General features: G+C 38.3%; 51 protein-coding genes (1 of these 51 running past the window's edge). 37 read left to right on the top strand and 14 right to left on the bottom strand.

The genetic code is table 11. The annotated features are described in order from the left end of the window. From AAOP42_RS10010 to AAOP42_RS09990, 5 genes are all read right to left on the bottom strand, one after another. On the bottom strand, positions 1-625 hold the 5' portion of the coding sequence (locus AAOP42_RS10010) for a hypothetical protein (protein WP_349528362.1). 296 nt of this gene lie to the left of the window's left edge; 625 of the gene's 921 nt are visible here — the first part of the coding sequence; it begins with the start codon at positions 623-625; its stop codon lies off the left edge, out of view. Position 626: 1 nt separating this feature from the next. Beyond that, positions 627-2,231: a L,D-transpeptidase family protein gene (locus AAOP42_RS10005; RefSeq protein ID WP_349528361.1), complete on the bottom strand. Its 1,605-nt coding sequence runs from the start codon at positions 2,229-2,231 to the stop codon at positions 627-629. A 210-nt stretch (positions 2,232-2,441) separates the two neighbouring features. Further along, the gene (locus AAOP42_RS10000; protein WP_349528360.1) at positions 2,442-3,641 is read right to left on the bottom strand and encodes a cation:proton antiporter domain-containing protein; all 1,200 of its coding nucleotides are present in this window, start codon (positions 3,639-3,641) and stop codon (positions 2,442-2,444) included. Position 3,642: 1 nt separating this feature from the next. Continuing rightward, on the bottom strand, positions 3,643-4,497 hold the full coding sequence (locus AAOP42_RS09995) for a mechanosensitive ion channel family protein (protein ID WP_349528359.1): 855 nt from the start codon (positions 4,495-4,497) through the stop codon (positions 3,643-3,645). Positions 4,498-4,536: 39 nt separating this feature from the next. After that, positions 4,537-5,832: a cation:proton antiporter domain-containing protein gene (locus AAOP42_RS09990; protein WP_349528358.1), complete on the bottom strand. Its 1,296-nt coding sequence runs from the start codon at positions 5,830-5,832 to the stop codon at positions 4,537-4,539. A 137-nt stretch (positions 5,833-5,969) separates the two neighbouring features. Between AAOP42_RS09990 and AAOP42_RS09985 the strand changes: the two genes are divergently transcribed. The 3 genes from AAOP42_RS09985 to AAOP42_RS09975 all read left to right on the top strand — a co-directional run bounded on the left by AAOP42_RS09985 (position 5,970) and on the right by AAOP42_RS09975 (position 12,226). Further along, positions 5,970-11,045, top strand: a complete 5,076-nt coding sequence (locus tag AAOP42_RS09985; protein WP_349528357.1) for an amino acid permease — start codon at positions 5,970-5,972, stop codon at positions 11,043-11,045. After that, on the top strand, positions 11,042-11,371 hold the full coding sequence (locus tag AAOP42_RS09980) for a hypothetical protein (RefSeq protein ID WP_349528356.1): 330 nt from the start codon (positions 11,042-11,044) through the stop codon (positions 11,369-11,371). Before AAOP42_RS09985 ends, AAOP42_RS09980 begins: the two co-directional genes overlap by 4 nt. Before the next feature lie 141 nt (positions 11,372-11,512). Beyond that, a complete protein-coding gene (locus AAOP42_RS09975) occupies positions 11,513-12,226 on the top strand; it encodes a hypothetical protein (protein WP_349528355.1) in 714 nt (237 codons plus the stop codon). A gap of 414 nt (positions 12,227-12,640) precedes the next feature. Here the strand turns inward: AAOP42_RS09975 and AAOP42_RS09970 are convergent, their stop codons facing one another. Next, positions 12,641-13,039 (bottom strand): hypothetical protein, encoded by a 399-nt coding sequence (locus AAOP42_RS09970; protein ID WP_349528354.1) that lies wholly within the window; start codon positions 13,037-13,039, stop codon positions 12,641-12,643. 53 nt (positions 13,040-13,092) lie between these two features. On the opposite strand from AAOP42_RS09970, the gene AAOP42_RS09965 reads away from it, so the two are divergent. The 3 genes from AAOP42_RS09965 (at position 13,093) to AAOP42_RS09955 (ending at position 14,270) form a co-directional block, all read left to right on the top strand. Further along, a complete protein-coding gene (locus AAOP42_RS09965; protein ID WP_349528352.1) occupies positions 13,093-13,494 on the top strand; it encodes a hypothetical protein in 402 nt (133 codons plus the stop codon). Between the two features lie 228 nt (positions 13,495-13,722). Beyond that, positions 13,723-13,950, top strand: a complete 228-nt coding sequence (locus AAOP42_RS09960; RefSeq protein ID WP_349528351.1) for a hypothetical protein — start codon at positions 13,723-13,725, stop codon at positions 13,948-13,950. Continuing rightward, a complete protein-coding gene (locus AAOP42_RS09955) occupies positions 13,917-14,270 on the top strand; it encodes a hypothetical protein (protein ID WP_349528350.1) in 354 nt (117 codons plus the stop codon). Before AAOP42_RS09960 ends, AAOP42_RS09955 begins: the two co-directional genes overlap by 34 nt. Positions 14,271-14,470: 200 nt before the next feature. Here AAOP42_RS09955 and AAOP42_RS09950 read toward each other — a convergent pair whose 3' ends face one another. Further along, the gene (locus AAOP42_RS09950; RefSeq protein ID WP_349528349.1) at positions 14,471-15,766 is read right to left on the bottom strand and encodes an amidohydrolase; all 1,296 of its coding nucleotides are present in this window, start codon (positions 15,764-15,766) and stop codon (positions 14,471-14,473) included. Positions 15,767-15,864: 98 nt separating this feature from the next. Here AAOP42_RS09950 and AAOP42_RS09945 point away from each other — a divergent pair, with 98 nt between their 5' ends. The 3 genes from AAOP42_RS09945 to creD are packed head-to-tail and all read left to right on the top strand — an operon-like array spanning position 15,865 to position 18,163. Beyond that, positions 15,865-16,482 carry a hypothetical protein gene (locus AAOP42_RS09945; RefSeq protein ID WP_349528348.1) on the top strand — a complete coding sequence of 206 codons (618 nt, stop codon included), beginning with the start codon at positions 15,865-15,867 and terminating at the stop codon, positions 16,480-16,482. Further along, positions 16,479-16,769, top strand: a complete 291-nt coding sequence (locus AAOP42_RS09940; protein WP_349528347.1) for a winged helix-turn-helix domain-containing protein — start codon at positions 16,479-16,481, stop codon at positions 16,767-16,769. The genes AAOP42_RS09945 and AAOP42_RS09940 overlap by 4 nt, the downstream gene beginning before the upstream one ends. A gap of 59 nt (positions 16,770-16,828) precedes the next feature. Next, positions 16,829-18,163: a cell envelope integrity protein CreD gene (gene creD, locus AAOP42_RS09935; RefSeq protein WP_349528346.1), complete on the top strand. Its 1,335-nt coding sequence runs from the start codon at positions 16,829-16,831 to the stop codon at positions 18,161-18,163. 77 nt (positions 18,164-18,240) lie between these two features. On the opposite strand, the gene AAOP42_RS09930 is transcribed toward creD, so the two are convergent. After that, complete coding sequence (locus AAOP42_RS09930) at positions 18,241-19,101, bottom strand: universal stress protein (protein ID WP_349528345.1); 861 nt, start codon at positions 19,099-19,101, stop codon at positions 18,241-18,243. A gap of 183 nt (positions 19,102-19,284) precedes the next feature. On the opposite strand from AAOP42_RS09930, the gene AAOP42_RS09925 reads away from it, so the two are divergent. The 14 genes from AAOP42_RS09925 (at position 19,285) to AAOP42_RS09865 (ending at position 33,186) form a co-directional block, all read left to right on the top strand. Then, positions 19,285-20,280 (top strand): PAS domain-containing sensor histidine kinase, encoded by a 996-nt coding sequence (locus AAOP42_RS09925; RefSeq protein WP_349528344.1) that lies wholly within the window; start codon positions 19,285-19,287, stop codon positions 20,278-20,280. A 15-nt stretch (positions 20,281-20,295) separates the two neighbouring features. Continuing rightward, positions 20,296-20,937 carry a response regulator transcription factor gene (locus tag AAOP42_RS09920; protein WP_349528343.1) on the top strand — a complete coding sequence of 214 codons (642 nt, stop codon included), beginning with the start codon at positions 20,296-20,298 and terminating at the stop codon, positions 20,935-20,937. A 217-nt stretch (positions 20,938-21,154) separates the two neighbouring features. Further along, a complete protein-coding gene (locus AAOP42_RS23775) occupies positions 21,155-21,298 on the top strand; it encodes a type ISP restriction/modification enzyme (protein WP_502947654.1) in 144 nt (47 codons plus the stop codon). A 121-nt stretch (positions 21,299-21,419) separates the two neighbouring features. After that, complete coding sequence (locus AAOP42_RS09915) at positions 21,420-21,989, top strand: RNA polymerase sigma factor (RefSeq protein WP_349528342.1); 570 nt, start codon at positions 21,420-21,422, stop codon at positions 21,987-21,989. 111 nt (positions 21,990-22,100) lie between these two features. After that, positions 22,101-22,577, top strand: a complete 477-nt coding sequence (locus tag AAOP42_RS09910; protein ID WP_349528341.1) for a hypothetical protein — start codon at positions 22,101-22,103, stop codon at positions 22,575-22,577. A gap of 37 nt (positions 22,578-22,614) precedes the next feature. Beyond that, on the top strand, positions 22,615-23,682 hold the full coding sequence (locus AAOP42_RS09905) for a pyridoxal-phosphate dependent enzyme (protein ID WP_349528340.1): 1,068 nt from the start codon (positions 22,615-22,617) through the stop codon (positions 23,680-23,682). Next, positions 23,679-24,737, top strand: coding sequence for an N-acetyltransferase DgcN family protein (locus tag AAOP42_RS09900; RefSeq protein ID WP_349528339.1), 1,059 nt, complete (start codon positions 23,679-23,681; stop codon positions 24,735-24,737). Before AAOP42_RS09905 ends, AAOP42_RS09900 begins: the two co-directional genes overlap by 4 nt. After that, on the top strand, positions 24,734-27,097 hold the full coding sequence (locus AAOP42_RS09895) for a creatininase family protein (RefSeq protein WP_349528338.1): 2,364 nt from the start codon (positions 24,734-24,736) through the stop codon (positions 27,095-27,097). Before AAOP42_RS09900 ends, AAOP42_RS09895 begins: the two co-directional genes overlap by 4 nt. Position 27,098: 1 nt before the next feature. Beyond that, positions 27,099-28,160, top strand: coding sequence for a mandelate racemase/muconate lactonizing enzyme family protein (locus tag AAOP42_RS09890; RefSeq protein WP_349528337.1), 1,062 nt, complete (start codon positions 27,099-27,101; stop codon positions 28,158-28,160). 150 nt (positions 28,161-28,310) lie between these two features. Further along, the gene (locus tag AAOP42_RS09885) at positions 28,311-29,375 is read left to right on the top strand and encodes a hypothetical protein (RefSeq protein ID WP_349528336.1); all 1,065 of its coding nucleotides are present in this window, start codon (positions 28,311-28,313) and stop codon (positions 29,373-29,375) included. Between the two features lie 7 nt (positions 29,376-29,382). Continuing rightward, positions 29,383-30,075 (top strand): hypothetical protein, encoded by a 693-nt coding sequence (locus AAOP42_RS09880; protein ID WP_349528335.1) that lies wholly within the window; start codon positions 29,383-29,385, stop codon positions 30,073-30,075. A 1-nt stretch (position 30,076) separates the two neighbouring features. Next, positions 30,077-31,411, top strand: coding sequence for a hemolysin family protein (locus AAOP42_RS09875; protein WP_349528334.1), 1,335 nt, complete (start codon positions 30,077-30,079; stop codon positions 31,409-31,411). Next, the gene (gene corA / locus AAOP42_RS09870) at positions 31,395-32,525 is read left to right on the top strand and encodes a magnesium/cobalt transporter CorA (protein WP_349528333.1); all 1,131 of its coding nucleotides are present in this window, start codon (positions 31,395-31,397) and stop codon (positions 32,523-32,525) included. The genes AAOP42_RS09875 and corA overlap by 17 nt, the downstream gene beginning before the upstream one ends. A gap of 28 nt (positions 32,526-32,553) precedes the next feature. Continuing rightward, positions 32,554-33,186, top strand: coding sequence for a MarC family protein (locus AAOP42_RS09865; protein ID WP_349528332.1), 633 nt, complete (start codon positions 32,554-32,556; stop codon positions 33,184-33,186). A 114-nt stretch (positions 33,187-33,300) separates the two neighbouring features. On the opposite strand, the gene AAOP42_RS09860 is transcribed toward AAOP42_RS09865, so the two are convergent. Continuing rightward, entirely contained in the window at positions 33,301-33,681 is a 381-nt protein-coding gene (locus AAOP42_RS09860; protein ID WP_349528331.1) for a Fur family transcriptional regulator, read from the bottom strand. A 42-nt stretch (positions 33,682-33,723) separates the two neighbouring features. Between AAOP42_RS09860 and AAOP42_RS09855 the strand changes: the two genes are divergently transcribed. Further along, entirely contained in the window at positions 33,724-34,656 is a 933-nt protein-coding gene (locus AAOP42_RS09855) for an NAD(P)/FAD-dependent oxidoreductase (protein ID WP_349528330.1), read from the top strand. Positions 34,657-34,755: 99 nt separating this feature from the next. Next, on the top strand, positions 34,756-35,211 hold the full coding sequence (locus tag AAOP42_RS09850; RefSeq protein ID WP_349528329.1) for a DinB family protein: 456 nt from the start codon (positions 34,756-34,758) through the stop codon (positions 35,209-35,211). 48 nt (positions 35,212-35,259) lie between these two features. On the opposite strand, the gene AAOP42_RS09845 is transcribed toward AAOP42_RS09850, so the two are convergent. From AAOP42_RS09845 to AAOP42_RS09830, 4 genes are read right to left on the bottom strand one after another with little or no spacing between them, the layout of a single operon-like run. Continuing rightward, entirely contained in the window at positions 35,260-35,430 is a 171-nt protein-coding gene (locus tag AAOP42_RS09845; RefSeq protein ID WP_349528328.1) for a hypothetical protein, read from the bottom strand. 57 nt (positions 35,431-35,487) lie between these two features. After that, complete coding sequence (locus AAOP42_RS09840) at positions 35,488-36,420, bottom strand: succinylglutamate desuccinylase/aspartoacylase family protein (protein WP_349528327.1); 933 nt, start codon at positions 36,418-36,420, stop codon at positions 35,488-35,490. A gap of 12 nt (positions 36,421-36,432) precedes the next feature. Beyond that, on the bottom strand, positions 36,433-37,332 hold the full coding sequence (gene rimK / locus AAOP42_RS09835) for a 30S ribosomal protein S6--L-glutamate ligase (RefSeq protein ID WP_349528326.1): 900 nt from the start codon (positions 37,330-37,332) through the stop codon (positions 36,433-36,435). Further along, positions 37,301-37,765: an ATP-dependent zinc protease family protein gene (locus AAOP42_RS09830; RefSeq protein WP_349528325.1), complete on the bottom strand. Its 465-nt coding sequence runs from the start codon at positions 37,763-37,765 to the stop codon at positions 37,301-37,303. Before AAOP42_RS09830 ends, rimK begins: the two co-directional genes overlap by 32 nt. 438 nt (positions 37,766-38,203) lie before the next feature. Here AAOP42_RS09830 and AAOP42_RS09825 point away from each other — a divergent pair, with 438 nt between their 5' ends. The 11 genes from AAOP42_RS09825 (at position 38,204) to AAOP42_RS09775 (ending at position 56,251) form a co-directional block, all read left to right on the top strand. Then, the gene (locus AAOP42_RS09825; RefSeq protein WP_349528324.1) at positions 38,204-38,866 is read left to right on the top strand and encodes an RNA polymerase sigma factor; all 663 of its coding nucleotides are present in this window, start codon (positions 38,204-38,206) and stop codon (positions 38,864-38,866) included. Between the two features lie 140 nt (positions 38,867-39,006). Then, entirely contained in the window at positions 39,007-40,041 is a 1,035-nt protein-coding gene (locus AAOP42_RS09820) for a FecR family protein (RefSeq protein WP_349528323.1), read from the top strand. A 182-nt stretch (positions 40,042-40,223) separates the two neighbouring features. After that, the gene (locus tag AAOP42_RS09815) at positions 40,224-43,529 is read left to right on the top strand and encodes a SusC/RagA family TonB-linked outer membrane protein (protein ID WP_349528322.1); all 3,306 of its coding nucleotides are present in this window, start codon (positions 40,224-40,226) and stop codon (positions 43,527-43,529) included. Between the two features lie 28 nt (positions 43,530-43,557). Continuing rightward, a complete protein-coding gene (locus AAOP42_RS09810) occupies positions 43,558-45,117 on the top strand; it encodes a RagB/SusD family nutrient uptake outer membrane protein (protein ID WP_349528321.1) in 1,560 nt (519 codons plus the stop codon). Positions 45,118-45,275: 158 nt separating this feature from the next. Beyond that, positions 45,276-46,619: an amidohydrolase family protein gene (locus tag AAOP42_RS09805; RefSeq protein WP_349528320.1), complete on the top strand. Its 1,344-nt coding sequence runs from the start codon at positions 45,276-45,278 to the stop codon at positions 46,617-46,619. 55 nt (positions 46,620-46,674) lie between these two features. Then, positions 46,675-47,799 (top strand): amidohydrolase family protein, encoded by a 1,125-nt coding sequence (locus AAOP42_RS09800; RefSeq protein ID WP_349528319.1) that lies wholly within the window; start codon positions 46,675-46,677, stop codon positions 47,797-47,799. Next, the gene (locus tag AAOP42_RS09795; protein ID WP_349528318.1) at positions 47,796-49,271 is read left to right on the top strand and encodes an arylsulfatase; all 1,476 of its coding nucleotides are present in this window, start codon (positions 47,796-47,798) and stop codon (positions 49,269-49,271) included. The genes AAOP42_RS09800 and AAOP42_RS09795 overlap by 4 nt, the downstream gene beginning before the upstream one ends. A gap of 15 nt (positions 49,272-49,286) precedes the next feature. Beyond that, a complete protein-coding gene (locus tag AAOP42_RS09790; RefSeq protein WP_349528317.1) occupies positions 49,287-51,458 on the top strand; it encodes a DUF6259 domain-containing protein in 2,172 nt (723 codons plus the stop codon). 7 nt (positions 51,459-51,465) lie between these two features. Beyond that, positions 51,466-52,692 carry an Nramp family divalent metal transporter gene (locus tag AAOP42_RS09785; protein WP_349528316.1) on the top strand — a complete coding sequence of 409 codons (1,227 nt, stop codon included), beginning with the start codon at positions 51,466-51,468 and terminating at the stop codon, positions 52,690-52,692. 19 nt (positions 52,693-52,711) lie between these two features. Continuing rightward, a complete protein-coding gene (locus AAOP42_RS09780; protein ID WP_349528315.1) occupies positions 52,712-53,566 on the top strand; it encodes a GNAT family N-acetyltransferase in 855 nt (284 codons plus the stop codon). Between the two features lie 72 nt (positions 53,567-53,638). Continuing rightward, entirely contained in the window at positions 53,639-56,251 is a 2,613-nt protein-coding gene (locus tag AAOP42_RS09775) for a heparinase II/III domain-containing protein (RefSeq protein WP_349528314.1), read from the top strand. Between the two features lie 41 nt (positions 56,252-56,292). Here the strand turns inward: AAOP42_RS09775 and AAOP42_RS09770 are convergent, their stop codons facing one another. Continuing rightward, a complete protein-coding gene (locus AAOP42_RS09770; protein WP_349528313.1) occupies positions 56,293-57,165 on the bottom strand; it encodes an AraC family transcriptional regulator in 873 nt (290 codons plus the stop codon). A 132-nt stretch (positions 57,166-57,297) separates the two neighbouring features. Between AAOP42_RS09770 and AAOP42_RS09765 the strand changes: the two genes are divergently transcribed. After that, positions 57,298-57,671: transposase family protein (locus AAOP42_RS09765; protein ID WP_502947653.1), on the top strand; the 374-nt coding region annotated here is incomplete at its 3' end.

The following is a 57,671-nucleotide window of genomic DNA, read 5'->3' as shown; positions in this document are numbered from 1 at the left end:
CACTGATGAATCCAAAAGTTTCTACTTCATGTCCGTTTTGATTGACTTTTTCCAAAAGGTATTCTAATTTCAATAGCAATAATTCTCTTAAAATAAGGTATTTGGGAAAGCTCTCTGCCTGTTTGCAAACGAATTGACTTAGAGTGAAATGAGGAGTGAGCAACAGGTGCTGATTTTCTTCGGTCACTTCAAAAAATCCTTTTGGTTTGTTGTATATCTCATTGCCATTCAAAGGTTTTGATGGGTAATGCCCGATTCTGTAGTTGTTGAGGTATTCTCCTTTTTTGTCGGATATAGGTGTGAGTACCAGTACATTCAGTTGCATGAATTCCGAATTGAGATCCTTTATATTCACTTTATAAGCGCCGTTTTTTTCCGGGGCAATAAGTTTCCAGTTTTTAGGCTCGCTTGCAAGTACTTTCACTTCGCTACTTGTAATCAACAGACTGCTTTGACTGCCAATAGAAATTTCGCTTTTTGGCAAAACAAATATTGAAAATATCTTATAGGGGTTTACTTCTCCATTCACTTCTATAGAAAAGTTTGCTTTCCCATTTCCGTAGGCATTGACATTTGTACTCATTAACCATAGTGAGCACAATAGTATTGGGAATATTTTGTTCATGTTATAAAATTGGAGTGGGTTCGTTTAATGCAGACAGTACTGCCTGATCCCGATTATAAAGGTCTTTTCTAAAGTGCACCATTCCATCTTGCCACCAGGTTGTCAGGTATAAAATGTGTACATTAAGTGGTTTAGTCAGTATTATAGTTTGTTCTTTGCCAGTGTTCAGTGCTGTAGTCATTCTTTCAGTATTCCAACCAGGCTCATTTTGAATAAGGTAGTTTGCAAATTCCATGGGCTTGTTCAATCTGATACACCCTGAACTGAACGCCCTGTCTTGCCGATTGAACAACTCCTTGCTTGGTGTATCATGTATGTAAATATTGTATTTATTGGGAAACATGAACTTTACAATTCCCAAAGCATTGGTCGCACCTGGGTCTTGTCTGAGTGTATAAGGAAAGTTGTTTTTAGATAGGTTCGACCAATTAACAGTGAGCGGATCTACTTCTGTGGAACTACTCCCTTGTCCTTGAAACAATCGTATGTTTTTTGTCGCCAGATAGCCGGAGTTTTTTTGCAACTCCGGTAAGATGTCATTGAACAATATGGTAGGAGGCACAGTCCAATAAGGGTTCAATACGAAGTAGGTCATTTTGCTGCTGAAGACTGGGGTTTTACGGAAGGGTTTACCCACTATTACTTTTTGGTTAAATGTCATTTGATTGTTTTTATACACTTCCATACGGTAGTCGGCAATATTGACAATGACATAATGATCGCCAAGATCCTGAGATATCCATCGGTACCGTTCCATATTGATTTTGATTTGGTCAATCAAATCACCTACAGGAGTGTTAAGCGAAGCAACAGTGAGTTTTCCGAGGTTGCCATCAGACTCCAGTCCATTTCTTGTTTGATAGTTTGTAACTGCCTGTTGGATGGTTTCTGAATAGGTATATTGATCATCAGGAGTGGAAGTCAGGTCATTGGTAACGATCAGTCTTTTGATGAGCAAAGGAATCCTGATACTGTCGGTCATTCCCGGCTTAATGGTTTCTCCTGCTGGTATGCTGGCCCAGCCACCATTTTCGGCAATTTCTTTGTATCTTTTTAAAGACTCTTTCAACCCATTATATCCGATATGCCCGGGCAGAAGGTTTTGTAGTGCGTTGGCAATATTATTTTCAGACAAAGCTTTTTCCATAAATTCACGGGCATTTCCTTCTCTTCTTACCGCCTTCCATTCACTGTCAACAGTTTCGGGGTTCACTTTTCCATTGAGGAAGTGGCTGGCATACAATAGAAAGGCATCAGTCAATAGCATGTCCAATTCTGCTTTTTCTTCTGAGGTGTTGTTTCTGTTTAGAAAATACTGAATGCTTTTAAAATGATAATCTTCCTGATTCAAACCTTCTTCATCCGCTTTGTCCAAAATAGAAATAAAAGTCTTTATGTCATGGTTGTCCCATGCGGGTTTGAATAAACGTAGTTGGTAAAACTCCGGTAACAATTTTACACAATGAAGTTTTTCCTCCACCACAAACACTTCAAATCCTGAAGAAAGTGCTTCGGATCTTTTTCTGATGTTTTCATCCAGACCAACCTGTCCATTTACCACAAGAGTGAAGGTTAGTCCAAATAACAACATTACATTTTTAATCATCTTTAGTTTTTCTTTTTTAGACGATATAACCTAAACAGGTCACTTTTATAACCAAAAAATCAGGACATTTCTGAGCAGAGCATATGCATTTAAACACAAACCCTCCTTACCGCATATGTAGCGGTATCTTTTAAAATCACAGTCAAATCTAAGAGACCCCTGAACCCCCGCCTGCCCGGCGAGGCAGGGGTCAGGGGATAATAATATGTTTTAAATGCGTTTACTCTGCATTTCTGAAATAAAAGAGTGTTTTGTCAACCGCTTACTCAGGTTGATCCATATTGGGCTTAGCAGCAGGGTGAGGGAAATGACTGCAATGATCAACTGGTAACCATAGTCGGTGATGATCTCATTGAAATAAGCGAGGTTGCCTATAACAAAACTAAATTCGCCAATTTGGGAAAGTAGCGCACCGGCATATATGCTATCGTTCCAGCTCATTTTAAAACTACGCATGATCAGGGTATTGATCAGGTTGTTTGCCAGTAATATGATGACTACCAATGAGAGGATTACGAAGAGGTTGTCCCAGAGAAAGTGGACATTGATCAACATTCCTACGGAAATAAAAAACAATGCAACGAAAATGACTTTTAAAGAAAAAAGACTGTTGTGAAACCAGGAAGTTGATTTTGCTGTTGCTACAAGTATTCCTGCTACAAATGCGCCCAAGGCTGTGGACAATCCAAAGAAACCTGTTATGGCTGAAAATCCAAAACACAGTCCAAAAGCAAAGAATACCTGAAGTTCATGGTCTTTTTTGATTAGTTTGTGAAAAGGTAATCGAATTGTTTTTTTGTGAAGAAGATAACCCATCAATGCCGCAATCAGAACGCCTCCAACTATTTGTAGAATTACTTCGGTAGCAGTTGTTGGTGTGCCGGATGCATAGCTCAATATGATGAGCATAGGCACTATTAAAACATCCTGGGCTAATAGTATTCCCAGAACATTCTGACCTACAGGTTGATCAATTTCACCGGAATCCTGAAGTAGTTTTACTATTACGGCAGTGCTGCTCAGGCTGATTACGAAACCCAATGTAAGCACCCTTGCCAGCGACCAGTCATAATATTTTCCAATAAGCCATACCGCCAGTACACTAAATATAACCTGTAAGACTGTGCCAATGACAGAGATTTTCCAATTGGCTACCAGTTTTTTTAGGGAAATCTCCATACCTATAAAAAAGAGTAGTAGAATCAATCCCAATGAACCTAAAGAGCTGATCAATTCAGAGTCTGATACTAGTCCGAGTACATGAGGGCCTACAATTACTCCGGTAATAATGTAAATAATTACATGGGTTTGTCTCAACATCCGAAGGAGCAGTCCGATCAGAACAATGCCCAGAGCTATTGTTACAAACTTTAGAAGAAATGGATTGCTTTCGATTGAAGCCAGGATCATACTACTTGGTCTTATCTATAGAAAATGTATCACTTGTTTTAAAATGAAGATCTCTCTGTGGAAATGGAATAGTTATATTATTTTCTCTGAATTTTTGATCTATTTTTACTCTGATATCACTTCTGACAAATTCTATATCAAACATTCTTTTGCTATAAAAAAGTAACTCGAAATCCAGAGATGACTCACCAAAGTCGATAAATCTTGCTTTGGGTTCAGGTGTTCTTACCACTTCAGGATGTTCCAGTGCTGAGTCGCTCAATAGCTTCATAACCAAACTTACATCGGAACCATAGGCTACTCCAACTTTTATTCTAAAACGGGTTACAGATCGGTTGTGAGACCAGTTGATCACATTGTCACTGACTAGTTTAGAGTTGGGAACTATGATCACGATACCATCTCTGGTTTCTATTTTAGAAGTACGAATCGAAATTTTCTCTACTTTGCCCACAATATTGTTTAGTTCTATAATATCACCAACGGTAACAGTGCCCTCAAAAAGAAGTAAAATACCTGACACTATATCATTGAAAACCTGCTGTAAACCCAGGCCGACACCTACGAGTAGAGCTGCTGATCCTGCTAACAGTAGTGTGATTTTTACTCCAACCATATCCAGACCTGCAATGATAGTTAGAACAATTATGCTGTAATTCAATATTTGGAAAAGTGCCTTTCCTCTTCCTTTGTCAAAACGACCCGAGTTTATTTGTCTTTGGACAACTTGCTTTGATATTAATATGATAGTCCAACTTACAATGATCAATATTACCATTTGCATGATATGCAGTGGAGTGACAAAATAGTCGCCGAAGGATATTATCTTGAATTCTATAAATTCCTGAACTGTCATTTCTTTTTTTCTTAGGTGTTGTTTGTTTTACAATGGAAATTATGGTTGCATTTTTTGTTCTTCACCCTTTCTATGTGAAGTCAGAGACTTGACCTCTTCATCAAGTTGTTTCCAGTCTTCAAAAGATAATTTATCTACTTCAGGATCATCTTCTGATTTTTTTGCCATCAATCCGCCTGACATAATGAAGCTTGAAGCGAGGATTACCATAAGTAGTATGGCAGGATTAAAAGCTTCACTTTGCATGGTTACAGGTATGGAAAAGAATAGCAAAACAGTGACCAAGCCTCTTGGGGCAATCCATAACTGAGGTAAGATACCTTTGCCTACAAAGATTTTGAGAAAAATAAACCGGATAAGAAAAGTGGAAAACAAAATTCCCAGTGAAATGTAAATTGAAGGCAGGTTGGTGATTCCTGAAAAATCCAGGGTCATTCCGAAAATCACAAAGAAAAATGTCCTGACAACAAAGGCAGTCTCCATGGTCACCATGTGGAAATCTTCTGTAATCTCCTTTAGAGCATGTTCTCTTATTAATTTTCTAAGTTTCCCTCTAAAAAACAACTGATAATTGTTTAGCACCACACCAAAAACCATAATGATAAGTAGAGATGACAAGTGGAATAATTTACCAGTAGAATAGAGCAGCACTAAAACAGAAATAAGAAAAAATAATTTAACCTTTGACTGAAGTTGTTGGAGTAGTAAAACCAGTGCATAACTAAGGATCAAGGACAAAACCACTGTCAGAACAATACTTCCCGATACATCTGTAACGACTTCTGAAATACTGGCTGTTTCAGCACCTCCTATCATAAAATAAAAAAACATAATGCCAAGGATGTCTGAAAATGTACTTTCATAAATCATAAACTCCCGCTTGCTATCCATTAGATTGGCAACACTAGGGATGATAATGGCACTGCTTAAGATAGAAAGGGGGATGGCATACAAAAGAGCAGTATAAAAATTATCTACTATAAATGTGTGAAAAAGGTATGCAATGGCAAATGCTGTAGCTAACAACGACAATAGAGCCACAAAAAAGGATTTGATCAGTAATGCCTTTTTTTCTTTTTTCAACTCAAGGTCTAAGGAACCTTCCAGCACGATCATAATTAGCCCAACTATCCCTAGCAGTTCCAAAGCTGCCATTACATAGTTGCTCAAATCTATCTCTGATCGTTTGAGCAATTCTTGGAAACCGATACCAAGGGCAATTAGTAATAGTACACTGGGTATATTCGTTTTTTTAGATATATAATTAAAGCAATAAGAAACAATAATTACCAATGAAATAGCAATTGCTTGATTATATGCATTAAAGATGTCCATAAATCATTATTTTGATGGTTTAATTCTCAATTGAGACTGTAGCTTTGAATACAGGTCACAAAAATCATGAGTTTTCGGTGACTTTTAAGTAATTCTATGGTCTCAATAAGAACATTATCATTTAATTCGATCAATATATGGTAAAAAAGAACAAGTTTGGAACATTTGGAGGAGTTTTCGTTCCCTCAATACTCACTATTCTAGGAGTTATCATGTACCTCAGGCTTCCAATGATAGTTGGTGAAGCCGGGCTTTGGGCTACCATAGGGATTATTGTTGTGGCACATATTATTTCTGTCACTACAGGGCTGAGTGTGTCATCCATCGCAACGGATAAAAAAGTGCAGGCCGGAGGAACATATTATATGATTTCCAGAAGTCTGGGACTTCCAATAGGCGGTACGTTAGGGATAGCCTTATTTGTAGGGTTATCATTTAGTGTAAGCTTGTATCTTATTGGTTTTTCAGAAAGTTTTCTAAACTATTGGGGATTTTCCAGTGACATCAACAATATCAGATTAACAGGTTCATTAGTATTGCTCGCAGTAACAACTGTTACTTTCATCAGTACTTCGCTTGCTATCAAAACACAATATTTTATTCTGACAGCAATAGTATTGTCATTGATATCTGTATTTTTTGGGAATCATGATTTTGCTCCTGTAGCTCCCACATTGACCACTCCTTCCTCTGCCATACCTCTTATGGTATTGTTTGGGATATTTTTCCCTGCAGTTACCGGGTTTGAAGCCGGAGTATCTATGTCGGGAGATTTAAAAGACCCAAAAAAATCTATTCCGGCAGGGTCTATCATGGCAATTGTGGTTGGCTTTGTGGTTTATATAGGCGTGGCAGCATTTTTTGCCTTTACAGTCAACAGCGATGCACTTGTCAATAACCCAAATGTTCTTTTGGAAATTTCATGGATTCCCGAACTGGTTATAGCCGGAATTTGGGGAGCTACACTTTCGTCAGCTTTGGGAAGTATCCTCGGAGCACCAAGAATACTACAGGCTACTGCTGTTGATAAAATTACCCCCAGGATTTTTGCCAAAGGGTACGGAGCTACCAATGAACCCAGAAATGCACTTATACTTACATTTCTAATAGCGGAGGTGGGCATACTGATAGGAGAATTGGATGTAATTGCAAGGGTAGTTTCTATTTTCTTTATCACCACTTATGGTTTTTTAAACATTAGTGCCACCTTCGAGAGATGGACGAGTACTGATTTTCGTCCTGAACTTAAAATACCCGGATGGATCAGTGTGTTGGGCGCTACGGCTTGTATTTTGGTAATGATCCAGCTTGATTTTGTGGCAATGTTGGCTGCTATCCTTGTTTTAGGATTGTTGTTTTTGTATTTGAAAAGAAAAGAGTTAACGCTGGATTCGGGAGATGCCTGGAGCGGTGTTTGGGCTTCATTGGTGAAAAAAGGATTGACAAATCTGAAAAAGGACAAACTCCACAAAAGAAACTGGCGTCCCAATACCATTATGTTTAGTGGGAGTCCCGAAGTGCGCCAATATTTGGTGGAAATAGGCAAAGCTATCTCTGGCAAATTTGGAATTTTGTCTGCATTTGAATTATTAGAAAGCGACGATCGAATTTTGACCAAAACAGAATCTAATCTGAATGAAGAAGAAGATGCAGGATATTTTCAACATAAGCTGTATTGCAGGGATGTCTATTCTGGTATGGATCAGATTACCAGGGTATTTGGTTTTTCAGGAGTAGAACCCAATACGGTATTGATGGGTTGGAGTAAAAGTCCCAGAAGCAAAGAGCGTTTCATAGCCTTGATCGAAGGTTTTGCACACAATCATTACAATTCAATATTTTTAAATTACAACCAGGAGAAAAAGTTTGGACAACACAGTACCATAGATATTTGGTGGAGTGGGTCAGGGAGAAACCTGGCACTGGCACTTAATTTGATCAGGCCCATCAGCAATTCTCATTTATGGAAGAGAACAAAGGTTCGTTTGCTTATCATCAATCCTGATAATGATGAAGCTGAAAACATTTATAAAGCTGCTACTGCTATCCTGGATGATTACCGCACTGAAGCTGAAGTGAGAATTGTAAACAATGAGATTGATCCCCTTTCAGAAAAAGACATTATATCAGAAGAATCTAAAGATGCAGATCTTGTGATCATTGGCGTGCCAGATCAGAAATACAATAATTTAGAAAAGTATTATGATCAGATTAGTGGTATTCTTGACGGTGTAGGTACTGCATTGGCAATCAATGCATCAGAAGACTTTGAAGATTTGGAGGTAATATCACCATCAAAAGCCAAAAGTAAGTCCCTCTTAGAAAATGCTGATACAGGCATGTTGGAGTTGCCTATGCTTACTTTGTCCAAATATCCTGAAATAGCCGATGACATTTTAAAGGTTGATGTGAATGGCAGAAAGGTGTTGGAGTTGTTCCATAAAAAGACTTTTCAGCCCATCTTCACAAACCATATTGAAATATTAAATGAATTGACCGATCGGGTGGGGTATATTCAAAAGGAACTAAAAAAGGTTGTTGGTTTTCCTGATAGCTACAGAAAGAAAAAGGGTATTGATAAGCTGAAAAATGAAGTGTTTTTTAAGACCAATACTCTATTCGAAAAAGAGTTGAAGGAGAATATTCTTCCTGTTCAATTGGAACGATTTAACGAACACATTAACTGGTATCTGGATAGACTCTCTGACGAACTGAAAAGATATCCTCAGAAGCTTAAGATAAGTTATCTCAGTGAAGATTTTGATATAAAACCGGAAGATGCTACTTCTTTGAAATTTTTCAAAAAGTTAAAGCGGGCTAAGCATTGGTTTGTAGGGCAGCCGATTACTCAATCTGTAAACTATAAGGAAGCTGCAAGACACTATCAGTTCCACAACAGGCAAATCTTCTTATCACAGTTGCTGAAGCGTTTCGAAGAAGAAGAAATGGTTTTTTATCACAACCTCCGTAAGATCACCAATTCGATTATTGGATTTTTGGATGAGATTGAACGCAAAATATGGCAGGATATAGAATGGAACGAAGATAATCTTTTAAAAATAGCCGAGCAAATTGAAAAGGAAACACAAAATCAACAGAAGTTGTCTCAGTTGTATGAAGGAAGGCTTCAGTTGGAATTTCGTAAGAATCTTCAGCAGATGAACAATGACCTTCAAAAAATCAACATCGATAAAATCATTAGTCATAAACGAAGGCCTTCTAAGTTCTATAAGAAGGTTTTGTCCGATATTATCAACATTCCTGAGGAATCACATCTGAAAATAAAGACTCTTTTGAACATGATTTTGATGGAGTTGTCAGTAAATGCGACAAAAAACAGGATAGAAGAACTACATGAGCAATTAGGAGAGAAGCTGAGATTGGTTGTAAGACAGAAATACCTCAGGGAATTGGACAAAGTTGTAGAAGACATCCGGAAAAATAAGAGTACTGCCGATCAGGAAAAATTGAAACTCGATGAAGATTTTGAAACAGAGCTTCAGGAATTTTTCAATGAAAGCCTGGAACGAATGATATTGCTTACAGAGTCTATGCCGGAATCATTGGAAGTGTATTCTTCGCATAATGCAGGCAAAGAAGATCAGGAGACCCTTTCCATATCAGTAGCCAGTATGGCGGAGTACTATCTGAAATCCAGGTATGAAGTCACAGTTGAAGAAAAATTCAATAGTCTTTTGGATTTTCTTAAAAGGTCTGTTTTTTCCATACGCGATATGCTCAATCTTACTCAATTTAACTTTGAGAACATTGGGGCAGATGCAGACAACAATGAAGCATTGAAAAGCGAAGTGTTAGAAAATTGCACAGCCAAAATTGAAAAAGAAAAATCTTTGATAAATGATCAAATTGAGGAGTATATCAAATACGCTGACAGTCAATTTGAGAGGGCTTTCGAACCACTTTCTTCGATGAAAATAGAGGAAAGTGCTGAAGATTTCGTTTCCGGTTTGAGGAATTATCAGGGACAAAAAGTCCTCTCAGGTATGAATTACATTACCAATGAGGCAAAAGTCATATTCAGAGGCTTGCTTACCAGAATTTTTTATAGCAGAAGTGAAGGGATACTTTTGGCTAAAAAATTAAACAAAGTATCCGGGCTCACTTCTACCAATAGCCGTTTGCTTGATCTTTCGGAAAAAGTGAATCCGCCGACAGAAGCACTCAAATCATTACCTCCATATTATATCACACTTTTCAATGGAAAATCCAGTATTAGCAAAGATTTCTGGATTACCAGAACTACTAATGAAAGAGCATTTGGCAAAGCTGTAAAAAGATACCAACAAGGACATGGAGGAGGGATATTGTTATTAGGAGATAGAAACTCCGGAAAAACTGCTTTTGGTAAACAAGTAGTACATCGCTTTTTGAAAAAGAGTCTGACATATTCTGTTTTTTCACCGATTCAGGGAACAATATCAATTGAAGGATTTACTGAAGCGCTGAGAAAGGCAACTCAAAAATATGGAGACACTTCCCAGATACTAAATCAATTGCCGGTGGGCAGTGTGGTCATTGTCAATGACCTGGAACTTTTTTGGGAAAGGACAAAAAGTGGCCTTGAAGTCGTTCGACATTTAGAACAACTCATAGACGAATATGGTAATAAAGTATTGTTCGTGGTGAACATGAATACCTATGCCTATAAATTGATCAATCAGTTGACCGGGTTTGGAGACAGGTTTATTGAAATCATCAATTTCAGCCCTTTTTATGCAGAAGAGTTAAAAGACCTGATAATGAAACGCCACCGTTCCAGCGGGTTGTCTATTCACTTCAATGCCAACGATGACGATCTGAATGAAGTACAACTGGCACAACTTTTCAACAGCTACTTCAACTACTGTGAGGGCAATCCGGGAACAGCACTCAATGGATGGCTTGCCAATATTAGTAAAGCCATGGGTAACGACCTGATCATTCAAAAACCAAATTACCCGTCCGTATCAGTTTTGGAGGAACTCAATGAAGATTGGTGTATGGTTTTGACACAATTTGTACTTCACAAGCGATTGACGGAAGATAAAATACAACGGATAAGCGGATGGGATGGAGGCCAGGTAAAAAGCATGGTGCAAGCCATGTTAAGGTCTGGAATTGTTCTGGAAAAGGCTCCCGGAATTTATCATGTCGATCCGTACATACAGCCATTTTTGATTCGGGCACTTAAGGATAGAGAGGTGTTGTCATGAATAGGAGAAATGTAGAAGATTACCTACGGAAATTGTTTCGTCTCAAGCAAAAAGATGAAGCCAAAGACAATGATGATACCAATGAAGCCATAGACTATGCTTTCACATTTGAAACAAATGCCAAGGAAAGGGTGTTGAAAGAACACATCAAGGAGATAGTAGTACTCAGCCCCTGGGCGACTGTTACTCCACATCATATCAATTTCCACAAAGCAGAGAACGATAGGTCACAAGTTGAGGTGCAATTTGGAGCATTGAGCAAGCGCAAAGGTAAATTGATAGAAGATGAAATAAGGAAACTATTAACGGTAGAAACCACTACATAGGTGTGATGGAGCTGGAGATAAGTCACTCATTGACCCGAAAAGGCTAAATGATCGCAACTATAAATATTAAAAATAACAGTTATATTTGAAAGGTAGATAATGAGCATGCTCATTATACAATCGTTAGAAGCAATTATCTTTATGATGAAATTTACCGTTCCAATATTTATTTTAACACTGCTGCTCATTTCTGCTTGTAACGTTGATAACAGAACGGATGAGGAAATACGATCTCTCATCAAAGAACACGAGAACGAATTGTTTTTTTTGAGCTTCTGGCCTGGGATCAACGATCAAGATTTTAAACGAATTATTAAGTATGAGAACTCTTTAGGAAACTTAGAGAGTGGTCGTTTCGTTTTCAATATCCAATCCGCCGACAATCTCACCAAAGTACCTTTTCAGATTAGAAATACAAGACACGGTGTGGATCTAATTTATTCTGATTCATATGAAATTGTTTCTGACGGTAGTCGAATTGGCCCTGAAAGGGACGGATCTGGAGTAGGAAAGTTCTATTATCGTATACGTGACAACCTTGAGAAAACCTTGAATGAAAACTATGAATTTTTGGGAAGCGAGGACAACAGCATGTACTGGAAAAGTATCAATGAACCATGTAAGGTTGTTGAACTCTATTCATTTATTGATTATTTGCATTTAACAGATAATTATTTTTCGCAACCAGCTAAAGGTTCCAAAGTGCGATTGGCTAGTTGTACAATGGTTCTGGATTATATGACTTGTGAACATTACAACAGCCAAATTGAGTATGAATTAAACAAAACCCTTGAAGAGGAGAAACAAAAACAGCAGAAACTGATTGAAGCAGAAAGAAATAATGAAAAACTCTAAATTCAATAAATGTAACTATCCCCTACAATGGACATAATCTTTCAGTCAGGAGAATTTTATAATGAACCGTCATTTTGGTCGCAACTTTTTCAAATACTGGCGTCCTTGCTTGGAGTTGTCATCCCCCTCTGGTCTTAGCGTCTCGCTAAGACCCTGAAAACTCATTACAATTTTGGTATAGATAACGAACTGAAAAGGATTTATCTATACTCATTTCAAGAATTGATTCTTGATTATAGATCTTAGCGAGACGCTAAGACTAGTGGCGGATTCAGAAGGGCTTACTTTGCTACTTCTACCGTGGTACACTGGATCGATCTGTTCACAAGAAAGAGTTCAAACATCTACTGATAGATTCCTTAGAATGAGTTCAGCTAGGAATTATGCAGGAAGGCAAGACCTGTCAGGTTTATCTCAAAAAAGCTGACGTTGACGGTTGTTTTTCTGTGCTTTCTGGAAGAAACCTGACAGGTCTGTATATTGTCCAGCTCTATAAAATTTCCATAGTCCAAGTTTAGCTTTTTGGTGCAATGCGTGACTTGCCTCTCTTATAAGGTAGTTGGTTTCCTGCTTTCTACTATTTATCTTATTGTAAGTCTGAGAAGCATAAATTTTAAGACCTGTCAGGTTTGTCTCGCAAAACCCGATGTTGACGGTTGTTTTTCTATCCCTTCTGGAAGAAACCTGGCAGGTCTGTATATTGTCCAGTTCTATAAAACTCCCATATCCCAAGTTTAGGCTTTTTGGTGCAACGCATGACTTGTCCCTCTTGTAAGATAGTTGGTTTCCTACTCTGATGCTGAAATAAGTCACGTATGCTATCGCTAAGTACGCACTTAAGACTTCAACAACTATATTTGTCCTTTATGAAGCGAATCTTCCTTATTGCAATAGCTACTATTACTACCATCATTTTTTGGATAAGTTTCTCTCAGGATACTGTGGATGATTTACCTGGTGACTTTAAGGAAATGGCTTTCTACAGAAATGAGAATAATACCGGTCCTATCATACGAAAGTATGTGGTAAGTATCTCGGATACCCTGTGGCAGGAGATGGAGCAGTACGGACAGATGATGCCTTATACCAAATACGGCACAACGACTGTATTCTTCTTCCTTCAAGGTAGTGATATGCCGAAAAGTATAAATCCCGATTTTCCTAGCTTTGATGTGCAGTATCAGTCGAGCTGTATTGGTAAATTCAACAGAAATGCTACCGGATTATCCAGTTTTACCCGCTATCCTATTCTTTCTCAGGCATATTGAGCATCGTAGTGGTTGGTTGCTTACTTTGATGCTGGAATAAGTCACGCATTGCGCCGAAAAGGCTAAATGCACGCCATTGGGAAAAGTATAAATATTGCAATCAAGAAGAGTACCTCATAATATCGAGTCTCAAATTGGATATAGTGGGTGACATTATGAGGATAATAGAAACGGAAGGGTAAATTGAAATAATTAGGAATTTGTTAACTTTGGTAAAAAGTTATTATTATGGATCAGGTAATAGATAAGGAATTGATTAGCCATCTGCTTAGACTAGAAAATAACCAACAAGAAAAAGTGCTTGCTTATATGAAGGACTTGCTTATTCAAGATGAAATGAACAAGCGTGCAGATGAATCTGAAAAGGCGATATCCGAAGGTAGAACAAAAAGTTTTGATCAATTTAATCGGAGTTTTGAGCAGTGGAAAGCAAACAAGAGAGCAAGTATGAAGTGATCATAACCGATCCCGCAGAAATTAGTTTTTACGAAATAGTGGATTACCTGTATGATAACTACGAGTTAAGTCGTGCAGAAGAAATTGCAAATGAAATTAGAGATACCGCAAAAAGTTTAGCTTATCAAGCAAAAAGAGCAGCACCAGAACCTCGATTATTACATAGGAAAAAAGAATATCGTTTTGTTTTATACGAAAGAACTTCCAGAGCAGAAGTGAAGGTAATTTATTTTATTGAAGAGGAATCGGGAGTTGTATTTATCACAGATTTTTTTCCAACTGAAAAGGATTCTGCTGAGATATCAGCCAGAAATAGATAGATAAATCCGAGCCATTAGGGTGTGAATACCAAGTGGAAATTTTTGATGAGGTATTTGTTTTGAGACCTGTCAGGTTTATCTCGAAAAACCCTATGTTAACAGTTGTTTTCTTTTCCTTTCTGAAAGAAACCAGACAGGTCTGTTATAAATCTTATGGCTAAATGCGAAACGGTGTGTAGCTACTAATGTCAAAAAAAAACCTATTTCTTATTTAAATAATCAAGGGTTAGAGCAGTCATGGTTTTCATTCCGAGTAACATGCCAGAGTCGTCAACATAAAAATCGGGGGTATGGTGAGGTGCGGCCTTTTTTGTGTCATTCCCGCTTGGGCATCCGCCAACAAAGAAATAAAGTCCCGGAACTTTCTCCTGGAAAAATGAAAAATCTTCAGCTCCTGTGATTGCCGATATGATCTTTACATTATCTGCTCCAGCGATGCGATTGAGTGTGGGTAGCATTTGATCGTACAATTCAGGTTCGTTATAAGTAATCGGGTAGCCTTCATCAATTTCCAGTGTGGCTTCTGCATTGTTGGCTTTAGCAACATGCTCTACAATTTCCCTAAGTCTTTGATGAACCGTGGTTTTCATTTCGGCATCCAAAGTTCTGATGGTTCCGAGCATATAAAGGTCCTCTGGGATGATATTGCTTCTTACACCACCATGAATGGCGCCTATTGTAACTACTGCTGCTGCATCTATCAGTTTCATATTACGACTCACGATTGTTTGAATTGAATTAATCATTTGTGCAGCAGTAACTATCGGATCAACACCGGACCAAGGAGCAGAACCATGAGTTTGAACACCCTTGATGTCAATTCTAAAGCTATTTACAGCAGCCATGATGCCTTTTGACCTGACTTCAATTTCACCAACAGGAGTATCTGCACTGATGTGTAAACCGAATATGGCATCCACATCAGGGTTTTTCAAAACACCTTCTTTCACCATCAGTTTGGCACCACCTTCTTCACCAACTGGCGCACCTTCTTCGGCTGGTTGGAAGATGAACTTGACAGTGCCAGGTACTTGATCCTTGATTTTAAATAACATTTTGGCAACACCCAGCAATATGCTGATATGTGTGTCATGGCCACAAGCATGCATTACAGCTACTTGTTCACCGTTATATTCTCCCATTTGATTTGAGGCCCATTTGAGATTGCCTCGTTCTTTTACTGGAAGTCCGTCAATATCTGCTCTCAATGCTACAACAGGGCCAGGTTTTCCTCCTTTTAGAATAGCAACCACTCCAGTCTTGGCTATACCTGTTTGAGGGGCGTATCCTATAGATTTCAATTCCTTGGCTATTCTTTCTGCGGTTTGAAATTCCCTGTTGCTCAGCTCGGCATGCTCATGAAACCAATGTCTAAGTTCTATGACTTCTGCTTCGTATTGCGTCGCTAGTGTGTTGATTTGCTTGTCAAATTTTTGAGCTTGAGAAAAATGGACAATGGAGGGAAATATTATAAGGAACAGTATCTTTTTTGCCATGACTGTAGATGAGTTTTATATTAACGATGAAATTTTATCCCAAGTAATATAGTAATACTCCGCAATATTTAATTACTTTGCAATTCAAAGTACTTTTTATGAGTGAGGAAAAATATATAAAAGACCTGAGAGATATCAAAGATATCATGAATCGGTCATCACGGTTTATTTCTTTGAGTGGGCTATCAGGAGTGTCTGCCGGAATTTTCGCCCTGATTGGTGCCTATTTGGCCTATCAAAATGTATATACCAATCAGGACTACCTTGAATATAGAAAGGCTATAATTACTACTGACAGCCTTATTAGCTTGTTATTGATTGCCATTATTACATTGGTGGTTTCTATCGGAGCGGGAATCTATTTTACTACTAAAGAGACAAAAAAAAGGAAACAGAAACTTTGGGACCATCAGACAAAAAGGCTGGTTGTTAATTTGAGTATTCCATTGGTAACAGGAGGCATTCTATGCCTGATGCTTCTTTTGAAAGGCTATATTGGCATAGTAGCACCTCTCACACTTATCTTCTATGGTTTGGCCTTGGTTAATGCAAGCAAATACACACTCACAGAAATCCGTAGTTTGGGTATTGTGGAAATTATTTTAGGCTTAATAGCCACCCATTTTATTGGTTATGGATTGCTGTTTTGGTCTATTGGGTTTGGGGTATTGCATATTGCTTATGGAGTGGTGATGGAGATCAAATACAAGTCGTGAAAGAATTACTAAAAGATTTAAATAAAGCTTTTGAGAATAAAATCAGACTAGGCATCATGTCTGCTCTGGTGGTAAACGAATATTTAGATTTTAATACCTTGAAAGAATTATTGGATGTCACTGATGGAAACCTTGCCAGCCATCTCAAATCTCTGGATAAGAGTAAATATGTCGTCTCTAAAAAGGAATTTTTGGATAGAAAACCCAACACTAAATATTCTGTGACCGATGAGGGACGGGAGGCATTTTTAAAACATATAAATGCAATAGAACAACTTTTAAAATAAAATTTTTTACCCTTAAGCTTTGTAATTCAAAGTACTTTTAAATTAAAATTAATTAAAAAATGGAAAACTCCCCAATTGAGAAAGTAAACAACTGGATTAAGAATTCAGTTACGCTTAAACTGATTACAATCACCATACTTATGCTCTTGCTATTGATCCCTGCTTCAATGATTGATTCGATTATTGATGAACGAGAGCAGTTAAACAGTCAGGCTACTACAGAAGTGAGTTCTAAATGGGCCGAAAAGCAGCAAATAAATGGACCCATTTTGACAATTCCCTTGATATACGAATATGAGAAAGATGAAAAGATTATTACGACTACAAGATATTGGTACATACTTCCGGAAAACCTAAAAGTTGATGGTGAAATAGAACCGGAAAAATTGCGAAGAGGAATTTATGAAGTAGTAGTGTATAAATCGAATCTTTCCGTTTCGGGTAATTTTTTGTTTGACCAACATCCAGATAAGACGAACCTCAAAGAAATAAAATACGATCAGTCATTTTTAACAATAGGCATATCGGATTTAAGAGGTATAAAGAATCAAATAGCAGTTAAGTGGGGGGATCAAAATCTGAGTGTAAAACCCGGATCTAAAATATCCCATCTTATATATTCCGGGATAACGGTTGACCTGCCAAACCTTGAAAATCTCATCAATCAATCCGTAAATTTCGATTTTCAACTTGACCTCCAGGGAAGCCAAAATATGTCGTTTGTACCGATTGGGAGTACTACCAAAGTACAACTGAAATCAGCATGGAATTCACCAAGTTTTGACGGTAATTTCTTGCCCGATTCACGCGAACTAAATGACGATGGATTTTCAGCTCGTTGGTCTATTCTTCAGCTCAACAGGAACTTTCCTCAGTCCTGGGTAGATACCGACCAATCTAAAAAAATGGATGCTTCAGCTTTTGGAGTGAATCTTATCTTACCACTGGATGATTATCAAAAATCAATGAGATCGTCAAAATATGCCGTGATGACCATTGCTCTGACATTTCTGATTTTTTTCTTGGTAGAAATATTGAATAAACGAAAGATACATCCATTTCAATATGCGTTGGTTGGCTTGGCTTTGTGTATTTTTTATATTCTTTTGGTGTCTATAACAGAGCATTCAAATTTCAATTTTGCGTATGGAATTTCAGCTCTTGGAATAGTTTCTATGATTACTTTGTACTCCCTGAGTATTTTCCATGCAAAAAAACTGACCATACTTTTGGTATCAACATTACTGGGAATCTATGGTTTTCTATTCGTAACACTGCAATTGGCAGATTATGCCCTTCTTATGGGAAGCATTGGATTAACAGTAATTTTGGGAGCTACCATGTATTTTACCAGAAGAATTAACTGGTACAAATTGAATATTGAAACCGAATAAAAACTTTTAGTTGTAGAAAAAGAAACTCCTGTTTCTAGAATAGGAGTTTCTTTTTCTACATATAAGTGAATGGGAAATCACAAATCCACTTCCAGCGGTTTGTTTGATCGGATACTGACCACCGGCACTTTGGAATGAGAAATAATTCTTTTGGCTTTAGGAGAAACCCATAGATCTGACCACTTGAAACTCGGTCGGCTCATAATTATCACCAGGTCAATGCCGGACTTTTCTGTATATGCTTGGATTGCAGCAGGCAAAGTGCCGGGGAATAATCCATTTTTGACGATTTTGATTCCTTTTTCAGTCAGTTCATTGCTCACTTGGTCCAGCCTATGTTGCAGCTCCTCCTGATCTTCTTTGTGTTCTGATGCAGAGACAAGATGCAGAGTCGCCTCAAATTGCTGAGCAAGAGATGCAGCAAATGGGATTTTGTACAAACTGCCTTCACTTAGATCCAATGGAACCAGAATGTTTTTCATTTTAGGTTTTATCGGGATTTCAGTAAATGTGAACACGGGACAGGTAGATTCCAACACCACTTTATAGGCATTGGTACTTTTCAGATGCATGTCCCAATCATCTGTATCTGGCAAGCCATGACTTTTCATTACTATGAAATCAATTTCATTTTCCTCTGAAAATTCAACAATGTGTTGTGGAATTGCTTTTTCCAAGCCCCGGATTTGCAGGTCTATTTTTCGGATGTCGCTATAGGTTTTTTGGATTTCATGCAATGTGGGGCGCAGTTGCTGATCTACCATTTCTGCCAATTCTTTCTGAAATTCTTCTTTGGAGTGATAGTCTTTGGGATCAGCCAAATGAAGGGCTGTTATTTTAGCTCCTATGCCAGTGGCAAACATGGCAGCATATTCGAGTGCTCCAATGGATCTGGCATTGTCATCAAATGGCACTAATATTTTCTTAAAATTCGACATACGAAATATATAATTAACCATCACCGTGTTTGAGTTCCTCCTTTTACTAAATGAAACAAGCTTCACGGTGTTTTGTATTAGACGCTCATTTCAAAGCAGGTCACATTATATCTTTAAAAATTGGTGACTTTATCTTATACCGGGTTTATCTTTAGACTTTGATGTAATGTATTTGGAAAAAGAATGACCTACGACAAAGAGCTTATTAATAACCACGACTTTCTGCTTTCAATGATCGAAGAAGCTCCCTATGGCATTATTGCCATAGACTTAATGGGCAATATAACTATTGCCAATGCGCAATCTTTGGAACAGTTGGGTTTGGAATACAGCATTGATGAATTGACAGGAATGAAGATACTAGAGGTAATTGATGAGATTGATGAACTCAAAACAAAAGTTGATCATTGCCTGACCAAAAAACGGAAGCAGTTTGACATAGAAGAAGTGTTTTACAATGGGAAATACCTGACATTTAGAGGAAGAAAAATCCATAATGGAATGATTGTCACTATAGCAGATATTTCATCTATCAAAGAGGCAAAACATGCAGCTCTCAATTCACTATTGGAAGGGCAGGAGCAGGAAAGAAAAAGGCTGGCAAGAGAAATTCATGATGGGATAGGGCCTATTTTATCGACTTTGAAAATGAATCTTGCCAATATTGAAGGGGATGTGGAAACCATTAGTCATGAACTGGGGGATAAATTCAGGAAATCCTATGAAATGATAGATGAGGCTGCCAACGATTTGCGGTCTATTTCACACAACCTGATGCCCAGGGTGCTTTCCGATTTTGGTTTAATTGAAGCACTTGAAACGCTCTGTGAAAAGATTGATGAGACTAAAGGAATTGAAGTTAGTTTTATTAATTCCGGTTGGCACGAACGGTTAGATGAAGTGACTGAATTGGCATTGTACCGAATAGGTCAGGAATTGATAAACAATACTTTGAAATATGCTCAGGCGAAAAAAATAACATTACAGGTAATTCGTCGGGATTTAAATATTCAGTTGATGTATGAAGACGATGGAAAAGGGTTCCTTCCGGAATTGGTTAGTAAAGGAATTGGCCTGATGAACATAGAAAATAGGGCAAAAGCATTGGCGGGAGAAGTTATTATAGATTCTCATCCGGGAAGGGGCATGACTGCCACCGTTGAGATACCACTTAATTGAAAAGCTATGGAGCAGATGAATATATTGATAGCAGATGACCATAAAATGTTCAGGGAAGGTTTGGCCGAGTTGCTCGGCAAGGAGCACAACATGGAGGTAGTAGGGGATGTCGGAAGTGGGAAAGAAATTCGTGAACTATTGGAACAGCAGAAAGTGGACATTATACTGATGGACATTGACATGGGAGAGACCAATGGAATAGACATGACTGCTGAAATCAAAAAGGATTATCCTGACATTAAAATCCTTGCCTTGTCCATGCATGGGGATAAAAATTACATAATCAAAATGCTGGAAGCAGGAGCGAATGGCTATATCCTCAAAAATGCAGGTAAAGAAGAAATGATCAATGCCATCCACACAGCTGCCAATGGCAATACCTATTTCAGCAGCCAGGTTTCGGCAAAGCTTTTGGATCATATTTCCAATCCTGTTACCAAAAAGAAAAAAACAGAAGACACTCCGCTTACTGACCGTGAAATAGAAGTTCTTGTGTTGATCAGTGAAGAGTACTCCAATCCAGAGATAGCGGAGAAACTGTTCATTAGCGTAAGAACCGTAGATACCCACCGAAGAAATCTACTTGACAAGCTTGGAGTAAAAAACACAGCCGGACTTGTGAAATACGCCATCCAAAAAGGTTTTTTGGATTCCTGAGTCTTCATCATTGCGAATGCAACGTAGTAGAATGAAGCAATCTATTATCAGGAAGACATAGATTGCTTCGTGCCTCGCAATGTCGGTTCGTCGGCGACACATGCCTTTTAGTTACTACAATTCCCCTTATAATCAAATTGACAACATCACCGATTGGGATTTGGAGTAGTTTAGGGAGCGCTACGGAAACCTGTAAGGTTTTTAAAACCTTACAGGTTTGGACAAAGAAGCCATCTTTCACTACACCTCTGGTGTGCTGTACAATCCTGACTATCCTACGAAGTACGAGTTAAACCTGAAGCGGGAGTTTCCTCGGTTACCGTTTTATGAGATCTACCTACGAGAATCACGTAGCAACTAAGTGATACTTACGAGGAGTACGCTTTACAACCGCTTTTTTATTTTACGCTTTTTAGCTCTTACATTCGGATTTTATCTTTCTGAATTTAGCATCATCAAAAAATGATGTTTTATACAAAAAGATGAACACTCAAAACCAACAAACACTTACCGACGAACTACTGGTATCAAACCTTCAAAATGGCGATAATAGCGCAATGGGAGAATTGTATTCCCGTTACTACATGCTTGTTTTTGCCAAATGTTTGTCGTTTGCTAAAAACACTGATGATGCCAATGACCTCACTCAAGATGTCATGTTGCGTGTGATGGAAAAAATCTCTACATTCAAAGGGGATTCAAAATTTTCTACCTGGCTTTATGCCGTTACCTTCAACTATTGTACTGACAAAAAGAGGAAAGCTAAAGGTAAATTCTTTGAGCCAATAGACTCATTGGTAAATCTGGCGGATTGTACTGATCAGGAAAGAGAATTAGATGCGAAAATAAAAGAAGAGGTAGCCGGAAAAGCACTTATGACAATCTCACATGAGGATCAGCAACTTTTGATTATGAAATACCAGCTCAATAAGTCCATAGTAGAACTGCAAGACATCTATAACCTGTCTGCTAGTGCAGTGAAAATGCGGCTGATGCGTGCCAGAGAAAAAGCGGTTACTCTGTATTCTTCCTACTGCGTTGGGGTTGCCTGATAGGTCAACCTTTGGAATCAATTACACTGACCAAGTATTAAAAAGAATTTGCATGAAATCATGTGACCATTCGGGAATGTCTCGTCTCAACGGATATAAATACAATGTGAAATGAAAAGTATATTTATTTTCCTGATGCTACTCGGAGTAGTAGCTTATGGAGCCGATCAGGCAACACCGATTGCCGTAACCAAATCGTTCACTGCCAAATATAAAGATGCCAAAAGTGTCAACTGGTGGATGGAAGAGGGACAATATCAGGTTTCATTTAAACACGAAGGTTTTTCAAAGGTGGCCACTTTTAAAAAAGAAGGTGCTTGGGTTATGACTACCACTTCCATTCCTATTGAGGAATTGATGCCCTGTATTACAGATTTATTGAAAGAGCGTTATTCCGAAGCAGTAGCCCTGGAAGCTGAATTTGTAGAAAAACCTGCATCGGAAAAGTATTATATTACTGTAGAAGTTACCGAAGAGGAAATTAAAGAAGTAGATGGCGAATTGACCGAAGATTTCAGTTTGAGTTATGTCAATTTACTATTCAATTCGGATTGTGAGTTTCTTGGTGAAGAGCAGCAAGACCAATAAAGGTTGTTTAGCGGAGTGTATTTTGTAGTAAAATAAAATGAAAGAAGAAAAGCAGGAAAAAACCAACGTACCTCAAAGTTCCATATCTCAGGAGTCTAAAAAATTGAGTGAGATGGTAAAGGATCAATCACTCTCACTTTTGGATAGGATAGAATCTTATGAGGACATCATTAACATAGAAGTTGGCGATACTGCTCTGCTGCGAGCCAGAAATATAGAAAGAGAGACAGGAGTAAGGCAGCTTTTTCTCAAGTTTGAAGGAGGTAACCCCACAGGCACCCAAAAAGACAGGATAGCTTTTGCCCAGTGTCATGATGCATTGAGAAGGGGGTATGATGCCATTACTGTGGCTACTTGTGGAAATTATGGAGCGTCTGTTGCTTTGGCTGCCGGGTTGGCGGGCCTGCGCTGCGTTATATACATACCAGAAAACTATCATACTACCCGCATCCATGAAATGGAAGGAAATGGATGTGAAGTACACAGGATAAAAGGATTGTACGAAGACAGTGTTAACTATTCTACTGCTAAAGCAGAATCTGAAGGTTGGTATGATGCCAACCCCGGCGGTGTAAACACACCGTTGCAGATTATTGCCTATTCTGAAATAGCTAATGAAATATATGATCAACTGCGAGATGCACCCAAAATCATAGCAGTACCTGTTTCCAATGGTACTTTGCTTGCCGGGATTTACCGGGGTTTTGTGAGTTTATATAAAAGGGGAAAAACTTCAAGGATTCCATTAATGATTGCTTCATCTTCGACAAAGAAAAACCCAATTGTCTATTCCTTCAAAAAAGGTTTGGATCATTGTGTTGACCTTGTGCCTGAAAAAATCAAAGAAACAGTAGTTAATGAGCCGTTGATCAACTGGCATAGCTTCGATGGAGAGGAAGCCTTGTATGCCATTTTGCAATCGAAAGGAGGGGCTTATAATGTAAGTGACGAGAAGTTATTGAAAACATCAAAATTACTCAAAGACAAAGAAGGACTCCATGTACTTCCTGCTTCCGTAGCAGGATTAGTAGCCTTATTGGAAATGGATAGAGAAAAAGATTTAGAACCGGATCGTTATGTGGCGATATTAACTAGTAGAAAATGAAAAAAGTAATTGATGGAAATGCCCTTGTATATTGTGAAGGGGCTTTTAATACACCGAATGGTAAAACTGCTCATGGCCTGGTGAGATTTACGGAGCGTTACAATGTTTTGGGAGTGATAGATTCCACTTATGTGGGTAAAGATGCAGGAGAAGTATTGGATGGTAAGAAAAATGGAATTCCTGTTTTTTTAAACTTATCGGAAGCGTTGCGTGCTGTGAAAAATGTGCAATACTTTGTTATTGGTTTGGCTCCTGATGGAGGAAGGTTGCCTGAGCCAGCAAGGAAGGCAATCTATCAGGCAGTTGAGCATGGCCTTCACGTAGATTCAGGGCTTCATGATTTTTTATACAAAGACGAAAAATTGATGTTTTTGGCGAGTGAAAAAGGCTGTAAGATCAGAGATATCCGACGTACACCAGAGCGGGACGAACTTCATTTTTTCTCAGGAAAAATAGAAGAAGTCAATTGCCTGAAACTGGCAGTACTTGGTACCGACTCTGCCGTGGGTAAAAGAACCACAGCTTGGATTATTGTACATGGCATCAGAAACTCCGGCAAAAAAGCTGAAATGATAGGCACAGGTCAGACAGGATGGATGCAGGGAGCAAAATACTCTATGGTATTGGATTCCCTGATCAATGATTTTGTGTCGGGTGAAATCGAACATGCGGTGTATGAGGCCTGGAAAAATGAAAACCCTGATGTCATTGTGATAGAGGGGCAAGGTAGCCTGATGAATCCGGCTTATCCGGGTGGTTTTGAGATCTTGGCTGCCGGCAGACCCGACTATGTGGTATTGCAGCACGCTCCTGCCAGATTGGAATATGATGGATTTCCAGGATATGTTATTCAACCTCTCAGTGAGCAAATAGCCGCTATTGAAATGATTTCGGGTAAAAAAGTAATAGCAATAACTCTGAATCATGAAGGAATGAAAGCAGATGAAATTGCTGCGGCATGCGAAAAAATAACCAAAGAGACAGGGCTACTTTGCACGGACGTGTTGTATGATGGTGCGGATAAACTCGTCGAATTAATCAAAAGCTACTTGTGAAAACCTCAAAAGAAGTGACAGAAACAATTGATCTTAGTGAATTTGTTGTCTTCAGGCAATTGAAGGCAGGGCCAGCATTGGTTGAGGATAAAAGGGTGAAAATACCTTATTCAGTCACCAAATCAGATGGAAGTATAGTCTTTAATGAATTGATCTACACCTACTCTGAAAAAGTGTTTGATAAGGATGGTTTTGAAGACCTCAATCTTGTTTCCATGATGGGGGCACAGGTGGCAATGAACTATGGTCTGTTTTGCGAAGAATTGGTTTTCGACGGATTGTATGATGAAGCAGATCAGCGTTTTATTAGCGATATGATTGAGAATACTTCACGTGAGATTTATGTCAACAAGCTTTTGTTGCCAAATGAGTTTTTAAAATCAGAATATCAAAATACAAAGGTTGAAAAACTCAAGAAATATACTGCTGCTAAACTCACTTTTATCAATTCGGCATTTAAGCCAGACATGGATAAAGACAATTGGAGTTTGAGCTCGACCAGCAAGAACGAGTACGTTATTTTAAGCAGCGGAGGCAAAGACAGTTTGCTTAGCTATGGCATCATCAAAGAACTGGGCAACCACGCTCATCCGGTTTTTATCAATGAGTCGGGCAGACACTGGTTTTCAGCCATCAACGCACATAAATATTTGGAAAACACAGAGCCCAACACTTCCAGAGTGTGGTGCAACAGCGACCGTGTGTTCAACTGGATGCTCCGTGAGATGCCATTTATCAGGGAAAACTTTGCAGACATTAGGGCGGATATATATCCAGTAAGGTTGTGGACAGTTGCCGTATTTCTGTTTGGGGTATTACCCATTGCCAGAAAAAGAAAAGTCGGCAATATTCTGATTGGTGATGAGTACGATACCACATTAAAACTCAACCATGAAGGAATCACCCATTATGGAGGATTGTACGACCAAAGTAAATATTTCGACAATGCGTTGACAAGGTATTATATGAAAAAAGGTTGGGCACTCCATCAATTTTCTATCCTTAGGAGCCTTTCAGAACTGTTGATATTGAAAATATTGGTGAAGCAGTTTCCTCAACTTCAGGCACAACAAATTTCGTGTCATGCTGCTCATGAGAAAGATGGTAGGATCTATCCCTGCGGCAATTGTGAGAAGTGCAGGAGGATTGTAGGGATGCTTTCGGCACTGGATGAAGATCCAAAAAATTGTGGGTATAATCCTGATCAGATTGTAAAATCTTTCAAAAGTCTGGAGGCTAAAAAAGTGAAGCAGTTGGGACAAGATGCCTCTCATCTTTTTTACTTACTACTCGAAAAAGGTTTTATTGAAAAAAATGAACATACAATTAAACTAGCTAAACCGCATGAGCAAATTCTGAAACTAAGATTTGACAATGAGCGCAGCATGGTGATGGATGTACCTTCCGATATCAGAAAACCACTGTTCCGTTATCTACTTAAACACAGCAATGGGGCAGTAAGACTTAAAGATAGGAAGTGGGAAGATTTTGATGTACTCAATAGCGAGCTGATGACGATACCTTATCCTTTTGAAATCAAAAGAACCAAATTTAAAACAAAACCCGGCTCGACTAACAATAGCAATTACATGTGGGAAAAATTCACATGGCCTGAGTTGGAAGAGCGGTTGAAAATAGTAGATACTGCCATATTACCCTGTGGAGCCATTGAGCAGCACGGGCCACATTTGCCGGTAGATATTGATTATTATGATGCAGTGTACCTGGCAGGGAAAGTAGCAGAGGCTTGCAGCGATCCAAAGCCCTTCGTGTTGCCTCCTATTCCTTTTGGGGTTTCTTATCATCATGAGGAATTTAAAGGCACTTTAAGTGTGACCAATGATGCACTGTCCCGATTTGTGTATGATATTGGTATGGGATTGGCTAAAAATGGAATAAAAAAACTTATTATTCTCAATGGACATGGTGACAATGCACCTACGTTAAGCTATGCAGCACAAATGATCAATCGGGATGCAGAGATATTTGTATGTGTTGATACTGGGGAGACCAGTGATATCGATCTCAATGATTTGATCGAAACACCAAATGACATTCATGCCGGGGAGATAGAAACGAGCACTACATTAGCCATTCGCCCTGAAGTGGTACAGATGGATAAGGCTGTGAACGAAACCCTGCATTTTGGGAGTAAATACCTGGATTATACTTCTGATAGAGGTGTTGCCTGGTATGTCCGTACCAAAAGAATTTCTAAAAGCGGCGTGATGGGCGATCCTACACGTGCCACAGAAGAAAAAGGGCGAAAAATGTGGGAGATAATGGTGGCTCATCTCGTCAAGTTTGTAGAGGAAATCAAAAAGAGCAATCTGGAAGATTTGTACCAGAAAAGGTATTAATATGAAAATAACATCTTTAGAATGTAACATTTTTAGACTTAAGCTTGGTGAACCCTACACCATAGCCTATGAGCGCATTGAAGAATCTCCCAATGTGTTTATTAAAATGACTACAAATGGGGTGATAACAGGCTGGGGGTGTGCTGCTCCAGACATGGAAGTGACAGGGGAAACTGCAGAATCCGTAATGAAAGCATTCAATGATGTGATAGAACCCTACCTGAAAGGTCAGGATCCTTTTATGCATGCTTTGCTACTGGAAGACTTGAAAAACAGACTCAAAAATCAGCCGTCTGCTATGGCTATGGTGGACATGGCATTGTATGATTTAATTGGTAAGAAAGCAGGAGAACCTGTATATAGGCTGTTAGGAGGTTATAAAATGTATATTCCTACCAGCGTTACCATTGGTATCCTTCCTTTGGAAGAAACCCTCAAAAAAGCCCGGGAATGGAGAGCGAGAGGTTTTTTTATTCTTAAAATAAAAGGCGGAATAAATGTCGTTGAAGATATTGAAAAAATCATCAAACTGAGGGAAATGGTTGGTGAAAAAATCGAAATCAGATTTGATGCCAATCAGGGCTATTCGGTAGAAGAGTCGGTTCACTTTATCAATGAAACCAAAAAAGTTGGGCTGGAGCTATTCGAACAACCTACCAACAAGAACAACTCTGACCTGCTGAAGCAAGTAAGTAATCAGGTTTCTGTGCCTGTTATGGCGGATGAAAGCTTGATGACCCTAAAAGATGTATTTCATCTTACATCCAATAATTGCACCGATATGATCAATATAAAACTGATGAAAGTAGGTGGCATCTCTGAGGCTATCAGAATCAATTCTGTGGCAAAAGCTGCCCATGTAGAAACGATGGTCGGCTGTATGGATGAATCTGCAATGGGAATAGCAGCAGGGCTTCATTTTGCATTGGCACGGCCTAATGTAATTTATGCGGATCTGGATGGTCATTTCGATCTGCTTAATGATCCGTTTGCATCTATGGTCAGGTGTGAGTCAGGCATACTTTATCCCTCTGACAAGCCCGGATTTGGATGGATGAAGTAGTTTTCATCTGTTGTCTGGAAAAATTGAAGCTATAAAATTTGATAGAATCGTTCTATTCGGAATGCTTTTTGACAGCTATTCTTATTGATTTGTTTTCATTTATCAAATAAGAATGTGACCTTAGAAAGTCGTACCGTCTAAATAAGAAATATGAATAAATTTTCAAGATTATTATTACTTATTTCAGTCCTTTTACTGATTGTAGCAGAGAGCAATGCTCAAACGCCTGTTAGTATTCCGGCCAGGAAAGTACCCAAAATCGTATTGAAATCATTCAAAGAATTGCATCCGGATGCTAACGAAGTGAAATGGTATCCATATCCATATCATTACCATCAAGGTTCAGATGTTTCTCCTACGTTTTTACCTATCTTATGGGAAAATAATACACCGAATTATTACGAAGCAAGGTTTAGTGATGAAAAAGGTGAAGTTAGAAATATATTCGATTTTGGTGGTTCATGGTATGTAACCTCTCGTCCATTAGCTGGAAACCTTCCCGTCGAGATTGAAGTTCAGTTGAAAGAAAAAGGATACGGAATCTGGAAAAGGCACAACGAAGAGCAGATAGTGAAATCTGGAGAGGATGGTAAATTCTATAAAGTTTGGCTTACAGATAAGAATAAGAAGAGGATTCTATATTTCAATGAATCCTATAAGTTGGTCAAAATATTAAAATTGGATAATGATATCAATTTTACTGAAGAAGATCACGAAAAATTTAAAAATGCACCCGGTTTTTCTAAACAAGAAAAAACTGTAACTGAAAAAGATGTTCCTGCTCAGGTGCAGACTAGCGCAAATCAGAACCATCTGGACGTTGATGTCATTGAGTGGTCTATCCATGAGCGATTGTACGATCCATTTCAGAATAGCATATTTGATCATGGTTTCTACGATCTGGAAGTACCGGTCTTGTATCAGTTATTGTTTTTTGATAAAGACAAAAAATACAAAGTAACCTACAATGCTCAGGGAGAAATATTGGAAGAAGTTGAAGTGATTGAAAGGAAAGATTTACCGGATGAGGTATTAAATACATTGAAATCGGATCAATACAAAGATTGGGTATTTGATTCGGAACATGAGAGGATACTATACGGAAAAAGAAAGTCTTTGTATCGGATTTATGGCAAGGTGATGAACGAAGCAAAGCAATTGATACTGGATGCAAAAGGAAATATTACCAAAGTTAAAACCAAAGAAAAACTGTGATTATACAATGAAATCAAAATTTGACGTAAAAGTCTTGAGTGTTCAGGAGATACATGAATTACCTGATGGGTGGTCGGGTGATGACTACAAAAGTATCATGGAATTGGCCGATTTTGACGATTGGGACAAAATCGAGGAAAGCGAATTAAAAGACTATACCATTATGACCCTTCAGGAACTTGACCCGGAAGAAGCCGCTGCTATTGTACTTGGATATAAGTTTCAAGGCCTGCTTACCAAGGGACAGATTCACAACCTCGTTTTTGAAATGATGGAAGAAAACCTGTGGGAGGAATATCAAAATATCAGCTACCATAAGGAACTGTTTAATTGTGCTGTGATGATGAAATGGGCTTTTCCAAAGAAATTTCCACAAACGGATGCAGTAAAATGTGTTTTAGAAGTGAATGCATACAATCAGATAGGTACAAACATGCTACACAATGCTGATAAATCGTTGATTGCCCGATTGATAGCGAATGGTATGAATGACCACTCAGTCATCAACAGGCTGTTTGACGATCAGGTGCTCAATGGACCTTTTCCGGAGGCAGAACATATTGTTTGGCAATTTGATTCGGAAATACAACCGGAGAAAACTAAATTCACTATCTTTTCTTCCTGGTATTGGCTCAGGCAGATGGATGACATATCAAACTACACGGCAGAAACGTTTTCTGACCAAACTAACTTAAGATAAATTGGAAGTAGAATCAAGTTATGCAATGGATGGGGTGAAAATTGGCCTTACGGTCATTTTCATCATTCTAAATGGTTTTTTTGTAGCAGCAGAATTTGCAATTGTAAAAATTAGTAAGAGTAAACTAAAGGTGATGATCAATGAAAAAAGACCCTTTGCAACTACGGCAATGTGGCTTTTCAAAAGACAGAACCTGGCCTTGTCTGCCTGTCAACTTGGCATTACCATGGCTTCACTCGCTCTGGGTTGGATAGGAGAACCTGCAATTGCCCACCTTATTACTCCTTTGATACATGACCTTGGAATCAACTCTCAAAATGTTGTACATGGCATAGCATTTACTATTGCCTTTACGATCATTACAGCTTTTCACATTATCATCGGAGAGCAAGTGCCCAAGATATATGCCATCCGAAAGCCCGCTATTGTGTTCCTTAGCTTTTCTCTTTTGTTGAAAGGATTTTATGTGATATTGTACCCGTTTATGTATGTGTTGAATGCCGTTACTAATGTTTTTCTCAAGTGGTTGGGTATTGAGGAATCCGATGAGCACGACACACCACTTACGGAAGAAGAAATCCGGGCTTCATTGAGTATTGCCCATGCCAAAGGAGAACTGTCTAAAAACGAGCACAAATTACTCAATGCCGTATTTCGTTTTGATGATGAAGTAGCCAGGCAAATAATGATGCCAAGAAACGAAGTGGAGTTTATGGATGCCAATAAGTCGTTTGCTGAAAATTTGATTTATGCCAAAAACTCAAAACATACCAGATTTCCTTTGTGCGATGGGTCGTTGGACAAGGTAATAGGAGTAATCCATATCAAAGACACGATTGGTTATGACCATGAGGATCAGCTTGATTTGTCTTCATTGGCAAGGCCTGCTATGCTTGTACCTGAAAACATTCTGATCGGTAGGCTACTACAGGAGTTTAGGGTTGCGAAACAGCATTTCGCTTTTGTGCAGGATGAGCATGGTACCGTATTAGGTATTGTCACTATGGAAGATGTACTGGAGGAGTTGGTGGGCAATCTGCAAGATGAGTTTGACCTTGAAGAACCTGATATAGTAGAACAGAAGGATGGGAAATTTCTGGTAGATGGTGATATTCCTGTAGAAGACCTCAATACCCGATTTGATATCAATCTTGAGACAGAAGATGCCAATACTTTATCTGGTTTGATTGTTGAAAAATTTGGACACAGACTGGAAAAAGGAAAAAAGATGAAGCTTGGTCATGGAGTAGAAGCAGAGATAATCGCTACTGAAGGCATAAGAGCAACTAAAGTAAATTTAACCATACCCGTTGTGAAAGATGAAGAAACAATTTGACATGTCAAGGCCGGACAAGATGCTGATGTCGGGATTAAAGACCTTGGGTAATTTCTCCAGAAACCTTTATTCTGAGCAGAAGAGTGTATCAAAAAGTACAGGGCAGATTACTTTTATTGGAAAAAAGAAGGTAGAGAAGGTACGAATCCAGTTGCATGAATACAACGAAAAGGAATTGAAAATTAAACATGAGGTTGAGGATTTTAGTTTCTTTGATAACCTCGATGACGACAAAGTCTATTGGCTTAATTTTCATGGATTGCATGAAGTAGAACTTATCCAGGAAATCGGAAAAGTACTTTCCCTAAATAGGATTACCGTCAGACAAACGCTTGATACCACCTTGCGACCCAAGGTAGAAGAGTATGATCATTATGTGTTTTTTAGTGTAAAATCTGTACTGAAAGATGATGAAGGAGTACTTAAGTTGGAGCAACTGTCTTTTGTATTGGGTAAAAATTATGTAGTGTCGTTTCAGGAAGAGGTTGGAGACCATTTTGATCATATTCGAAACAAAATAGAAGAGAAACTAGGGTTGGTGAGGCAAAAAGGTGCTGACTTTTTGGTGTATCAATTGCTGGATGCCATACTTGACAACTATTTTGAAACCATTGAGGCGACTAATGATGAAATGAAGGATTTGGAGAAAATCATTTTGACTGACCCATCTCAAAAATCGCTTATAGAGCTGGAGCAGATGAAACAGGTTGCTGAGATGGTTAAAAAATCCATGAATCCTTTTAAAGATGCACTCAAAGTGATTTCTAACCGTAATACTATTTTTATTCAGAAGGAGAATACTAAATATTTTCAGGATTTGGCCAACAGTTGTACAAGTGCTATTGAAGAAATAGACTCGACTATAAAGTCGTTGGAAGGATTAACTAATATTTACTTTTCGTCATTGAGTCAAAAGATGAATGAAACTATGAAGGTACTGACTACAGTAGCAACTGTTTTCATTCCACTTACCTTTATTGCAGGTATCTATGGTATGAACTTTGAAAACATGCCTGAGCTCCATCAGGAAAACGGTTACTTCATTACATTGGGAGCAATGGGAGTAATTTTTTTAGGCATGTTATATTACTTTAAGAGAAAAGATTGGTTGTAAGTTTCATGAGAAACAGGAATATTTTGAAATGATTGAAGCATTTTTAGGAGCATTTAGTGCATTGTTTTCTGTGGTGAATCCATTGGGAGCCATGCCGGTTTTTTTGATGTTGAGTGGAGATTCTTCCAGGTTAGAAAGACGGAATCAGTCCATTAAAATTGCCATTTATATGGTGTTGATTCTGGTGGCATTCTTTTTTGCAGGCAATCTTATCCTGAGTTTTTTTGGAATAGCCATCGACCATGTGCGGATTGCAGGAGGTCTGTTGATTTGCAGCTCGGCAATGACTCTGCTTGGTAAGGATGCCTTCAAAGGAAAGGCACTGGCCAAAGAAGTACAGGAAGAAGGCATCCATAAAGAAGACATCACCTTTACACCTATGGCAATGCCACTACTGTCCGGACCGGGTTCTATTGCTTTGATGATCAGTATGTATGGCACAGCCAGCTCAGGTGGATTTATTGGTATAGTGGGCATTCTGCTGGCGATAGTTTTGGTGGCATTTGTTACTTTTTTGATCCTTATTTTCTCTGTTAAACTCAACAAGTTTTTAGGTAAAGGCGGTATGGCTGCCCTTTCCCGAATGATGGGATTTATCACCCTCTCCATTGGTATCAGTATGATTGTAAATGGTCTGATTTCTATTTTTAGACTTTTATAATGAATCCTCATAAAAATTTTATTTGTCACATAGAGTAAGTGGCTAGACCAAAAGATTTCCCTAACTCAAAATCGAATACAGACATGGGAAGATGCATTAGTGGTGATAAATGTGTTACGCACAGCTCTTACAGTGACCGGAGACCAGTCCGTTAAAACTTTCGGAAATGTACCCATCAGGAAGGGTAACATTGATTTCACTTTTGAGACACTCTACTTTTCCGCATGCCACACATCGAAAATGAAAATGGTTGTGTTTATGTTGCTGCTTTTGCTGATCGCAGTTTAAGCATAGTGCAAAATACTGTCTGCCGTCATCTCCCACTATTTTATGTGCCCTGCCATCTTCGCAAAACCTGTTCAAAACCCGATAAATAGTTGCCCTGTCCATATTAGTAGTCAGTTCAGCCTGTATCATTTCATGACTCAATGCAGAACTGGCAGATTTTAGTGCTGAGAGAATCTCCAATTTGGGTTGCGTATTTCGTCTTTTCATATTATTGCGACTATGTTGCAATAATATGAAAAATATTTATCTTTGGCAAAAAAAAAAAACGACGATGCAATGACTGGCAATAAAAAAATGGATGTAATCATAATAGGTGGAAGTTATGCAGGGCTTTCGGCGGCAATGGCTTTAGGCAGATCGCTTCGAAATGTACTGGTGATTGACAGTGGCAACCCATGCAACCAACGGACACCTCATTCTCATAATTTCATCACTCATGATGGACATACTCCTAAGCAAATTTCTGCAGAAGCCAGAGAACAGGTGGAAAGATATGATACTGTAAAGTTTCATCAGGGTTTTGCTAAAAACGTAACCAAACTACAATATGGTTTTGAGGTTGAAACTCAGGAAGAGAGTGTCTTTTTTTCTAAAAAAATAATTTTTGCAACGGGATTAAAGGATATCATGCCTGACATTAAGGGTTTTGCTGAGTGCTGGGCAATTTCTGTTATTCATTGTCCATATTGTCATGGCTATGAAGTGAGGAGCGAAAAAACGGGGATTATTGCAAATGGAGAAAAGGCATTTCATTATGCCAGGCTGATTTCTAATTGGACTAAAGAATTGTCACTTTTTACCAATGGAAAATCAACATTGACACCAGAGCAAACTGTCAAGCTTCGGCAAAATAATATTACTATTGTAGAAACTGAGGTTGAGGAAATACAACATCAAAATGGCAAGGTAGAGAGCGTAATTTTTAAGGATGCAACTACTATATCACTCAAAGCCATTTATTCAGGACCGGAGTTTGTACAACATTCTGATATTCCGGAAAGACTGGGTTGTGAAATGACGGAGCATGGACTGATTAAAGTAGATGAAGCTCAGAAGACTACTGTGTCGGGTGTTTTTGCATGTGGTGACAATTCAAAGTTTAGAGTGGTTTCACTTGCAGTATCTTCGGGTACAATAGCAGGTGTATCTGCTAATTTTGAATTAATAGATGAAATGTTTTAAGAAAAAGTTTGACTACAGAGGTATTGTATCTTATGGCATATAATTTTGAGTTGATATGATGAACGTATCACCTTTTTCACATTTGATCAATTGTAAAATATGGAATCAGCATTTGAAACATTGACAACCAGCAGAAATCTTTATTTGAAGTTTTTGGAAAACTATACTCTGGAGCAACTAAACACCATTCCAAAAGGGTTTAATAACAACCTGATTTGGAATATTGGCCATATAATTGTGGCGCAGCAAAGGCTTATGTACAATGCTTCCGGTTTACCAATGTACATATCTGATGAATTACTAGAGGTTTACAAGCCGGGTACGAAACCGACCACTATCACTACACAAAAAGAAGTGGACGAGCTGAAAATGTTGTTGATTTCATTAGTAGAAAAAGCAAAAACAGATTTTGCTGAAGGTAAATTTGTGTCTTACAATGAATATACCACAGCTACCGGATTTCATTTGAAATCAGTAGAAGATGCCATGGAATTCAATAATTTTCACGAAGGGCTTCATCTGGGTTATATGATGAGCATAAGGAAGTTTGTTTGAATTGAGGTAAGAGTCTATTAAATAAGGATATTGGTGTCCAATAATAACTTACTGCCATTCATCTCTCATTTTCTTTTGAATAGCTAATGGGTCTTCTTCCAATTTCAAAATCCCACAATATTTTTTAGCATCTAGCCCTTGATTAGAAGATTCTTCTATTTTCTGAAGTGCTTTTTTGATGTGGGCTTTGCTGTCTCCTTTTTTTATTACGGTTACCATTTTTATTTTAAAGTTAACAATTTATCCATTTAGTTACATGTGTTTTAGGGCTACAGTCTATCTCGGCACTCCAATATGCATCAGTGCATCACCTCGATTGACCACAGGGTTGTTGTTGATAGCAATAATGTGTCCGCTTATTGGGGCTTTCATTGGAAATTCATATTCTCCAAATGGACCGGTGATCAAACCAACTGTAGTACCCTTTGTTATTTCTTCACCAGGCCTGAAAAATGAATGGTAAAGCCCGGCAGCTTTCGATCGCAACCAGGAAGTTTTTTCTATGATGATGGTTTTACTGGTTTGCTCAGGAGCTTCTTCTTTCATGCCAAGGTGTTTCATTACTCGTAGTAGCCCATTTACTCCCTGATCCACAGCATTTTTTCTCAGCCGTAAAGATTCGCCACCTTCATAAACCAATATTGATTTGCCCGACTTTGACGCTTCTTTTCTTAAAGACTTGTCACGATATGCTGCATTTATAATGAATTTAGGAGCAAATGCAGTTGCCAGTTCCAAATTGATAGGAATGTCGAGCATGGCACGTATTTGGGGGTAATTGTTGATCCTTGCACCTCCGGTATGGAAGTCCACCCCATAGTCTATGTGGGGTAGTACTTCTTCACTTAACAGGTGTGCTACCTGACTTGCCAGTGAGCCACTTTTGGAACCCGGAAAGGATCGGTTAATGTCTTTGTCAGTTACCTGTCTGGAAAAATGGATAAACCCATAGATGTTGAGTAATGGAATGCAGATTGTTGTGCCAATAGCAGGCTTATTGTAGCCATGTACTATTATCCTTCTGACTATTTCCACCCCATTGATTTCATCGCCATGCATGCCACCCATCACGAGTAGAGTAGGTCCTTTCACTTTGGAACGACTAACTATGATTGGTATTTCTATGGGTGTACGGGTGGGCAGTTGGGCAATCTGCGCATCAATCTGCTTTTCTTCACCCGGTTCTACGGTAGTACCTGCTATTTTCATTTTATATTTTATCTATGCATCGACCTTTCTTCTTTTCTTAGACATTTTTCTTTCGATATACTCTACAATTTTCACTGCAATATCGACATGTGTTGCTTTTTCTATTCCTTCCAGACCAGGAGAGGAATTTACTTCCAGAATCAGTGGGCCTCTTTTTGACTGGAGCATATCCACACCTGCTATGGCTAGTCCCATAGCTTCAGCAGCTTTCAGTGCGGCGGTTTTTTCTGCTCTTTTTAGCTTGATCACTTTGGCACTTCCTCCACGGTGCAGATTAGACCTGAATTCTCCTTCTTTTCCCTGGCGTTTCATCGCACCGACCACTTCTCCATCTACCACGAAAGCACGGATATCAGCTCCACCAGCCTCTTCTATGTACTCCTGTAGAATTACCCTTGCTTTTAATCCTTCAAAAGCCTCTACAACCGATTTGGCTGCTTTGTTAGATTCTGCCAATACCACTCCAAGACCCTGTGTGCCTTCCAATAGTTTGATTACCATGGGCGCATCGCCTACCAGTTTTAGTATTTGGTTTTCTTGTTTCGAAAAATTGGTAAATGCGGTTTTCGGCATGCTCAACCCAGATCTGGAAAGTATTTGCAAGCTTCTCAGCTTATCTCTGGATCGGGTAATGGCAAGTGAACTCACAGCAGAAAAGGCTTTCATCATTTCGAACTGACGGACTACCGCAGTGCCATAAAAAGTAACAGAAGCTCCTATTCTTGGAATAATAGCATCTATATCTTCAAGTTTATTGCCGTTGTAATAGATAGCAGGACCGGCATCATCTATTATGATGTCGCATTTAAGGTGGTCAATGACCATACCTTTATGCCCTTTTGCTACTATTGCTTCCAGTAATCTTTTGGTGGAATATAGTTTAGGGTTTCTTGATAGTATTGCTATCTTCATTGGTACTTTTTTTTAACTTATGTGATAAATCCTTTTGCTCTACATCTACTACAAATCTGCCTGCCAGAAGCTTTCGTCCAAGCAATACAGGGTATTTCATAACCGTCCGATCAGTAAGAGAAAAAGTAGTTTTAATTCTTTTACCAAAAAGGATTACAATAGTATTGATAACATATCGCTCTTCCACATGCCCTGAAGAGCTTTTAATCTTTCTTTTAAAAAAATCCGAACTATAGAACGTATTTACGCCGTGGCTACTGACAAGAGGAATTTTGAAGGTAATGCTCTCGATTCCGTCGTATATGTGATGCTCTATTTTGGAGCAATGTATTGAAGACCTGTTAGCACCAGTGTCAATTTTTGCATCTATATTTTCAAGTCCGAATTCAGGTATGTCGATTTTGTCTGCCCTACCAACAATCTCTTTGTCCATGTATTTTCCAGTTCTTTCCTAAGGGATTGAGTCAATTCATTTTTGAATCAATGCTGTACAATAGGCTTGAGTTCTCTCGTCTTTTTGTAGCTAAAAATAAACATGCAAATGTTGTGTATTTTTAGCTAACGATTCCATTAAAGGTAATGAATATATCGAAAATTTATTTTTCATTATGTAGGAGGGTGGTTTGCTTGGTGGGAAGCAATGATTAAAAAAGAACATATTTGTTCTTGTGCAAACACTATTTGTTATTGGGTTTATTTTAAGATTGGAATTCCATATCAATATCTTAATTAAAAATAAAAATCATGAGGTAATTCGAAATGATGACTATTTTACCTGTAAATTTAAATTTGGCTGAGTAATTTATTTACAATGTGTTGACAATTATAATGTTGAATACATCGGTAAATCTCAATGAATTATTTACACAGAATGAAAGCATTTTCTAAATTGTCATCATCAGAAAAAGAGAGCTTAAAGGTAGAGAAAACTACTTTTAAGGAGTTGTCGGATGACGATGTTTTGGAGGGCCTTAAAAATGGGAATGAGTCCGTTCTGGGATTCGTTTACGGTAAGTATGTGCATGATTTGTTCCGGTTTGGCAGTCAATTCTCCAGAGATAGCGATATGGTCAAAGATTGCATTCAGGATGTTTTTGCCGTAATGGTGAGGCGCAATCTTGGTCTGGGAAAAATAATTTCAATTAAATCATATCTTTATAAATCACTTTATAGGGCAATCGTAGAAAAAGCACGAAAAGAACGTAAGTATCTTTTGGATCATCCTGTTCTGGATAATTTGGATGGTTTTGAAATAGAGATATCCAGAGAATCAAGAATGATAGATGAAGAGGTTTATCTTTCAAAAGTTGCCAGGGTCAATGAAGAGCTAAAGAATCTTTCAAAAAAGCAAAAACAGGCTATTTTGCTATATTATTATGATGGATTTTCACAAGAAGAGATAGCCAGTCTGATGGATTTAAAAGATCAAAATTCGGTAACAAAGCTTATTCGCAGAGGGTTAGATGCTATCCGCATGCACATTTCTATGTTTTCATTTCTATTAATAAAGACCCTTATATATCCCTTCTTTTAGTCTGATTTTTTATGTATCGTAAGTCATTTTTATTTTTTTTTTTTGAAAAAAAGTAATTGAAAATGGCAGGATAATATTTTGAGCTCCCTCTTTATAATTAGAAGGGTATCAATGAGAGTCATCACATTTTAACTGATTCAATGAATTATAAAAATTATCATATATCTGATTTTATTAAAGACGAGTATTTTGTCCATTGGGTCAAATATCCGGATAAACAATCTGATACATTTTGGAACATGTGGATTGATAAAAATCCGGAAAAGAGAGAAGAGTTGATGCACGCTAAGAACATGATTATTGATTTGGGTTATAAATATGATCCCAAATTGACTGAAGATGATTATGTTGAAATGTTTGAAGGAGTGCTGAAAAGAAGTCGTAATGAGAAACTGAAAAACAGGAATTTGGTTTCGTTAGCATCGTCAAAAGTATTCAAAGTAGCTGCAGTACTTGCTGTAATATTGGTCTCTGTCTTCCTGCTAATGGAACAGCAAAGAATAAATATTGAGCCTTCTACTGAGTTGAATCTTATTACTAAAAAGAATCCTTTGGGACAGAAAACCATCACCTGGCTGGAAGATGGTACTAAAGTTCACCTTAATTCAGGATCTAGTATACAGTACCCTGGTAAGTTTTCGGATTCATCCCGTGTGGTTTATATCAAAGGAGAGGCCTATTTTGAAGTAACTAAGGACAGCAGTAGGCCCTTTATTGTTAAAACTGAAAAGATACAGACTACTGTATTGGGAACCGTTTTTAATGTGAGAGCTTATCCTGATGAAACTAAAGTTAATGTGGCGGTAGAGGAAGGTAGGGTAAAAGTTGAAAGTGAGAAGAGTGCCTCAAACCATTTTGAGCATATAATTGTCCGTAATCAAATGACATCATTTGATATAAAAAGTCAAAAGGCCGTTAAAACTGAAATCACATCAGATGAAGTCTTTGCCTGGACGAAAGGCATCATCGACTTTAGGGAAGCCAATATCAACGAAATAATCCGAACTCTGGAAAGGTGGTATGGAGTAACCTTTGTAGTTAACTGCAACTTAAACCTGGACAAAGATTTTACTTATAGTTATAAGAATAAGCCACTTAAGGAAATTCTTACAGGTTTGGGTTTTGCATTCAACTTTGAATTTGAAATGAAAGATAAAACGATTACTCTAAACTAAATAAATAGAAGAAGATGAAATATACTAATACTAGTTGACAGGTATTTAAAGTTACCTCATGTTGCTCCTTGTTCATTGGGGAATGGTCAGAAAGCAAACATGAGGTAGTGGTTCCTGATAATTTTTACTTACCAAAAACACATTTAATTATGGCATTAAAATTACGAAAAAAAATTCTGATTATGTCGAAATATGCAATTTATGGCATATTCATGCAGTGTATTCTGTTCTCTTTTGTGTTTGCTGGGTACAGCACCGCACAAAATATGAGCATGGAAGAGATTCATGTTACTGTAGAGTTTGATGATCTTAGTATCAAGGAATCTCTGGAGAAGCTTGAGAAATTAACCGATTTCAAATTTGCGTACAAAGAGAAAATTGTCAGTACAAGAAAAAAACTGACATTTGATAAGCAACATATCTCACTAGCTAATTTATTACGCAATATTTCCAAAGAAACCAGTCTGGGTTTTAAGCGGATAAATGAAACCATCTACGTAAATAAGCTAGAACAACCTCAGGTGGAGGAAGTAATAGAGGATTTTATCAGTGCAGATGTTGATATCTCAGGCACTATTACCGATGAAAATGGTATAGGTCTTCCAGGTGCTTCTGTAGTGGTGAAGGGCAGTATCAATGGCACTACTTCAGATCTTGATGGAAATTACAGATTGAGCGTTCCAGAGGGGTCAGTACTTACAATATCCTTTGTAGGGTATGTAAATCAGGAAATTTCTGTTGGCACACAAAGTGTAATAAATGTGAAGATGGAAGTTGATACTGAACAACTGAAGGAAGTAGTTGTAATTGGTTATGGAACAGTGAAAAAGAGCGATCTGACTGGTTCTGTGGCATCAGTTGGTTCTGAAAATATTGCAGCGTACCCAACCAACAATGCAGTGCAGGCACTTCAGGGAAGAGTCGCCGGAGTATCTATAACGCAAGTTAATGGAGAGCCAGGATCAGGATATAAAGTAAGTATTAGAGGAAATACTTCTATCAATGCGAGTAGTGATCCTTTGTTTGTGGTGGATGGGTTTCCGGGAGGAGTGCTACCACCTCCAGAAGATATTCAATCGATAGAAATACTTAAAGATGCATCTGCTACTGCTATTTATGGATCTCGTGGAGCCAATGGTGTAGTGATGGTTACTACCAAAAGCGGAAATTCAGGAGCAACAAGAATAACCTTTAATTCATCCTGGTCTTCACAAAAACAGATCAACAAAGTTGAAGTACTCAATGGATCAGAGTATGCTGAATACATCAATGAAATTGATCCGGGATTTTATTCCAATCCGTCTTCTTTTGGTGTAGGTACGGATTGGCAGGAAGAATTATTCAGAACGGGAGGGTTGCAAAACTATCAAATGTCTATATCCGGAGGAACAGAAAAAGTTCAGTATTATTTGTCTGGGGTGTACTATGATCAAAAAGGCATTGTTGAAAACTCCGATTTTAAGAGATATTCTATTACCAGTAATATCAACTTAAAAGCATCTGAGAAAGTTAGATTTGGTGCCAACTTGTTTGCCCGTGGCTCTAAGTTGAACGGCGTAAATTCTCAACGTGCTCCCGGATCTTCTCAAGCGGATGTAATAGCAGGGGCGTATGTTTTCCCTACAACACAAAGTCCTTATGATGCTGATGGAAACTATGTGCCTTCTAACCGTGGATTTCAGATCGACAACCCACTGGCAGTGGCCAAAGAATTGGATATAGAAAACCTTACAGATTTGTTTCAGGGAAATTTCTTTGGTGAAATAGATATACTTAAAGGTTTAAAATTCAGGTCTTCAATTGGAGGGAAAGTAAACAGTTCCCGATATGGACGATTTTATCCTACTACTTTGTTAAGAGGGCAGCCTATTGGAGGTGAGGGTGAAATGAGGTTTTCAAAAAGAAGGGAACTTCTTACTGAAAATTATTTTACTTATTCCAAGCAATTTGGAAATGATCACAACCTTTCACTAACAGCTGGTTCTTCTCTCCAGACATTTAGTACGGAGACGCTCAGGGTGTTGGCATCAACTTTCCCTACAAATGCGAACTTGTGGTGGGATTTGAGTGCAGCAAGTTCTTCTGCTGACGTTTCATCTTCTTTGGATACTCAAGAACTGTCTTCCTGGTTTGGTAGGGTAAATTATTCATTTATGGGTAAATACTTATTAACATTCAATGGACGATATGATGGTTCGTCTGTTCTTGCTGATGGCAATAAGTGGAAGTTTTTTCCCTCAGCTGCTATCGCATGGAACGTGAGTGAAGAAAGTTTCCTATCCAATAGCAGTGATGTTAGTCAGTTGAAGTTTCGTGCCAGTTATGGTAAAACAGGAAATCAGGCAATTGGTCCATTTGAGTCATTAGCGCAATTTACAAGTGTATTTACCACTCAGGGTAATAACGTTGTAACAGCTCTTAGGCCTAGTAGTCTGGGAAATTCTGATTTAAATTGGGAAACTACAGCACAAACAAACATTGGAATAGATTTAGGTCTTTGGGATGATAGAATTACTCTGACCGCAGATTATTATAAGATGATCACTTCAGATCTTTTGTTCAATGTAGAACTTCCTGGCTTCATCGGAGTAGCTACTCAAATAAGAAATATAGGTGAAGTGGAAAACAGTGGGCTTGAATTCACTTTGGGTTCTAAACTGATCACGGCAGGAGATTTTAGCTGGAATGCTAATGCAAACATTTCTTTCAATAAAAACAAAATTTTAAAACTTGTGGATAACGATACAGAGGGTAATGATCTTTTGTATGGAACTGTTCCGCTTGAAGGTTCCTCAGGACTACAAAGCCAGATATTAAGAGAAGGAGAATCTGTTGGTTCATTCTATGGTTTTGTTTATGATGGAGTTTTGCAATCAAGCGAAACAGCATTAACTGGTACACACAGTAGTGATCAGGTGCCGGGGGGACGAAAATTCAAGGATCTCAATAATGATGGAGAACTGACTGCTGATGACCGTACAATTATTGGCAATCCACACCCTGATTTTGTGTGGGGAGTGAACAATAGCTTTAAGTATAAAAGCTTTGACCTTAATATTTTTATTCAGGGGAATAAAGGTGGAGATATCATGAACTACACCAGAATGGAGCTCGGTCTTATGAATGGTAGAACCAATGCATCAAAAGAATCATTGAACCGTTGGACACCATCAAATACAGATACAAATATTCCAAGTGCTAATTCGGGGAGAGTATTTATTGTTTCTGACAGATGGGTAGAAGATGCCAGTTTTATGCGTCTTAAAAACATAGCTCTGGGATACACTGTCAATAGTAGCGTTTTGGAAAAAATTGCTGTGAGGTCAGCCCGTATTTATATCAGTGCCCAAAACCTGATGACCATAACTGGTTATAAAGGAGTTGATCCTGAAGTGGCTTATGCCAATAGCAATACAAACCTTGGATTAGATTATGCTACCTATCCAAATGTCAAGTCCTATACCATTGGTATAAACATTGGATTTTAGTACTTATTCACCGAAAAAATAATGTGACATGAAAAATTTAAATATATATATTACCATTCTGGCTGTTGTTTTTGCCAGTTGCTCAGATTTAGAAGAAGTACCAACCAGAGGGCTATCACCTGAAGGTTATTTTAAAACAGCTGCCGATGTTGAAAGTATGATCTTAGGTACTTACGGTTTAATGGCTTCTTCCAATTATTATGGTAACGGTCTTACTACACCGTTGCAAATTATGTCTGATATGGTTGACTTGGGATTCGATTATTCTAATTATTCTCATTTCAATTCATTTATCCATACTCCTACCAATACTTATCCACAAGCCCTTTGGAATACCTCTTATCAAATAATTGCTACAGCCAATTCGGCGATCAATGGAGTAAACCAATTGAGTGGGGTTTTAACGGAAGATAAAGCGAATGAGCTATTGGCAGAGTCAAGGTTTGTACGTGCGTTTACTTATTATCATCTGGTGCGTTTGTTTGGTGATATTCCTTACATTGCCAGTGTTGATTTTGGTGATCCGGCATTGATTAAAAAATCAACGGTTAGTGATGTCTATACTGAAATCGTCAATGACCTTGAATTTGCGTTTGATCACTTGAATATGCAGCATCAGGGTGGTGTTAAAAGCCGTCCATCTAAAGGGACTGCCGCAACAGTATTGGCTTCAGTACACATGACCAGAGCAAATTGGGATGAAGCATATACCCGATCAAAGTGGGTTATTGACAATGCAGGAGCATTAGGATATGCACTTGAGAATGATTTTCAGGATTTATGGAGATCGGACATACAGGCCAGTTCGCCTGAATACATTTTCTCAATAGACTTTGCCGGTAATAAAAATGGTAGTGGAAATCCAGTTACATTCGAAAATGATCAGACAGTAGGAGCATTTAATGGAATAGATGGTGGTGCAAACCCTTATGGGGGTTGGAGTATGTTAGTCCCCAGCTTAAAGGTATTTGATTCCTGGGACTCAAATGACTATAGAAAAGCTGTAAGTATGACAGATGTTTTGGAGTTGAAAAGTACAGGGGTAATTTCAGACTATTCTCAATTTTTAATTCCCAGGCCTCATGCTTCTAAATTGACAAGGTTTTCGGGAGTGAGAAAGGGAAACACTGCCGGTTGGAGGTCGGATATGGATTATGTAGTTTTTAGATATGCAGAAGTACTGCTTATAGCAGCTGAAGCAGCTAATGAACTTGACAATACCCCGGAAGCAGTTGGTTATCTAAATCAGGTGAGAGAAAGAGCCCGTAGAGGTGGTACTATTAATTTTGCCGGAAATGGCTATGGCACTTATGGCGCAAGTGCTTCTCCTGCTGATGAGTCAACAACAATTTCTAAGTTGGATTTTAGAAATGTAGTACTAGAGGAGCGTAGAATTGAATTGGCTTTTGAGTTCAAAAGATGGTACGATATAGTGAGAAGAGACTTAGGCAATGAAGCATTTGGTGTGAACGGGCTTGAACCTCAGCCTAATTTCAATAAATCGGTGCATTATTTGATTCCACTGCCTCAGGAAGAACTGGATAAAAGTCCGAATTTGGAACCTCAAAATCCGGGGTATACATTTTAGGAAACAGGATTTTTTTTAGACTGCTGTCTTTCAATAGAAGGAGAGACAGCAGTCTGGCTATAGCATGGGCAAAGATTGAAAATCCAATTAAACATGTCTAAAACGGAATTGGGCAACCTAAAGAATTGAACTTCATCTGTCAATCACAAATAAATAAAATGAAAAGTAGCTTAAAGTTTCTAAGCAGTGTATTGTGTTATGTTGTGTTATTGAGTTGCAACCAGTCAAAAGATTTTGATGACTCAACTAAAAAATCAGAGAAAATTGACGATAAGCGAAAGATACAAGAAGTTAACCGGGAAGAAATACCAGTTCGTTCGCAAACCTTGGCAATTGTTGGAGCTACCTTGATTGATGGGACAGGAGCCGAGGCTTTAGACAATTCCTGCATTATTGTAATAAACAATATTATCAATTGGGTTGGTAAACGAGCAGATGCAAAAATTCCAGATGGTGCAGAGGTTTTTGATGCTACTGGTATGACTCTGTTGCCGGGATTGATCGATGCACATTTTCACTATGACTATGTCAAATATTTTCCTACCAAGTTTGTAAGAAATGGTATTACTTCGGTAAGAGACCCTGGTCAATGGATCGAAACTTATGATTTTGAACGAAATACCGGAGACCCACTACCAAGACTATTTCTTACCGGGCCACACTTAGAAACTTTCCCATCAGCCTATCCAAATGATGCATATATTGTTCGCGACAAAAAGGAAGTACGTACGGCTGTGAAGATTTTGGCTGATCAGGGAGTTTCTGCTATTAAGGTTTATTATCGTTTGCCACTTGGCCTGATAGAAGAAACCTGCATTCAGGCTCATAAATATGGCCTTCCTGTTACCGCTCATTTAGAAATAACAGATGCCAGATTAGCCATACTTGCCGGATTGGATGGCGTGGAACATATTACCTCATTAGGTACAGCTTTAGTTTCTATGAAAAAAGCGGAGAAGTTCCGTCATATATTGATGGGTGATGTGGATAGTAAGAAGCACGGAAAAGCACGCTATAATTTGTGGAATGAAATAGACGTAAATGGAAAAAGAGCGGATTCTCTTGTTAGGTTTTTAAAGGAAAAGAAGACTTACATTACTCCCACACTTGCTGCTATGGAATATCGATTTGACGGTAAGAATAGTGACAGTACCAGATTATCAGGCTTTCAAAATATGATGTCTTTTGTTGGTAAATGTGATCAAGGCGGAGTGAACATAGTATTGGGATCACATGGGCCATGGGTGCCCTATGCAGAAAAGGGATGGTCATACCAGCATGAAATGGACTTGTTGACACAAGCAGGTATGGATGAAATGGATGTAATAGTGGCTGCTACTTCAAAGAATGCAGAATTCTTAAAAATATCGGATAGACTGGGAAGCCTTGAAAAAGGTAAAGAAGCAGATTTGATCCTGATTGGCAGCAATCCTTTGAAGGATATAAAAGCCATGTATGACATAAGAAAAGTCATGTTAAATGGATCATGGATTCCAAATTAATAGTTTAATCATATAGCACTAATGCTAGAATGAAATAAGATAGAAGAGTAAAGAAATGAGAAAAAATAGAGTCAGTAAAAAATACATCGTAGTTGTTGTTTTTATGCTAGGTATGCTGAAAGTCTCGGCGCAATCTAAAATGGAATACCTTAATTCTATAAAAAAAATTGATGTACACACCCATGTAAGAAGCGATCAACCATTTTTGAGAGAGCTTCTGGATGAATTGAATTACAAATTTTGCACACTTTCAACGATAGGAACAAATTCTAAAACATTGCTCGCCCAAATTGATACTGCAAAAATGGTATATGAAAAATATCCAAGATATTATGCCTGGGTTACCACGTTCGATGTATCAAACCGGGATGAACCAGGATGGACAGATCAAGTCATAAACCAACTAAAAAATGATTTTGAAAATGGAGCTGTTGGCGTTAAAGTTTGGAAGGCCATAGGAATGGAATTTAAAAAACCGAACGGTGAATACCTTCAGCTTGATGACCCGATTTTTGAACCTATTTTTACATTTATAGCACAACAGGGAAAAACGTTGATAGCTCACATGGGGGAGCCGATCCAAGCGTGGATGCCTACTTATTTCACAGAAGGTGGAAAGCCAAGGAACTATTGGGCCAAACACCCGGAGTTTAGTTTTTGGGACAAGCCGGAAAAGCCATCATACAGTGATATAATGGCTGCTCGGGACCATGTGATAGAAAGGCATCCTAACCTCAGGTTTGTTGGGGCGCATCTGGCAAGCCTGGAATTCGATGTAGATGAAATCATAACCAGAATGGAACAATACCCAAATTTCGCTGTAGAAATAGGGGGTAGAACCCGCTATCTTATGTGGCAGGCAAGGGGCAAAGTTTTAGATTTTTTCACTCGTTATCAGGATAGGATAATGTATGGAACAGATAAAGGGGCAAAGCCAAAAATGACCCCAGAGGATATTGAAAATGCCAAAGAAGAAATTATTTATCGGAATCAATTATTTCACACATATTATGCTACTGCGGATGAGATTCCATGGGGTAATATTGTTGAAAGTGACAGGCCCCTGCCAGAACCATCCTATAACGTAAAAGGGCTTGATTTACCTCGTGAAATATTGGATAAAGTATTTTATAAAAATGCAGTTAAATGGTTTCCAGGTATAGAAAAGGAGTATCAATGAAAGCTTTAAAAAACTATCCATTGAGTATGAATAAATTATTGTACGCCCTGGCTATATGTATTATGTTTCAACAATGTGCCTTAAAGGAAAGGATTGAGGAGAAAAAAGCTAAACCAAATATTATTTACATTCTGGCTGATGACCTGGGATATGGAGATTTAGGGTGTTATGGTCAGCAAAAAATAAAAACGCCCAACATTGATAATCTGGCGAAATCAGGAATACGCTTCACTCAGCATTATTCTGGAAGTACCGTTTGTGCACCTTCCCGTTCATCATTAATGACAGGTTTACATACAGGCCATACCCATGTCAGGGGAAATAGGGGAATGGAACCCGAAGGACAATTTCCACTCAAAGATGAAGCATTTACTTTGGCAGAATTACTGAAAACAGCAGGATATAAAACCGGAGCTTTTGGAAAATGGGGATTGGGATTTGTAGGTACAGAGGGAGATCCTAACAATCAGGGGTTTGATGAATTTTATGGATACAATTGTCAGTCACGGGCACATCGTTATTATCCTACCCACCTTTGGCACAATTCCGATAAAATTATAATGAATGGTAATGATGGCATGCACACTGTTACTTATGCACAAGACCTCATTCACAGTCAGGCTTTAAAATTCATTGATGAGAATAAAGACAAACCATTTTTCTTGTTTATGCCTTATGTGCTTCCTCATGCGGAACTGATTGCACCTGATGATGAGATTTTGAAGCAATATAAAGGTGTTTTTCCTGAACAATATTATGAAGGAGTAAAAGGGAGTGCTTACGATTCGGGTTGGCACTATGCAAGATATATGACACAAGAAACTCCACACGCAGTATTCGCTGCAATGGTAAGCAGAATTGATAAATACGTTGGAGATGTAATGCTAAAATTAGAAGAATTGAGCCTGGACAAAAACACTCTGGTGATTTTTACCAGTGACAATGGGCCACACATAGAGGGTGGGGCTGATCCGGATTTTTTTGACAGCAATGGCCCTTTGAGAGGGGTAAAACGAGACCTTTATGAAGGTGGTATTCGAGTACCAATGATAGCACAATGGACTGGTAAAATTGCTGCTGGTAAGACGTCAGACCATATCTCTTCATTTTGGGATGTAATGCCAACATTAGCAGAGTTGGCAGATGTGGAAATACCTGAAAAGACAGATGGTGTTTCTTTTCTGCCCACACTTCTTAGTCAGGACGGCCAGCAACAGCATAAATACCTCTATTGGGAATTTCATGAATGGGGAGGGAAGCAAGCCGTAAGAAAAGGCAATTGGAAAGCAATCAGATTGAATGTGTTTGACAATCCTGATGGTTCAATTCAATTATATAACCTTGACATAGACATAGGGGAAGAGAATGACATTGCCGGAGACAATACACAAGTCGTGGCAGAAATGGCTGAAATAATGACTGAAGCTCATATTCATAATAATGATTTTCCTTTTTTCAATCCTGATAAATAAAGTCATATCAACAAAATGAGAATATTCTTATTGCGCAAGTTGTTTGTGTTATTTCAAATAACCGTTATATGCTATTTTTTTGTTTCATGTCTTGAAAACAAAGGAAAAATCAATTTTTATGAATCCAATGATATGTTTTTGTTGGAGAATAAAAACATAAGGATTGAATTAGATAGACAGCTAAAAATTAGAGTCTATCACATAGAAAATGGAGTATCAAAATCAATAACAAGGAAAAATAAAGGACCTCATTATTTAGTAGTAAATGGAGTAGAAGTGAAAGATTTTATAGTGAAAGACAAGACTCCTTTAATTTCTGAAATAAGCACAGAATTTGGAAACGGCAGGCGGTTTGAGTTTGTAGGAATAGCCAAAGGGCCATTAGGTGCAACGATAGAGAAGAAAGTAGAGATAGAATTGTATGAAAGGCATCCAAATTCTGCGTTGGTTCGGGCTATTTATAAGAACCTTTATGCAACTCCCGGGCTATTTATTGAAAAAGAGATTGATAATGCCTTTGACCTGGATGCATCTCTTGTTAATGAGGACAATGATAAACATTCATTCTGGATTCTTCAGGGAGGATCATATGTTAACAGACCAGATTGGATTTTACCTGTCACAGAAAATTTTTCTTCTGACAACTATCAGGGAAGACGGCCGGAAGATGGCATCATTGGAGGAGGATTACCAGTTTTAGATGTTTGGAATGAAGAAACTGGTTTTTTTATCGGAAGCATCCGAAAAAAACCAACACCAATATCATTGCCAGCTAAAGTCAACAATGGTGGGGTTTTCAATATAGGCATTGAATACGCCCGGGACTCGATACCTTTTACACAAGAGTATTCTACTCTCCCGACAGTATTGGGTGTGCACAATGGCGATTATTATAATGGACTACAATTTTATTCTGCCATTATGAAAGACAATGGGTTCAAAATCCCGAAACCAGATTTGTCAAGTGCTGCTTACGAGCGTATTTGGTGTGGTTGGGGGTATGGTCCCGGATTTAAAATGAATCAGATGACAGATATGATTCCATTGGTTCAAAGTATGCATTTCAAGGTAGCGACCATCGATTATGGCTGGTTTTATTATAATGGTGATTTTGAACCAAGAGACGATTCTTTTCCTCGTGGGGAAGAAGATATGAAAAGTATGGTTCAAGCATTTCATGATAAAAGAATGCAGGTAAAACTCTGGATAACACCGGGAGCAGCTGGTCCGCAATTGGTAAAGGAACATCCGGAATGGTTAATCATGGATAGAGATGGAACTCCTATGTATGTCAATGATCATTTTGGAGAAGACCGCCCTCAAAAATATGAGGAAGCATTGCTTTGTCCGGTTTTGGACGAGGTAAAAGAGTATTACAGAGGGTTGATCAAAACCATTATAGGTGAATGGGGATACGATGGGTTGAAAATGGATTTCAGTTTTACCAATGCAAGCGGCAATTGTTATGCTGTGGATCACAACCATCAGTATCCGCAAGAGTCATTTGAAGCTTTACCAGACCTGTATCAAACTATTTATGAAGAAAGCATCAATATAAAACCTGATGCTATTCTGGAAATGTGTCCTTGTGGGATGTTTCCTTCTTTTTACAAAATGCCTTATTACAACCAGCCTGTTGCTTCCGACCCGAACAATCAGTGGCAGTTGCGGCACAGGGCAAAAACGATTAAGGCGTTGATGGGGGCACAAATACCGTTTTATGGTGACCATGTGGAACGATATTATGATAAAAACAGCTTTGCTTCGATGGTTGGTGTTGGTGCTGTTCCGGGCACTATGTTCGTGGATAAAGCTGAAAACCGTTTTAACCACCCTTCAAAATCTGTTCGATCGATTGCCCTCACATCAGAACGCAAGGCGGACTTTGATAAGTGGATTAATATCCATAAGGAAAATGAACTCAGTAGGGGAGAATATCTAAACTTATACGATATCGCCTATGACAAACCAGAGACCCATGTTGTTAGTAAAAACAACATACTCTACTATGCTTTTTATGCCGACAATTGGGATGGGGATATAGAATTTAGGGGATTGGAAAGTGGTGAGTATCAAATCCTGAATTATGTCAATGACAAAATCATTGGCAGGGTAAAACAAGGAGGGAAATTAAAAATAGCATTTCGGGACTATTTACTTGTAAAAGCGGTTCCTGAAATTCAATAGACTTTTAATGATGATTTTAAAAATAAAAAAGATTTTCAAATCCATAGGGCCGGGGTTTATCATTGCTGCGGTGGTGCTGGGTCCGGGAAGTATTACCGTCTCGTCAAAAATTGGCTCTGCGGAAGGTTACAGGCTTTTGTGGGTCATTGTGGTAGGCGCTGTAGCAATGAGCGTTTACACCACTATGAGCGTTCGCTTTGGCGTTACCAATGAGAAATCCTTGCTCAAAGTAATATCAGAAGAATATGGAAAATGGTTGTCGGTAAGTATTGGCATATGTTCTTTTCTGGCGGCATTGAGTTTTCAATTTGGAAATAACCTGGGTGTAGGCATAGGGATGCATACACTTACGGGTGTGGGTGAATATGTCTGGCCATTAATATTTACTCCGACTGCTATTTTATTAACTTTCTATGCCAGGAAGCTGTTTCAGGTACTTGAACTACTCATGATGGTAATGGTCATAGTATTGATCCTTGCGTTTTTTATCAATTTATTATTCATAAAACCGGATTTGTTGGGTGTTGCCAAAGGTTTTGTGCCTACTCCTGTATCTGGAAGCAATTTCAATGACATAGCTGCATTGATCGGAACGACATTAGTATTGCATAATGCTTTCTTTCAGTCTTATCTCGTGCAAAGCAAAGGATGGAAAACAACAGACTTGACACGTAGTGTCAGAGATGCCAACTTTGGAGTTTTTCTACTGGCTTTAATGTCTTGTTTGGTTGTTGTCACGTCTGCATCATTTTTAAAGCCTCTGGGTATCACTGTAAATTCAGCAGCTGATATGGCCATTCAGTTGGAGTTGTTTCTTGGGAGCCTGGCCAGGTATATATTCGGGTTTGGTTTTGTTGCTGCCGCATTTTCTTCACTCATGGTCAATGCCGTTACAGGAGGTGGGCTGATTGCGGATAGCCTTGGAATGGGACGAACCATGGATGAGAAAATGCCCAAAGTATTTACTACTGTTATTTTGTTGATGGGAATGTCGATTGCAGTTTTTTTCAATGGAAATGTCATTTATGCCTTAATTATGGCTCAGGCATCATCGATTCTCGGAGTTCCTCTTATTGCGATAGGATTGTTTTTGGTATTGAACAATAAGGCGGTAATGGGCAGGTACATAAATAACAAATTACAAAACCTATTGGCAATAGCAGGCTTTATTCTTATCTGTGTGTTGGTCTTTTTTATGTATGGAAAATTGATTGGATACATTGGCAGTTTGTAAAGGATAACAACAGAATAATATGACGAACGAATTGGGTATAGCAGTAAGGCAAATGCAGGTTGCTGATATTTCAGGGGCAATGCAACTGAAAAAAGCTGAAAATTGGAACCAAACCAAGGAAGACTGGCAAATGCTAATGGATCATAATCCGGAGTTATGTCTTGTAGCTACTTGTGGCGATCAAATAGTGGGTACCATAACTGCTACTAATTATGCTAATCAGGTGGCATGGATAGGAATGATGTTGGTGTCAAGGGATTTTCGGGGAATGGGTATCAGTAAGCTTTTGCTCAATACTATTATTGAAAAACTCCAAGACTGTAAGTCGATTAAACTGGACGCTACACCAGAGGGCTTACCCGTATATCGCAAGCTGGGGTTTGTTGAAGAATACCAAATTTCGAGAATGATCATTTCTAATCTACCTGTTTTACATAATTCCAACAATAGCGTGTCGTCCATTTCTAACAAAGATCTTTTGGAAATTAGCGCATTTGATACGAAAGTGTTTGGGGTTGACAGGTCAAACCTGATAAAGAAGTTGCTAAAAAGAGATCAAGGCTATCTGGTTAAAAGGAAGAACCATGTAGATGGATTTGCTCTTGGAAGACATGGATGCACGTTTGCCCAGGTGGGTCCGGTAGTAGCACAATGTGCTCAGGATGCCATAGAAGTTATATTTCAAATGCTTGTCAATTTATCAGATGAGGCTCTTGTTATGGATGTGTTAGATGATAAAAAAGAACTAAAGGAATGGTTGTCTTCCCTGGGTTTTAAGATGCAAAGATCATTTGTCAGGATGTACCTTAAGACCAATTTATTTCCCGGAGAGGTAAACAGATATTTTTTAATAGGAGGCCCGGAAATTGGGTAAGCCAAAATATGTCTTACAAAAGGGAAGGTCTTCAATTTAAATTATGGATTTTTTGATAAATAAGCTGTAATTATGAAACGCATCATTTTTATATCAATACTTGGAGTGCTTTGTACCGTGTTTGTGATAAAAGAGATAGTACAAAACGGCAATACAAAAAATGCCAATGGTGTAAAAGTGATTGGATCGGAGGCACTCATAAATTTAGATTCACGCCTCAGATTTTCTTCTTTTGTAAATAACTCACCAGGCAATAACATGAATGCGGAGGTCAACCCCCCACGCTTCAGATGGTTTTATGTTCAGAATCCCAAAGAGATGAAAAATCCTATTAAGCCGAATGTTTTTCGGTTTCAGGTTGCAGACAATAACGAATTTAAAAATCCGATAATCAATATTGAAACAGAAATCAATTTTTACAATGAATTGGCTCCTTTACCTGAGGGAAAGAAATATTTCTGGCGAATAGGATACATTCTTTCCGGTGACAAAGAACCTTCGTCATGGTCAGATGTTTTTACTTTTAACATTCCAAAAGGAACTCCAAAATGGGATCGGTCAATGCTGCAAAATCCCGATTTTAATGGTCATCCCAGATTGTTGTTTAGAAAAGAACAATTGACAGAACTCAGACAACTTGCCATGCAAGACTCTGTATTTCTGAAGCAAATTATGGTTTCAGCCGATAACATGACCCGGCATAAATGGTGGAAAAACTGGCCTGAAACAGACCTTGACAAACCAGATTACATTTATAATTTTTATTTCAAGCTTACGAGAGAACTTATGCAGACCGCATTTGCTTATCTCATTACCGGAGATCAAAAATACGAGCCTGTGTTGGAGATATGGAAAACCATAGCGTCATATCCCAAAGGCGGTGCATCCAGTCCTGAAGGCATGGGAATAGGAGCGGAATCAGAAGATAATACGAGTATTACAGAATACTTGGCCTGTATTTATGACTGGTTTTATGAGGAGATGAATCCGGCGGAACGAGCCTTTTTCGAAGAGTCACTGACCTGGCGGTTGAGTGAATATATGTATGATTTCAGGTGGGGAGGAGCGATATTCAAAGGAGGGGAAAAAGATCCATACATTAGTAAAAGCAGTCTGGCATTATCGGGTTATGGGCATTCATGGGAAGGGGCATTGGCAAGTTTACCTGCAGCCATTGTTTTATACGAAAAAAATGAAAATGCGAGAGGGTATTTTCATTGGATTGCCAATTACATTATTGCTGTAGGAGAAAGTGTAGCTCAAAACGGAGGCTATGATCATGGTGCTCACTATGGGTTGTCTCATATAAAATGGCTCGTTTATCAACTTATGTACTTGAATAGTGCCCTTCCATCTTTACAATTGGGTAAAAACCCTCTTTATGAGCAATACAGTGATTTTTTTACCGGACAAGTACCTGTAGGATTGAAATATTCTCATTTTGGAAGGAATAGTCAGCATGGTGCAGGAGTAGAAATGAAAAAGGAAGTATTCAATTTACTTGCCTATCTGACAGGTAATGGAAATACCCTTCAAAACTGGAAGAACCTTGGCGAGAAGGATAAATTCTATTGGAGACAATGGATTCATGTAGCTGCGCCATTGCAGTTTGACGGAGAATTAAAATCCATTCATTCTGATAAGACCAATTTTTTCTTTCCAAACACAGGGTTTGTAATGGCACACAAATATCCTCCTGCTGAATTAAAGGGATTTAAAGAAGGTGTTGGTGTCATGTTTTGCAGCAGGCCTAATCGGGGAGATGAATACAACAATGAAAATACCTTTCAAATGTATGCCTATGGCCAGCATCTAAATTATGGAGGGCATTCCGGTGATGAAAATCCTTTTGGATTTCAAACTATAGCACACAACACCATCATGGTTGACGGTATTGGTCAGACCATTACAAAAGAATCTCGTGAACAGGGCTATAGGGCTGTGCTACTCGCTTATCAGGAGGATGAAAATTACACTTATTGGGTAGGCGATGCTACCAATGCTTACCCCAGGCAAGTTGAGGCTACCCGATCGACCAATGGATGGCGTCAAAAGACGCAGATAGATTATGATGAAACTCTTTTTGGAGAAAAAGGTGCACCGCAATTGGAACGGTTTCGCAGGCACATGCTTTTTATGAGAGGGAAATACCTGATCATTTATGATGACCTAAAAACGGCTGCTGATCGTCCGTCTGTGTTTTCCTGGCGATACAGGGTATTGCCGGAGTGCAATCCTCAATATTCGAAAAAGGAAGGATTGCTGTCCTATACTCTCGATGATGTGAATGTATTGGTCAAACACATTGCTTTTCCGGAGTTAATTGACTTTGCCGATATGCAGGGTTTAGATCAATATAAAAATCTGATAACAGGCAACAACTATTTGACAAACAATACATGGGTAGCTAAGGATATGAAGAGGGAAGACTATCGAAACAAAGTGTGTGCACATAATTTTTGGTTTACGACTGAAAAACCTTTAAAGAACCATCATTTTCTCACCGTGATTTATCCTGTAAAACCAAATACTGAAGCACCTGTCATAGAGCGGTTGGATGATTATACTGTAAAAATCGAAAAAGATGGGGATGTGGATATTGTAAGCTTTGATAAGGGTACAAAACATGCTGCAACTTTGATTATAGATAAGGAAGCTTTTCAATTGCCTGTCAGGTTTGATTGAAGTTCTCAAAAATGATCTTACTTAGTTTACCTGTGGCTCTCTTACGGTTGATCTATCACAGAAATGTTGTTATGTAATTTTCTGTATTTACCTGGAGATACGTTCATAAGTTTTTGAAACTGTCTGTGAAAAAAAGTTAGGTTATTATAGCCACATTCATAGGCAATCCTACTAATGGTATTGTCGGTTTCTATAATGAGTTTACAAGCTATATTTATTTTGTATTCATTCACAAATTCAAAAAAAGGTTTGTTAAATGATCTTTTAAAAAAACGACAAAAATTCTCTTCACTCATCGCAATGGAAGAGGATACATCTTTAAGGCTGAATTTTTTCTTATAATTATCCTTCACGTAGCTGTAAACTACAGTCATTCGTTTGCTGTCCTCCAAAGATATTTTATCGCTAAATCCTGAACCTGAAAGTAAATCATACTTTTCTTCATGGGCTAACTTGTTGAGAATAAATAAAAATCGCACAAGTTTTTCAAATGGAGGAAGTAGTGTTAACTCAGCAAAATCATCTTTCAACTCTTCGGCTATGGCTTTACCAAATTTCATGCCTCTGGTTGAAAGTTTTAACATCTGAGAAATATGATAAAATTCTTCTTTTTCCAACCAGTTGGTACCCATTAAATCCTCTTCCCATTGTACGACATATGCTCTAACAATATCCTTTTGCAAGCCTATGGTTTTCCAACAGTGAGGCAGGTTTTTTCCGATCAAAACCAGATCTCCATTCTTGAAGTTTCTTATACTATTGCCAACATATCGCATACCTTCACTACTCTTTATATAGGTAAGTTCATATTGAGGATGAAAATGCCATGCAGCTGGAAATTCTTTGTTTTCAAATAACTTTACTCGGAATGAATTTCCAGGTGAACTTGATATGTTGCGGTATTCGGGTTTCATATTTAAGTATTATTTTGGTTGTTGTTTAATAGGTTTAACCCGTTGTGCTAATTAATTTGTCGGATAAAAAGCGTGCATAAGATTGATTATCAGTAAATTAGAGTATCTATAAGTCAATTTACTATCAAGCCTATGCACGACATTAAAAGTAATTTCGATAAAGTTTTCCAAACGATCAAATCATTGAATATAACAGATCTTGATCAGCATGGAAATATACCCAGGCCAGGAGTGTCGCCTTTATTCACTGACATTGAGGTAGTTAGTCTTGTTTTGACCGCAGAGTACATGTCATTGGACAGTGAGAATTGGCTTTTTAAGAAGATTAACTCTGATTACAAAAATGATTTTCCACATTTGATCGATCGAACTCGATACAATCGTAGAAAACGTCAACTGTTTTTACTTCTTGAAAAAATCAGGAATCAGTTGGCATCTAAATTTTTAGAATTTGAAGATTACTTTATCATTGATTCCATGCCTTTGGAAGTATGTAAAATATCAAG

It is taken from the genome of Reichenbachiella sp. MALMAid0571 (genome assembly GCF_040151475.1).
GTDB lineage: Bacteria > Bacteroidota > Bacteroidia > Cytophagales > Cyclobacteriaceae > CAXBNB01.
Note: the sequence above shows the minus strand (reverse complement) of the source record. Positions and strands in the feature narration are given on the sequence as shown.

Excerpts from the sequence above, each read along its gene's own strand:
- AAOP42_RS10005 (WP_349528361.1), bottom strand. The coding sequence starts at position 2,231 with ATGATTAAAAATGTAATGTTGTTATTTGGACTAACCTTCACTCTTGTG.
- AAOP42_RS10000 (WP_349528360.1), bottom strand. The coding sequence starts at position 3,641 with ATGATCCTGGCTTCAATCGAAAGCAATCCATTTCTTCTAAAGTTTGTA.
- AAOP42_RS09995 (WP_349528359.1), bottom strand. The coding sequence starts at position 4,497 with ATGACAGTTCAGGAATTTATAGAATTCAAGATAATATCCTTCGGCGAC.
- AAOP42_RS09990 (WP_349528358.1), bottom strand. The coding sequence starts at position 5,832 with ATGGACATCTTTAATGCATATAATCAAGCAATTGCTATTTCATTGGTA.
- AAOP42_RS09985 (WP_349528357.1), top strand. The coding sequence starts at position 5,970 with ATGGTAAAAAAGAACAAGTTTGGAACATTTGGAGGAGTTTTCGTTCCC.
- AAOP42_RS09980 (WP_349528356.1), top strand. The coding sequence starts at position 11,042 with ATGAATAGGAGAAATGTAGAAGATTACCTACGGAAATTGTTTCGTCTC.
- AAOP42_RS09975 (WP_349528355.1), top strand. The coding sequence starts at position 11,513 with ATGATGAAATTTACCGTTCCAATATTTATTTTAACACTGCTGCTCATT.
- AAOP42_RS09965 (WP_349528352.1), top strand. The coding sequence starts at position 13,093 with ATGAAGCGAATCTTCCTTATTGCAATAGCTACTATTACTACCATCATT.
- AAOP42_RS09960 (WP_349528351.1), top strand. The coding sequence starts at position 13,723 with ATGGATCAGGTAATAGATAAGGAATTGATTAGCCATCTGCTTAGACTA.
- AAOP42_RS09950 (WP_349528349.1), bottom strand. The coding sequence starts at position 15,766 with ATGGCAAAAAAGATACTGTTCCTTATAATATTTCCCTCCATTGTCCAT.
- AAOP42_RS09945 (WP_349528348.1), top strand. The coding sequence starts at position 15,865 with ATGAGTGAGGAAAAATATATAAAAGACCTGAGAGATATCAAAGATATC.
- creD (WP_349528346.1), top strand. The coding sequence starts at position 16,829 with ATGGAAAACTCCCCAATTGAGAAAGTAAACAACTGGATTAAGAATTCA.
- AAOP42_RS09930 (WP_349528345.1), bottom strand. The coding sequence starts at position 19,101 with ATGTCGAATTTTAAGAAAATATTAGTGCCATTTGATGACAATGCCAGA.
- AAOP42_RS09925 (WP_349528344.1), top strand. The coding sequence starts at position 19,285 with ATGACCTACGACAAAGAGCTTATTAATAACCACGACTTTCTGCTTTCA.
- AAOP42_RS09920 (WP_349528343.1), top strand. The coding sequence starts at position 20,296 with ATGAATATATTGATAGCAGATGACCATAAAATGTTCAGGGAAGGTTTG.
- AAOP42_RS09915 (WP_349528342.1), top strand. The coding sequence starts at position 21,420 with ATGAACACTCAAAACCAACAAACACTTACCGACGAACTACTGGTATCA.
- AAOP42_RS09910 (WP_349528341.1), top strand. The coding sequence starts at position 22,101 with ATGAAAAGTATATTTATTTTCCTGATGCTACTCGGAGTAGTAGCTTAT.
- AAOP42_RS09905 (WP_349528340.1), top strand. The coding sequence starts at position 22,615 with ATGAAAGAAGAAAAGCAGGAAAAAACCAACGTACCTCAAAGTTCCATA.
- AAOP42_RS09900 (WP_349528339.1), top strand. The coding sequence starts at position 23,679 with ATGAAAAAAGTAATTGATGGAAATGCCCTTGTATATTGTGAAGGGGCT.
- AAOP42_RS09890 (WP_349528337.1), top strand. The coding sequence starts at position 27,099 with ATGAAAATAACATCTTTAGAATGTAACATTTTTAGACTTAAGCTTGGT.
- AAOP42_RS09885 (WP_349528336.1), top strand. The coding sequence starts at position 28,311 with ATGAATAAATTTTCAAGATTATTATTACTTATTTCAGTCCTTTTACTG.
- AAOP42_RS09880 (WP_349528335.1), top strand. The coding sequence starts at position 29,383 with ATGAAATCAAAATTTGACGTAAAAGTCTTGAGTGTTCAGGAGATACAT.
- corA (WP_349528333.1), top strand. The coding sequence starts at position 31,395 with ATGAAGAAACAATTTGACATGTCAAGGCCGGACAAGATGCTGATGTCG.
- AAOP42_RS09865 (WP_349528332.1), top strand. The coding sequence starts at position 32,554 with ATGATTGAAGCATTTTTAGGAGCATTTAGTGCATTGTTTTCTGTGGTG.
- AAOP42_RS09860 (WP_349528331.1), bottom strand. The coding sequence starts at position 33,681 with ATGAAAAGACGAAATACGCAACCCAAATTGGAGATTCTCTCAGCACTA.
- AAOP42_RS09850 (WP_349528329.1), top strand. The coding sequence starts at position 34,756 with ATGGAATCAGCATTTGAAACATTGACAACCAGCAGAAATCTTTATTTG.
- AAOP42_RS09845 (WP_349528328.1), bottom strand. The coding sequence starts at position 35,430 with ATGGTAACCGTAATAAAAAAAGGAGACAGCAAAGCCCACATCAAAAAA.
- AAOP42_RS09840 (WP_349528327.1), bottom strand. The coding sequence starts at position 36,420 with ATGAAAATAGCAGGTACTACCGTAGAACCGGGTGAAGAAAAGCAGATT.
- rimK (WP_349528326.1), bottom strand. The coding sequence starts at position 37,332 with ATGAAGATAGCAATACTATCAAGAAACCCTAAACTATATTCCACCAAA.
- AAOP42_RS09830 (WP_349528325.1), bottom strand. The coding sequence starts at position 37,765 with ATGGACAAAGAGATTGTTGGTAGGGCAGACAAAATCGACATACCTGAA.
- AAOP42_RS09825 (WP_349528324.1), top strand. The coding sequence starts at position 38,204 with ATGAAAGCATTTTCTAAATTGTCATCATCAGAAAAAGAGAGCTTAAAG.
- AAOP42_RS09820 (WP_349528323.1), top strand. The coding sequence starts at position 39,007 with ATGAATTATAAAAATTATCATATATCTGATTTTATTAAAGACGAGTAT.
- AAOP42_RS09815 (WP_349528322.1), top strand. The coding sequence starts at position 40,224 with ATGTCGAAATATGCAATTTATGGCATATTCATGCAGTGTATTCTGTTC.
- AAOP42_RS09810 (WP_349528321.1), top strand. The coding sequence starts at position 43,558 with ATGAAAAATTTAAATATATATATTACCATTCTGGCTGTTGTTTTTGCC.
- AAOP42_RS09805 (WP_349528320.1), top strand. The coding sequence starts at position 45,276 with ATGAAAAGTAGCTTAAAGTTTCTAAGCAGTGTATTGTGTTATGTTGTG.
- AAOP42_RS09800 (WP_349528319.1), top strand. The coding sequence starts at position 46,675 with ATGAGAAAAAATAGAGTCAGTAAAAAATACATCGTAGTTGTTGTTTTT.
- AAOP42_RS09795 (WP_349528318.1), top strand. The coding sequence starts at position 47,796 with ATGAAAGCTTTAAAAAACTATCCATTGAGTATGAATAAATTATTGTAC.
- AAOP42_RS09790 (WP_349528317.1), top strand. The coding sequence starts at position 49,287 with ATGAGAATATTCTTATTGCGCAAGTTGTTTGTGTTATTTCAAATAACC.
- AAOP42_RS09785 (WP_349528316.1), top strand. The coding sequence starts at position 51,466 with ATGATGATTTTAAAAATAAAAAAGATTTTCAAATCCATAGGGCCGGGG.
- AAOP42_RS09780 (WP_349528315.1), top strand. The coding sequence starts at position 52,712 with ATGACGAACGAATTGGGTATAGCAGTAAGGCAAATGCAGGTTGCTGAT.
- AAOP42_RS09775 (WP_349528314.1), top strand. The coding sequence starts at position 53,639 with ATGAAACGCATCATTTTTATATCAATACTTGGAGTGCTTTGTACCGTG.
- AAOP42_RS09770 (WP_349528313.1), bottom strand. The coding sequence starts at position 57,165 with ATGAAACCCGAATACCGCAACATATCAAGTTCACCTGGAAATTCATTC.